The organism is Alpinimonas psychrophila, assembly GCF_014137865.1.
GTDB classification, from domain to species: Bacteria; Actinomycetota; Actinomycetes; order Actinomycetales; family Microbacteriaceae; genus Alpinimonas; species Alpinimonas psychrophila.
The window spans coordinates 632,903-690,573 of record NZ_JACGWU010000001.1; the positions used below are offsets into that span (position 1 = coordinate 632,903).

General features: G+C 57.0%; 55 protein-coding genes and 4 tRNA genes (2 of these 59 running past the window's edge). 13 read left to right on the forward strand and 46 right to left on the reverse strand.

Annotation, left to right across the window (positions count from 1 at the left end; all coding sequences use genetic code 11):
* The 22 genes from rpoZ to FB555_RS03000 all read right to left on the reverse strand — a co-directional run.
* Positions 1-33, reverse strand: partial view of a DNA-directed RNA polymerase subunit omega gene (gene rpoZ, locus FB555_RS02895; RefSeq protein ID WP_182483917.1) — the beginning only. It extends 225 nt beyond the left edge of the window; 33 of the gene's 258 nt are visible here — the first part of the coding sequence; the start codon lies at positions 31-33; its stop codon lies off the left edge, out of view.
* A 5-nt stretch (positions 34-38) separates the two neighbouring features.
* A complete protein-coding gene (gene gmk, locus FB555_RS02900) occupies positions 39-950 on the reverse strand; it encodes a guanylate kinase (RefSeq protein WP_182483918.1) in 912 nt (303 codons plus the stop codon).
* Entirely contained in the window at positions 937-1,788 is an 852-nt protein-coding gene (pyrF, locus tag FB555_RS02905; protein ID WP_182483919.1) for an orotidine-5'-phosphate decarboxylase, read from the reverse strand. Before pyrF ends, gmk begins: the two co-directional genes overlap by 14 nt.
* Positions 1,785-5,102 (reverse strand): carbamoyl-phosphate synthase large subunit, encoded by a 3,318-nt coding sequence (gene carB / locus FB555_RS02910; RefSeq protein WP_182483920.1) that lies wholly within the window; start codon positions 5,100-5,102, stop codon positions 1,785-1,787. The genes pyrF and carB overlap by 4 nt, the downstream gene beginning before the upstream one ends.
* On the reverse strand, positions 5,102-6,259 hold the full coding sequence (gene carA / locus FB555_RS02915; protein ID WP_182483921.1) for a glutamine-hydrolyzing carbamoyl-phosphate synthase small subunit: 1,158 nt from the start codon (positions 6,257-6,259) through the stop codon (positions 5,102-5,104). Before carA ends, carB begins: the two co-directional genes overlap by 1 nt.
* Complete coding sequence (locus tag FB555_RS10915; RefSeq protein WP_182483922.1) at positions 6,256-6,849, reverse strand: PH-like domain-containing protein; 594 nt, start codon at positions 6,847-6,849, stop codon at positions 6,256-6,258. Before FB555_RS10915 ends, carA begins: the two co-directional genes overlap by 4 nt.
* Positions 6,842-8,179, reverse strand: a complete 1,338-nt coding sequence (locus FB555_RS02925) for a dihydroorotase (protein ID WP_182483923.1) — start codon at positions 8,177-8,179, stop codon at positions 6,842-6,844. Before FB555_RS02925 ends, FB555_RS10915 begins: the two co-directional genes overlap by 8 nt.
* A complete protein-coding gene (locus FB555_RS02930) occupies positions 8,176-9,132 on the reverse strand; it encodes an aspartate carbamoyltransferase catalytic subunit (RefSeq protein ID WP_182483924.1) in 957 nt (318 codons plus the stop codon). Before FB555_RS02930 ends, FB555_RS02925 begins: the two co-directional genes overlap by 4 nt.
* On the reverse strand, positions 9,129-9,671 hold the full coding sequence (pyrR, locus tag FB555_RS02935; RefSeq protein ID WP_182483925.1) for a bifunctional pyr operon transcriptional regulator/uracil phosphoribosyltransferase PyrR: 543 nt from the start codon (positions 9,669-9,671) through the stop codon (positions 9,129-9,131). Before pyrR ends, FB555_RS02930 begins: the two co-directional genes overlap by 4 nt.
* A gap of 61 nt (positions 9,672-9,732) precedes the next feature.
* Entirely contained in the window at positions 9,733-10,146 is a 414-nt protein-coding gene (gene nusB / locus FB555_RS02940; protein ID WP_182483926.1) for a transcription antitermination factor NusB, read from the reverse strand.
* A 3-nt stretch (positions 10,147-10,149) separates the two neighbouring features.
* On the reverse strand, positions 10,150-10,713 hold the full coding sequence (gene efp, locus FB555_RS02945) for an elongation factor P (RefSeq protein ID WP_182483927.1): 564 nt from the start codon (positions 10,711-10,713) through the stop codon (positions 10,150-10,152).
* A 62-nt stretch (positions 10,714-10,775) separates the two neighbouring features.
* Complete coding sequence (locus FB555_RS02950; RefSeq protein WP_182483928.1) at positions 10,776-11,219, reverse strand: type II 3-dehydroquinate dehydratase; 444 nt, start codon at positions 11,217-11,219, stop codon at positions 10,776-10,778.
* Positions 11,220-11,240: 21 nt separating this feature from the next.
* A complete protein-coding gene (gene aroB, locus FB555_RS02955; protein ID WP_182483929.1) occupies positions 11,241-12,344 on the reverse strand; it encodes a 3-dehydroquinate synthase in 1,104 nt (367 codons plus the stop codon).
* A complete protein-coding gene (locus tag FB555_RS02960; protein WP_343046385.1) occupies positions 12,341-12,886 on the reverse strand; it encodes a shikimate kinase in 546 nt (181 codons plus the stop codon). Before FB555_RS02960 ends, aroB begins: the two co-directional genes overlap by 4 nt.
* A gap of 1 nt (position 12,887) precedes the next feature.
* Positions 12,888-14,084 carry a chorismate synthase gene (gene aroC, locus FB555_RS02965; protein WP_182483930.1) on the reverse strand — a complete coding sequence of 399 codons (1,197 nt, stop codon included), beginning with the start codon at positions 14,082-14,084 and terminating at the stop codon, positions 12,888-12,890.
* A 94-nt stretch (positions 14,085-14,178) separates the two neighbouring features.
* Complete coding sequence (locus FB555_RS02970) at positions 14,179-15,093, reverse strand: shikimate dehydrogenase family protein (RefSeq protein ID WP_182483931.1); 915 nt, start codon at positions 15,091-15,093, stop codon at positions 14,179-14,181.
* Positions 15,035-16,168, reverse strand: coding sequence for an endolytic transglycosylase MltG (gene mltG / locus FB555_RS02975; RefSeq protein ID WP_182483932.1), 1,134 nt, complete (start codon positions 16,166-16,168; stop codon positions 15,035-15,037). Before mltG ends, FB555_RS02970 begins: the two co-directional genes overlap by 59 nt.
* A gap of 50 nt (positions 16,169-16,218) precedes the next feature.
* A complete protein-coding gene (gene ruvX, locus FB555_RS02980) occupies positions 16,219-16,680 on the reverse strand; it encodes a Holliday junction resolvase RuvX (RefSeq protein WP_182483933.1) in 462 nt (153 codons plus the stop codon).
* 3 nt (positions 16,681-16,683) lie between these two features.
* Positions 16,684-19,341, reverse strand: coding sequence for an alanine--tRNA ligase (alaS, locus tag FB555_RS02985; RefSeq protein ID WP_182483934.1), 2,658 nt, complete (start codon positions 19,339-19,341; stop codon positions 16,684-16,686).
* 71 nt (positions 19,342-19,412) lie between these two features.
* Positions 19,413-19,604, reverse strand: coding sequence for a hypothetical protein (locus FB555_RS02990; RefSeq protein ID WP_182483935.1), 192 nt, complete (start codon positions 19,602-19,604; stop codon positions 19,413-19,415).
* Positions 19,605-19,735: 131 nt separating this feature from the next.
* Positions 19,736-20,365, reverse strand: a complete 630-nt coding sequence (gene rpsD / locus FB555_RS02995; RefSeq protein ID WP_182483936.1) for a 30S ribosomal protein S4 — start codon at positions 20,363-20,365, stop codon at positions 19,736-19,738.
* 203 nt (positions 20,366-20,568) lie between these two features.
* Positions 20,569-21,918, reverse strand: a complete 1,350-nt coding sequence (locus tag FB555_RS03000; RefSeq protein WP_182483937.1) for a replication-associated recombination protein A — start codon at positions 21,916-21,918, stop codon at positions 20,569-20,571.
* A gap of 93 nt (positions 21,919-22,011) precedes the next feature.
* Between FB555_RS03000 and FB555_RS03005 the strand changes: the two genes are divergently transcribed.
* The 3 genes from FB555_RS03005 (at position 22,012) to FB555_RS03015 (ending at position 24,766) form a co-directional block, all read left to right on the forward strand.
* Positions 22,012-22,788 carry a peptidylprolyl isomerase gene (locus FB555_RS03005; protein WP_182483938.1) on the forward strand — a complete coding sequence of 259 codons (777 nt, stop codon included), beginning with the start codon at positions 22,012-22,014 and terminating at the stop codon, positions 22,786-22,788.
* An 87-nt stretch (positions 22,789-22,875) separates the two neighbouring features.
* Entirely contained in the window at positions 22,876-24,096 is a 1,221-nt protein-coding gene (locus FB555_RS03010; protein ID WP_182483939.1) for a DUF349 domain-containing protein, read from the forward strand.
* Between the two features lie 61 nt (positions 24,097-24,157).
* Positions 24,158-24,766 (forward strand): type IV toxin-antitoxin system AbiEi family antitoxin, encoded by a 609-nt coding sequence (locus FB555_RS03015; RefSeq protein WP_182483940.1) that lies wholly within the window; start codon positions 24,158-24,160, stop codon positions 24,764-24,766.
* On the opposite strand, the gene FB555_RS03020 is transcribed toward FB555_RS03015, so the two are convergent.
* From FB555_RS03020 to FB555_RS03090, 15 genes are all read right to left on the reverse strand, one after another.
* Positions 24,763-27,012 carry a RelA/SpoT family protein gene (locus tag FB555_RS03020; RefSeq protein WP_182483941.1) on the reverse strand — a complete coding sequence of 750 codons (2,250 nt, stop codon included), beginning with the start codon at positions 27,010-27,012 and terminating at the stop codon, positions 24,763-24,765. The two genes, FB555_RS03015 and FB555_RS03020, sit on opposite strands and share 4 nt — an antisense overlap.
* 44 nt (positions 27,013-27,056) lie before the next feature.
* On the reverse strand, positions 27,057-28,058 hold the full coding sequence (gene secF / locus FB555_RS03025; protein ID WP_182483942.1) for a protein translocase subunit SecF: 1,002 nt from the start codon (positions 28,056-28,058) through the stop codon (positions 27,057-27,059).
* On the reverse strand, positions 28,058-29,779 hold the full coding sequence (gene secD / locus FB555_RS03030) for a protein translocase subunit SecD (protein WP_182483943.1): 1,722 nt from the start codon (positions 29,777-29,779) through the stop codon (positions 28,058-28,060). The genes secF and secD overlap by 1 nt, the downstream gene beginning before the upstream one ends.
* An 81-nt stretch (positions 29,780-29,860) precedes the next feature.
* Complete coding sequence (gene yajC, locus FB555_RS03035; RefSeq protein ID WP_182483944.1) at positions 29,861-30,268, reverse strand: preprotein translocase subunit YajC; 408 nt, start codon at positions 30,266-30,268, stop codon at positions 29,861-29,863.
* 67 nt (positions 30,269-30,335) lie between these two features.
* Positions 30,336-31,361, reverse strand: a complete 1,026-nt coding sequence (gene ruvB / locus FB555_RS03040) for a Holliday junction branch migration DNA helicase RuvB (protein WP_182483945.1) — start codon at positions 31,359-31,361, stop codon at positions 30,336-30,338.
* A complete protein-coding gene (gene ruvA, locus FB555_RS03045; RefSeq protein WP_182483946.1) occupies positions 31,358-31,957 on the reverse strand; it encodes a Holliday junction branch migration protein RuvA in 600 nt (199 codons plus the stop codon). Before ruvA ends, ruvB begins: the two co-directional genes overlap by 4 nt.
* 10 nt (positions 31,958-31,967) lie before the next feature.
* The gene (gene ruvC / locus FB555_RS03050; protein ID WP_182483947.1) at positions 31,968-32,555 is read right to left on the reverse strand and encodes a crossover junction endodeoxyribonuclease RuvC; all 588 of its coding nucleotides are present in this window, start codon (positions 32,553-32,555) and stop codon (positions 31,968-31,970) included.
* 7 nt (positions 32,556-32,562) lie between these two features.
* Entirely contained in the window at positions 32,563-33,324 is a 762-nt protein-coding gene (locus tag FB555_RS03055) for a YebC/PmpR family DNA-binding transcriptional regulator (protein WP_182483948.1), read from the reverse strand.
* A 9-nt stretch (positions 33,325-33,333) separates the two neighbouring features.
* Complete coding sequence (pdxT, locus tag FB555_RS03060) at positions 33,334-33,987, reverse strand: pyridoxal 5'-phosphate synthase glutaminase subunit PdxT (RefSeq protein WP_182483949.1); 654 nt, start codon at positions 33,985-33,987, stop codon at positions 33,334-33,336.
* On the reverse strand, positions 33,938-34,840 hold the full coding sequence (gene pdxS, locus FB555_RS03065) for a pyridoxal 5'-phosphate synthase lyase subunit PdxS (RefSeq protein WP_182483950.1): 903 nt from the start codon (positions 34,838-34,840) through the stop codon (positions 33,938-33,940). Before pdxS ends, pdxT begins: the two co-directional genes overlap by 50 nt.
* 41 nt (positions 34,841-34,881) lie before the next feature.
* Positions 34,882-35,442: an HIT family protein gene (locus FB555_RS03070; protein ID WP_425485592.1), complete on the reverse strand. Its 561-nt coding sequence runs from the start codon at positions 35,440-35,442 to the stop codon at positions 34,882-34,884.
* A 47-nt stretch (positions 35,443-35,489) separates the two neighbouring features.
* The gene (thrS, locus tag FB555_RS03075; protein ID WP_220475807.1) at positions 35,490-37,409 is read right to left on the reverse strand and encodes a threonine--tRNA ligase; all 1,920 of its coding nucleotides are present in this window, start codon (positions 37,407-37,409) and stop codon (positions 35,490-35,492) included.
* Positions 37,410-37,616: 207 nt separating this feature from the next.
* Positions 37,617-37,688, reverse strand: a tRNA-Val gene (locus tag FB555_RS03080).
* A gap of 18 nt (positions 37,689-37,706) precedes the next feature.
* Positions 37,707-37,780, reverse strand: a tRNA-Cys gene (locus FB555_RS03085).
* A gap of 51 nt (positions 37,781-37,831) precedes the next feature.
* Positions 37,832-37,903, reverse strand: a tRNA-Gly gene (locus FB555_RS03090).
* 181 nt (positions 37,904-38,084) lie between these two features.
* Between FB555_RS03090 and FB555_RS03095 the strand changes: the two genes are divergently transcribed.
* Positions 38,085-38,157, forward strand: a tRNA-Val gene (locus FB555_RS03095).
* A gap of 127 nt (positions 38,158-38,284) precedes the next feature.
* Here the strand turns inward: FB555_RS03095 and FB555_RS03100 are convergent.
* Both FB555_RS03100 and zapE read right to left on the reverse strand, forming a co-directional pair.
* Entirely contained in the window at positions 38,285-39,553 is a 1,269-nt protein-coding gene (locus FB555_RS03100) for an ammonium transporter (RefSeq protein WP_182483952.1), read from the reverse strand.
* A 157-nt stretch (positions 39,554-39,710) separates the two neighbouring features.
* Complete coding sequence (zapE, locus tag FB555_RS03105) at positions 39,711-40,745, reverse strand: cell division protein ZapE (protein ID WP_182483953.1); 1,035 nt, start codon at positions 40,743-40,745, stop codon at positions 39,711-39,713.
* Between the two features lie 126 nt (positions 40,746-40,871).
* On the opposite strand from zapE, the gene FB555_RS03110 reads away from it, so the two are divergent.
* From FB555_RS03110 to FB555_RS03140, 7 genes are all read left to right on the forward strand, one after another.
* Positions 40,872-41,771, forward strand: coding sequence for a sulfurtransferase (locus tag FB555_RS03110; protein ID WP_182483954.1), 900 nt, complete (start codon positions 40,872-40,874; stop codon positions 41,769-41,771).
* A gap of 78 nt (positions 41,772-41,849) precedes the next feature.
* Positions 41,850-42,290, forward strand: a complete 441-nt coding sequence (locus FB555_RS03115) for a SufE family protein (protein ID WP_182483955.1) — start codon at positions 41,850-41,852, stop codon at positions 42,288-42,290.
* Positions 42,287-42,943, forward strand: coding sequence for a dihydrofolate reductase family protein (locus FB555_RS03120; protein ID WP_182483956.1), 657 nt, complete (start codon positions 42,287-42,289; stop codon positions 42,941-42,943). The genes FB555_RS03115 and FB555_RS03120 overlap by 4 nt, the downstream gene beginning before the upstream one ends.
* A 9-nt stretch (positions 42,944-42,952) precedes the next feature.
* On the forward strand, positions 42,953-43,561 hold the full coding sequence (locus FB555_RS03125; RefSeq protein ID WP_182483957.1) for a DUF3000 family protein: 609 nt from the start codon (positions 42,953-42,955) through the stop codon (positions 43,559-43,561).
* The gene (locus FB555_RS03130) at positions 43,554-44,768 is read left to right on the forward strand and encodes an HRDC domain-containing protein (protein ID WP_182483958.1); all 1,215 of its coding nucleotides are present in this window, start codon (positions 43,554-43,556) and stop codon (positions 44,766-44,768) included. The genes FB555_RS03125 and FB555_RS03130 overlap by 8 nt, the downstream gene beginning before the upstream one ends.
* 55 nt (positions 44,769-44,823) lie before the next feature.
* On the forward strand, positions 44,824-46,023 hold the full coding sequence (locus FB555_RS03135) for a thiolase family protein (protein ID WP_182483959.1): 1,200 nt from the start codon (positions 44,824-44,826) through the stop codon (positions 46,021-46,023).
* Positions 46,023-48,158, forward strand: a complete 2,136-nt coding sequence (locus tag FB555_RS03140; RefSeq protein WP_182483960.1) for a 3-hydroxyacyl-CoA dehydrogenase NAD-binding domain-containing protein — start codon at positions 46,023-46,025, stop codon at positions 48,156-48,158. Before FB555_RS03135 ends, FB555_RS03140 begins: the two co-directional genes overlap by 1 nt.
* Positions 48,159-48,164: 6 nt before the next feature.
* Here FB555_RS03140 and dxs read toward each other — a convergent pair whose 3' ends face one another.
* From dxs to dut, 5 genes are all read right to left on the reverse strand, one after another.
* Positions 48,165-50,102: a 1-deoxy-D-xylulose-5-phosphate synthase gene (dxs, locus tag FB555_RS03145; protein WP_182483961.1), complete on the reverse strand. Its 1,938-nt coding sequence runs from the start codon at positions 50,100-50,102 to the stop codon at positions 48,165-48,167.
* A gap of 49 nt (positions 50,103-50,151) precedes the next feature.
* Positions 50,152-52,836 (reverse strand): aconitate hydratase AcnA, encoded by a 2,685-nt coding sequence (acnA, locus tag FB555_RS03150; RefSeq protein ID WP_343046386.1) that lies wholly within the window; start codon positions 52,834-52,836, stop codon positions 50,152-50,154.
* A 64-nt stretch (positions 52,837-52,900) separates the two neighbouring features.
* Complete coding sequence (locus FB555_RS03155; protein WP_182483962.1) at positions 52,901-53,617, reverse strand: DUF3159 domain-containing protein; 717 nt, start codon at positions 53,615-53,617, stop codon at positions 52,901-52,903.
* Complete coding sequence (locus FB555_RS03160; protein ID WP_182483963.1) at positions 53,614-54,204, reverse strand: DUF3710 domain-containing protein; 591 nt, start codon at positions 54,202-54,204, stop codon at positions 53,614-53,616. Before FB555_RS03160 ends, FB555_RS03155 begins: the two co-directional genes overlap by 4 nt.
* On the reverse strand, positions 54,204-54,665 hold the full coding sequence (gene dut / locus FB555_RS03165; RefSeq protein ID WP_182483964.1) for a dUTP diphosphatase: 462 nt from the start codon (positions 54,663-54,665) through the stop codon (positions 54,204-54,206). Before dut ends, FB555_RS03160 begins: the two co-directional genes overlap by 1 nt.
* 39 nt (positions 54,666-54,704) lie before the next feature.
* Here dut and FB555_RS03170 point away from each other — a divergent pair, with 39 nt between their 5' ends.
* Positions 54,705-55,142, forward strand: a complete 438-nt coding sequence (locus FB555_RS03170) for a DUF3093 domain-containing protein (protein WP_182483965.1) — start codon at positions 54,705-54,707, stop codon at positions 55,140-55,142.
* A gap of 115 nt (positions 55,143-55,257) precedes the next feature.
* Here FB555_RS03170 and FB555_RS03175 read toward each other — a convergent pair whose 3' ends face one another.
* Entirely contained in the window at positions 55,258-55,551 is a 294-nt protein-coding gene (locus FB555_RS03175) for a DUF4193 domain-containing protein (RefSeq protein WP_182483966.1), read from the reverse strand.
* A 227-nt stretch (positions 55,552-55,778) separates the two neighbouring features.
* Between FB555_RS03175 and sepH the strand changes: the two genes are divergently transcribed.
* On the forward strand, positions 55,779-56,891 hold the full coding sequence (gene sepH / locus FB555_RS03180; protein WP_182483967.1) for a septation protein SepH: 1,113 nt from the start codon (positions 55,779-55,781) through the stop codon (positions 56,889-56,891).
* A 6-nt stretch (positions 56,892-56,897) separates the two neighbouring features.
* Here sepH and FB555_RS03185 read toward each other — a convergent pair whose 3' ends face one another.
* Positions 56,898-57,671, reverse strand: partial view of an alkaline phosphatase family protein gene (locus tag FB555_RS03185; RefSeq protein ID WP_182483968.1) — the 3' portion only. 354 nt of this gene lie beyond the right edge of the window; the window shows 774 of its 1,128 coding nt (coding positions 355-1,128); its start codon lies off the right edge, out of view; the stop codon is at positions 56,898-56,900.

Here is a 57,671-nt window from a genome sequence, read left to right on the forward strand (position 1 = left end):
AGGATTGATGATGCCTTCAAGCTTGGTAGCCATGAGTATTACTCCTTGTTAATTCCTAATAAGTCTACGACCTGTTGCGCCGCTGTGCTGACGTCGGCATTCACGACACGGCAATCGAACTCGCTTTGGGCCGCTAACTCGACGACGGCCGTTGCGAGTCGCTGCGTCTTCTGCTCTTCTGTTTCCGTGCCTCGGGCGTTCAACCGGCGAACAAGTTCGTCCCAACTGGGTGGAAGAAGAAATATGAGGCGAGCCTCAGGAAGGGAGATTCTCACCTGTCGAGCTCCTTGGATGTCAATCTCGAGAAGAACACTATTACCGGCAGCGAGAGCAGCTTCGACCGGGGCTCGCGGAGTTCCATACATCGCTTGACCGTGAACAATCGCGTGCTCCAAGAGTTCACCCGCCGCGACCATGCGAAGAAACTCCTCCTCGGAGACAAAGAAATAGCTGACCCCGTCGATTTCTCCGGGTCGAGGTTCCCTCGTCGTTGCCGACACTGACAGATGAATCTGGGGATTGTGTGCCCGGATGGCGTTAGCCACGGTGCCCTTGCCCACGGCCGTGGGTCCTGCCAACACCGCTACACGCGGCTTCTCAGCGATATTGCGACGCGCGGAAAAGTTCTGCAACCAATCCTTCGCGGCAGCGCGTTGAACGACACCGAGTCCCCCTAATTTCTTGCGGGGTGAAATCTCGAGGGTTCGGAGAATATCGTCCGTCTTGGACGTACCCAAACTGGGCAAAGCCATAATAAACTCACGAAAACGGAGCCCGGCCTCAACGGTTGTTTTATCGATGGTGCCCATCGTAAAGACATCGAGAGGAGTGCGTTTGCCCGATGCCAGGCCCGCTTTTACACGTGCGCGTGCCTGGCGGGCCAGGACACCTGCGCGAGACGCGGCAACACGATCTACGTCTGGCGGAGTCAGGGACTCAGGAGAGCGCATCAGCAACCTCGTTAGCTCGGCGGGTAATTGACTCTACGACTCCTCCTCGCCCAACGGCTAGTACGCTGCGAGTTTCAGCCACAATGAGGTTGCGAGTCATGGAGCCGAACACAGCGCGCGCGTCCTCGATCCGAGCCCCTTGGAAGCCAAATCCTGGAGCGAGAACCGGAACCGAGGGGTAGTCATCGGGGTTGATTCCAAATTCCTCAAGCTCGAGTGTGGCGCCGAGGACGACACCGATCGATCCTGCAGGCTCGCGCTTCAGCGACCATTGTTCAGCATCGCTGAGGATGGATTGGGCCACGGTTTCACCCTTGTGGGGACCGTCAGCAATGCGCGACTGTTGAAGCGCTGCGGCCTCGGGATTTGACGTTGCCGCCAACATGAACAGCCCCTTATTGCCCTTGAGCGCCAAATTCACCGTCTGCGTGAGAGAACCGGTGCCGAGATAAGGACTCACCGTCAGGGCATCGGCCTCGAGGGCGCTTCCTGGGGTCAGCCACGTGCTGGCGTAGGCCTCCATCGTCGAACCAATGTCGCCGCGTTTGGCATCGGCAATGACGATGAGCCCAGAGTTGCGGGCGCGCTCAAACAGAAGCTCGAGAACTTCGTACCCGCGGGACCCATGACGTTCGTAAAAGGCAACTTGGGGTTTGATAATGCCGACGCGGTCAACGCACGCATCCACCACGCGAAGGGAGAATTCCCGAAGCCCGGCGGAGTCATCATTGAAACCCCATTCCTTCAGCAGAAAAGGGTGAGGGTCTATGCCCACACACAGGTGACCGTATTCGCTGAAGGCGGCACCTAACCGCTCGCCAAAGCCGGGATCGATCATGCGTGACTCGAGACGTTCTGGGCGGTGGCGGAAGCCAGATTAGCTGCCCGCGCAAGGGCATACTCCTGAAGGCTGGTGACGGTGAATCCCTCTTGAATAATGTCGATGGATGCCACGGCGGCACTCACCTGAGCCATGGTCGTGAATAACGGCTTGTCACCACCGACGGCTGCCGCCCGAATCTCGTAGCCGTCGGCTCTGGCGGCGCTCCCGCTCGGGGTATTGATGACGATGTCGACCTCGTTGCGGTTGATGAGCTCCACGATTGTGACACCCCCGCCCTTTTCACTGACTTTCTCGACAATCGTCGAGGATATGCCGTTGCGCTGCAAGATCTCGGCCGTACCCTCTGTTGCCAAGATCTTGAATCCCAGTTGCTCGAGGCGCAAGACGGGAAGCACGATGGCTCGCTTGTCGCGGTCAGCAACCGAGACGAAGACGGCGCCGGAGGAAGGCAGTGCCCCGTAGGCGCCGGCAAGGGCTTTTGCGAACGCACGCGGGAAGTCCTTGTCGATTCCCATGACCTCACCGGTCGATCGCATTTCGGGGCCCAGGAGTGAATCCACAATGTGCCCTGTGGGGGTTCGGAATCGTTTGAACGGCAGCACTGCCTCTTTCACGGAGATCGGCGCATCCATCGGCACAATGGAACCGTCTTGCACTGGCAACATTCCCTCGGTGATGAGATCGGCGATGGAATCCCCGACCATGAGACGACTCGCCGCCTTAGCGAGGGGAATCCCCAAGGCCTTTGAGACGAAGGGCACAGTGCGACTAGCGCGAGGGTTTGCCTCGAGCACGTAGAGAATCCCGGCGCCGATGGCAAACTGTACGTTGAGCAAGCCTTGAACGCCAATTCCCTGGGCGATGGCCAGAGTGGCGATTCGAACTCTGTCAACATCGCGTTTTCCTAAGGTCACGGGAGGCAACGTGCAGGCCGAGTCACCCGAGTGAATCCCTGCTTCCTCAATGTGTTCCATGACCCCGCCGATATACAGCTGGGTGCCGTCATAGAGGGCATCAACGTCAATCTCGATCGCATCATCTAAGAACCGGTCGACCAGAAGGGGACGTTTGACATCAACGACGACCTGACCCTCAATGCGCGTGAAGTAGTCGCGCACGCCAGCGGTGTCAAAGATGATTTCCATTCCTCGACCGCCCAGAACGTAACTGGGGCGAACGAGAACGGGATACCCGATCTCTTCGGCGGCGATGACGGCGCCTTCGACGTCGATGGCCGTGTCGTTGCGGGGTGCCAACAAGCCGGCTTCATCCAGAATTCTCGAGAATTCCCCGCGCTCCTCCGCCAAGTCAATGGCCTCAGGCGTAGTTCCCAGAATCGGGATCCCGGCGGCCTTTAGTCCGGCGGCAAGGCCCAGTGCAGTCTGGCCCCCCAGTTGCACGACCACGCCCACGAGTTCACCCGAGAAACTCTCTGCGTGCAGAACCTCGAGGACATCTTCAAGGGCCAGCGGCTCAAAGTAGAGGCGATCGCTAGTGTCGTAGTCGGTGGAGACAGTCTCGGGGTTGCAGTTGATCATGATGGTCTCATAACCGGCATCCGCGAGAGCAAAAGAGGCGTGGACGCACGAGTAATCAAACTCGACGCCCTGACCAATGCGGTTGGGGCCGCTTCCGATGATGACAACCTTGCGGCGATCACTGGGAGTGACCTCGTTCTCGAGGTCGTAACTGGAGTAGTGGTACGGGGTCTCGGCTGGGAACTCCCCCGCACACGTGTCGACTGTTTTGAAGACCGGGCGGATGCCGAGCCCGTAGCGTGCGGCCCGAACAATCTCTTCGGTCAAACCTCGAAGCTCGGCGATCTGAACATCAGAGAAGCCATGATCCTTGGCATGGCGGAGGATGCCCGCATCGAGATCCTTGTGGGCAGCGATGTCGTCGGCTACCTCGTTGATGAGCAAAATTTGATCGAGAAACCACGGGTCAATCTTGGTCGCCTCGAATGCCTGCTGGATGGTGGCACCCTTGCGCAAAGCTTGCTGCAGCGTAACGATGCGGCCATCTGTGGGCACCTTCGAGATCTCGAGGAGTTCTTCCATTGTGCGGGGCTCGACACCCCAGTGGAAGGAGCTTCCACGCTTCTCTAATGAGCGGAGGGCCTTCTGCAGCGCCGTCGAGTAGTTGCGACCGATGGCCATCGCCTCTCCCACAGACTTCATGGTCGTGGTGAGGGTGGCGTCGGCGGCGGGGAACTTCTCGAACGCGAAGCGCGGGACCTTGACGACGACGTAATCCAGCGTGGGTTCAAAGCTCGCCGGCGTCACCTTGGTGATGTCGTTCTTGATTTCATCGAGGCGGTAGCCGATAGCGAGCTTGGCCGCGATCTTGGCAATGGGGAAACCGGTCGCTTTCGACGCGAGTGCCGAGGACCTCGAGACGCGGGGGTTCATCTCAATGACGATGATGCGGCCATCTTTGGGGTCAATGGCGAACTGGATGTTGCATCCGCCGGTATCGACCCCGACGAGACGAATTATTTTGATGCTGATATCGCGCAGCTTCTGGTATTCACGGTCGGTCAACGTCAGTGCCGGGGCAACGGTGATCGAGTCGCCGGTGTGCACGCCGACGGGGTCTACGTTCTCGATGGAGCAGACGACGACGGTGTTATCGGCCGTGTCGCGCATGAGCTCAAGTTCATATTCTTTCCAGCCGAGGATGCTCTCCTCGAGCAGGACCTCGGTGGTGGGGCTGGAATGGAGACCGTCGGTCACGATGCGAATAAGGTCTGTTTCGTTGTACGCAAATCCTGAGCCAAGGCCGCCCATGGTGAAGGACGGGCGAACGACGAGGGGGTATCCAAGCTCCCCGGCCGCCACGAGAGCTTCGTCAAGGGTGTGGGTAATAAACGAACGCGCCGATTCGGCACCAGCTTCGGTGACGATGTCCTTGAAAAGCCATCGGTCTTCACCCTTACGGATCGCATCGACTTTGGCTCCGATGAGCTCGACGCCGTGACGCTCGAGCGCTCCGTTTTCGTGCAAGGCCATTGCGGCATTAAGCGCAGTTTGGCCGCCCAGCGTCGGCAGAATGGCATCGGGACGCTCTTTGATGATGATGGATTCAATGACTTCAGGCGTGATGGGCTCCACGTAGGTCGCATCAGCAAAGTCCGGGTCGGTCATGATCGTGGCGGGGTTTGAGTTCACCAAAATAACGCGAATGCCCTCCTCACGAAGAACACGACAAGCCTGTGTTCCAGAGTAATCAAACTCGCAGGCCTGGCCAATGACGATGGGGCCGGAGCCGATAACAAGGACAGATTTAATGTCGGTACGACGTGGCATTAGAGGGCTGCTCCAGTGGTCGAGGCGGATGCGAGCACCCTGTCGCGAAAACGGTCAAAAAGATAGTTCGAATCGTGGGGGCCGGCGGCCGCCTCGGGATGGTACTGAACGGAGAACGCGTTGAGGTCGAGGCAGTTGAGCCCCTCCACCACGTTGTCGTTGAGGCTGTAGTGGCTGACTTCGACCCGGCCGAAACCGGCGGGCGACTCCAGGATTCCCTCGATGGGGGCATCGACGGCGAAACCATGATTTTGGCTCGTGATTTCGACGCGACCGGTTGCTTTGTCGAGAACGGGCTGGTTGATTCCGCGGTGACCAAAGGGCAACTTATAGGTACCGAACCCGAGGGCACGCCCCAACAGCTGGTTTCCGAAGCAGATACCGAAGAACGGGATTCCAGACTTGAGGCAGGTGCGCAGGAGCTCAACATGCGTCTCACTGGCACTGGGGTCGCCGGGCCCGTTGGAGAAAAACAGCGCGCTGGGCTTCATTGCAATGATGGCCTCAGCAGTGACACTCTGCGGCAGAACGTGGGCTTCAAAGCCACGCTCGGCAAGGTAGTTCACCGTGGATTTTTTGACCCCGAGGTCAAGGATGGCCACGGAACCGACACGATCACCTTGTGCAGGCACGACGTATGCTTCTTGGGTAGAAACCTGAGCCGAGAGGTTTCTGCCGGCCATTTCGTCCCCGGCGAGTACGAGGTCAAGCTGTTCCTTGGCAGGCAACTGCGACGCCGTGCCCGAGAAAATTCCGGAGCGCATCGCTCCCTTGGAACGAATGTGACGCGTGATGGCACGGGTATCAATTCCGCGGATGCCCACGATACCCTCGTGCTCGAGATCGTTCTCGAGGCTTCGCTCGGCACGAAAATTTGAGACGATACGCGAAGCGTCACGCACGACAAACCCAGAAACCCAGATGCGGCGAGACTCCATGTCTTCATCGTTCATCCCCGTGTTACCAATGTGGGGAGCCGTCATGAGGACAATCTGACCCGCGTAGGAGGGATCGGTCAGGGTCTCCTGGTACCCCGTCATTCCGGTAGCGAAGACAATTTCACCAAAAGTGGTTCCCTCGCTTCCGTAGGAGAGCCCTTCGTAGCGTGAGCCATCTTCAAGCACGAGAACGGCATCTTTGATGTTCGTGAACGTCACGAGGCGACCTCTTTCACTGTTGTGGTGTGGGCGGCGCCAAAAGCTTCGAGTGTTGCTTCGAGGCTTGCGCGCAAGCGGGTATTGGGAATTCGAAAGTAGGACGTCACCAGGCTTCGTTCCCCGGACGTGGAGTTTGTGGCAACCCAGTCCACGGCTGTTAGGCCATCGTTCTCGACGACGCGATCGATTGTCACGCGAGCGCTTCGGACACCCAGGAAGCTGGCGGCACCGATGGTGGTGGGGTACTCCCCCGCGGGGGCAATCTCGATTAAGTCATGGAGGACTCGAACCGTGGCTTTGGCCCGAAAACCGAGTCCAGGAAGGTTGAGGCGTGTCAGAGGCTCTTCTGTCGGTGTTGTTGCGACATAGAGAACCCTAAATTCAAGGGTGTCTCCGTTCCCTGGAAGAGGACTGCCAGGCATGGGGCTGCCGGTAATGGCAGTGCCCGCAAGTGACTGTCCCGTTCTCGTTGTCGTTGTCGTCATCGTCGCTGAAGTAGCCGAGCGACGTTTCCACGAACGGTACATGCCCCACCAGGCAAGGGCGACGAGCGCTCCCACAATAATGGCGCCAATGCTGTATCTATCCACGTCGAACTTCCTCTGCTTGGGCCGCGATGATGTCTGTGGCAATGAGTTTTGCTCCGGCTACCGTGGCATAACCCTGGTGAATGGTCCACATCACTCTTCCGGGAAGGTCAATCCCCAGGTACGGCGAGTTGTGCGATTGTCCGGCGAGTCGATCTGTCGTGAATACTTGACGGTCATGGGGGTCAACGAGCGTAATTTCGGCGGGGGCTCCGACGGCAAGCATCTGGCCGTGAGAAGCAAGTCCTCCGATTCGTGCTGGGGTTATAGAGAGGACCCGGGCAACGTCATCCCAGGTAAACAAGCCGGTCTCAACCATGGATTCTTGAACGACGGAAAGCGCAGACTCCAGCCCAATCATTCCAAAGGCGGCGGCACCCCACTCGCACTCCTTCGACTCGCTCGGGTGCGGCGCATGGTCGGTGGCCACAATGTCGATGGTGCCGTCGGCAAGGGCCTCTCGCAGCGCTAAAACATCCTCACGGCGACGCAGAGGCGGATTCACTTTGAAGCGTGCGTCGTACGTCTCCGCACGGTCTTCGCTGAGGAGAAGGTGGTGCGGCGTGACCTCCGCTGTGACGTTGATTCCGCGAGCCTTCGCCCATCGAATAACCTCCACGGACCCGGCAGTGGACAGATGACACACGTGCAGGCGACTTTTCACGTGTTCCGCAAGCAGAACATCCCGGGCAATGATGGCTTCCTCGGCAACGGCCGGCCATCCTGCTAGTCCGAGGCGAGCGGAAACTTCACCCTCGCTCATCTGGGCGTCTTCGGTGAGCCGTGGCTCTTGGGCGTGCTGCGCAATAACACCGTTGAATGATTTGACGTATTCCAAGGCGCGACGCATAAGGAGGGGATCCGAGACGCATTTACCGTCATCACTAAACACCCGCACTTGAGCTCGGGACGAAGCCATTGCGCCCAGTTCTGCAAGGTGCATACCCTCAAGGCCCTGGGTTACTGCCCCGATGGGCCGAACAGTCGCGTAGCCTGCCGCCTCTCCGAGAGCAAGGACTTGCTCGACGACACCGGCAGTATCAGCGACGGGGTTGGTGTTCGCCATAGCGAAAACGGAGGTGAAACCACCGATGGCCGCCGCTTGGGTGCCGCTCAGGACAGTCTCGCTCTGTTCGTAGCCAGGTTCGCGAAGGTGAGTGTGCAGATCAACTAGTCCGGGAAGAGCAATGAGTCCGTGGGCGTCAATGATCTCAGCACCAGCGGAGTCGAGCCCAGAACCTATGGCGGCGATCACGTTGCCCTGAGTGAGGATATCTGTTGCCGATCCCGAGCCAATCTGGGCTCCCCGGATCAGAAATCGTGGAGCGCTCATGCGTGGACCTCTCGATTGCCCGTTAGTACCGTGTAGAGCGTGGCCATCCGAACGGAGACTCCGTTGGCCACTTGCTCGAGAATCGTTGACTGCGGGGAGTCCGCGGCGGCCGAGGATATTTCGAGTCCCCGGTTCATTGGTCCGGGATGCATGACGAGTGTCGTGGCGGGGAGCCCGATCCAACGCGCATTCGACAGGCCCCAAACATTGGAGTATTCCCGGGGATTCGGAAAAAAGGCTTGATTCATGCGTTCCTGTTGAATGCGCAGCATCATGATGACGTCCGGCGCGGATTCGCCGAGGGCGTGATCCAGATCGTAATCGACGGTAACCGGCCACGTGTGAACGGCGACGGGAAGAAGCGTAGCCGGGGCGACAAGTCTGACCTCGGCTCCCAACGTTTTGAGGAGCCAAACGTTGGAGCGCGCCACGCGAGAGTGAACAATGTCCCCCACAATGGTGACACTGACACCATCCAAGCCTTTGCCGCGTGACCCGGCGCCATGGAGCCGTCGACGCATCGTAAAGGCATCAAGAAGAGCCTGAGTGGGATGTTCGTGCGTCCCGTCTCCAGCATTGATTATTCCTGCGTCAATCCAACCGCTCGCCGCTAGGACCGCGGGTGCGCCGGAAGCACCGTGACGAATCACGACAGCATCGGCACCCATCGCCGACAAGGTTTGGGCGGTGTCCTTAAGACTCTCACCTTTGGAAACGCTGGAACCTTTTGCGCTGAAATTGATGACGTCGGCCGAGAGCCTTTTAGCGGCAGCTTCAAAGGAAATACGGGTCCGGGTGGAATCCTCAAAAAAGAGATTCACCACAGTCTTGCCCCGCAGGGTGGGAAGTTTCTTGTTCTCGCGATCGGCTACGGCGGCCATGTCCTCAGAAATATCGAGAAGGTCGATGGCAGCGTCACGGGAAAGTTCCGAGGTGCTCAGAAGGTGCCTCATGCGCTGACCGCCTGATCGATCGTGACGACGTCTTCACCGTCGAGTTCCGCGAGGCGAACATTGATTCGTTCGTCGTGGGCCGAGGGAAGATTCTTGCCTACAAAATCCGCTCGAATGGGGAGCTCGCGGTGTCCGCGGTCGACCAAGACGGCCAGGCGCACGATTTGGGGTCGTCCCAAATCGGTCATGGCATCAAGCGCGGCACGAACAGTGCGGCCCGAGTACAACACGTCGTCTACCAGGATGACGGTTGATCCCTCAATGCTCACCGGGACGTCGGTGGGAGAAGACATGCGGGTGGGATGCTGCCACAGATCATCGCGGTACATCGTGACGTCTAGCGCTCCGACCGGGATGGCGGCTCCCGGAACAATGGTCTGAAAAATTGCGGCCAGTCGACGAGCGAGCGTTACCCCGCGCGTGGGAATTCCCAATAAAACGAGGTTGTCCGCGCCGCGATTAGATTCGAGAATCTCGTGGGCAATGCGCGTGAGCACTCTGTGAATGTCAGGTGTCTGCATAATGACGCGTGCAGTCATTCTGACCTCCTTCCCCGCCTCTCTGGACGGATTTTAAAGGATGTCGATTGAGTCAACTCTATCAGGATGCGGTGGAGGCGATAGTGGCGAGCAATCCGTTCACGAAGCCAGCGGATTCCTCGGTGCTCAAGATCTTTGCCGCTTCGACCGCTTCATCTACGGCAACGGCGGCGGGAACATCGGGGTTAAAAAGAATTTCCCAGACGGCGATGCGGATGAGCGCACGGTCCACGGCAGGCATACGCTCCAGGGTCCAACCACGGGCATACGTGGCTATGGTTTCGTCAATTTTTTCGTGATGATCGATAACCCCGTCAACGATCTCCCGCGCGTAAAGCCACGAGGCAGTCCGCGCCGGCTCGCTGGCCGCTCTGGTCGCTTCTGCGTCCAGAGCCTCGACGAGAGAGATCTGACGGACATCCGCTGAAAAAAGAATGTCAAGGGCCCGCTTGCGAGCCTTCGTGCGAGCACTCATCGGCTAGTCGTTGACGCGACCGAGGTATTCGCCCGTGCGGGTATCTACCTTGATGCGTGTGTTCTGTTCGATAAACAAAGGAACTTGAATCTCAAAGCCGGTCTCTACCGTTGCAGGCTTGTTACCGCCCGTGGAACGATCTCCTTGAAGTCCGGGTTCAGTGTAGGTGACCTCGAGAGTCACGGATGCCGGCAGTTCCACGTACAGTGGCGCACCGTCATTGAGGGCAATCTGGACGTCTTGATTCTCCAGCAGAAAATTCTTGGTGTCGCTCACCACGACGGCGGAAACAGGGAGTTGCTCGTAGGTGACCTTGTCCATGAAAACGTAGTCGATCCCATCGTTGTACAGGTACTGAAAGTCTCGGCGGTCAACATTGGCCGTTTCAATTTTGGTACCGGCGTTGTAGGTCTTGTCGACAACTTTGCCAGACATAACGTTTTTCATTTTGGTGCGAACAAAAGCACCGCCCTTGCCCGGCTTGACGTGCTGGAAGTCGATGACGGTCCATAGTTGGCCATCAATTTTGATGACGACACCGTTCTTTATGTCCGAAGTGCTAGCCATGTTGGGCGTCCTTTAGGTGATGCGGTGATGAAAAAGCTGGGAGCAGAAATCGCTCCAAGGAGTCAGTCTACAAGAGGGGCGCGGGTGAGCTGAGTGAGAGCTAGGCGATACGAGTCGAAACCAAAGCCCGCAATTACCCCCGTCGCTACGGAAGAAATCACGCTGGTGTGGCGAAACTCCTCCCGGGCATGCGGGTTCGAGATGTGCACCTCGATAAGGGGAATCCCAGCTTTGGTGACCTGGGCAGCCGCGTCTCGCAGAGCGTAGGAGTAATGCGTAAAGGCAGCCGGATTCAAAATTACCGGGGTGCGAGTATCAACTGCTTCATGCAACCATGACATGAGTTCTGGCTCGGAGTCGGTCTGGCGAAGGTCAATTTCGACACCGGGAGAGTCGGCAATCAGAATCTTAGTCAGTGCAGTTAGGTCCTGATTTCCGTAGACATCAGGCTCGCGCGAGCCCAGACGGCCGAGGTTAGGGCCATTAAGAACAAGGACGCGGGTCATAATAAAGACTCTATCGCGGGATTAGGTCGCAATCTCTTGGTAAGCGGTGAACAGAATTGACGTGTCTGGCACATTCAGGATGCTCGTCTTACCCTCCGCCGACAGAACGACAAAGCGCAGCATCGAACCCCGCGCCTTCTTATCGCGCTTCATGGTGGCCAGCAGGGTGTCCCAGCGTCCCCGCGGATATCCCGTGGGCAATGTGAGGGACTCAAAAATACGTCGATGGCGATCGACGACCTCATCGGGCAGATTCTGCGTCATGCGCGAAAGTTCCGCCGCGAAAACCATCCCGATAGAAATGGCGGCACCGTGACGCCATTTGTACCGTTCAGCGTGCTCAATGGCATGCCCCAGAGTGTGGCCGTAGTTCAAAATCTCTCGCTCGCCCTGTTCCATGAAATCCTCTGAAACCACCCGAGCCTTGAGTCCAATTGAGAGTTCAATGAGACGGCGAAATTGAGAGCTCTGGGGGTCCGTAGCGATAGCAACGTTCGCTTCCAGAATGTCGAGAATCTCGGGCACGGCGATGAAACCACACTTCACGATTTCGGCAAACCCCGCGAGCAATTCATTCCTAGGGAGGTCGGCGAGCACATCCAGATCACAAAGAACAGCGTGAGGGGCGTAGAACGCCCCGACGAGATTCTTTCCTTCGTTAGTGTTAATTCCTGTTTTGCCGCCAACCGATGCGTCGACCATGCCTAAGACGGTGCTGGGAACGTGGACAAGACGAACTCCGCGTAACCATGTTGCCGCCACGAAACCGGCCAGGTCGGTGAGCGCACCGCCACCTAAACCAATTACGGCATCAGAGCGGGTGAAATCTGCTTGCCCGAGAACTTGCCAACAGAACTGAGCAACTTCCATGCGCTTCCCGGCTTCGGCATCGGGAACTTCGGCGAGAAGTACTTCGCGCTCTCCAGAAAGTGCTTCTCGAAGCTCCGCTGCGATGGCGCCCAGTGTCGGAGGGTGAATGATGAGCACTTTATTGACGCCGGCCCCCAACGCTTCGGAAAATTGACCACGGGGATTCGCTGCGTCGGCGATCATTCCTCGACCGATGGTCACGTTGTAGTCACGGCCACCCGTGACGCTAATTACGGTATTCTCGATCGCGGTCATTGCTGGTTGTCTCCCTCAGTTCCAGATTCCTCCGGGTATCCCGCTCGAATCCATGCGCAAATTTGCGACGCAATATCTTCTAGTGGGCGATGTGATGTATCAAAAGTTTGGTCTGCAAGCGCCCGGTAAATGGGTTCACGCTCTAAGACGAGAGCCTTCCAAGCGGCAAGACCATCGCGCAGGAGCGGTCGTTTCGGTGATTCCACAAGACGGAGGGCAACGGCCTCTTCTGACACGGTGAGCAAGACGCAGTGGGCCTGGGAAAGGTCATGCTGGGTATCTGCATCGATCACCGCTCCCCCGCCGAGACTGAGCACGGCATCGTGCTTCAGCGCATCGATGACCGCTGTGCGCTCAAGAGCTCGGAATGCGCCCTCGCCGTGCTCGTCAAAGATGTTCGCAATCGGGCCATGTTCGGCAACGATGACCTTGTCGGTGTCGATTCGTTGACAGCCGAGCTCGGCCGCGACCATTTTGGCAATTTTTGACTTGCCCGAAGCAGGAGCACCGATCAAGACGACGCGCGGTAGCGTCTGCTTCACGCTAATTGTCCTGGGCGGACGTCAACGAAGCGGGAATGTGAGTGAGGTAAGACTCAAGGTTGCGCTTTGTTTCCCCCACACTGTCACCACCAAATTTCTCAATCACGGAGTTAGCGATAACGAGCGCGACCATGGCTTCGGCGACAACGCCGGCGGCCGGGACGGCACACACGTCGGAGCGCTGATGATGGGCCGGAGAAGCTTCACCTGTCGCAACGTCAACGGTGCGCAGCGCATGTGGGATCGTTGCGATCGGCTTCATGCCGGCGCGAACCCGAAGCACAGTACCCGTGGACATGCCTCCCTCAGTGCCCCCGGCACGGTCGGTCTGTCGGGAAATACCATCTGGGCCAACGAAGAGTTCGTCATGAGCGACGGAGCCGCGACGTCGCGTGGTCTCAAAACCATCTCCGACTTCGACACCCTTGATCGCTTGAATGCCCATCAGTGCGCCGGCCAGCTGCGAGTCGAGGCGACGATCCCAGTGGACGTGAGACCCCAGCCCAGGAGGAAGACCGTAGGCGAGGACTTCAACAACGCCGCCGAGGGTATCGCCTTCTTTGTGAGCGGCTTCAACTTCGGCGTACATCAGAGCAGCGGTTGTAGGGTCAAAACAGCGCAATGGATCGGCATCAAGAGCGTCGACATCGGCGGGGTGGGGTAGCTCAGTTCCGTCGGGAACGCGAACGGTACCAATAGCAATGGTGTGACTCACAAGATGAATGCCGAGCTCGTTCAAGAAGGACCGGACTACCGCGCCAAGAGCTACGCGGGCGGCTGTCTCACGTGCGCTCGCACGTTCAAGGATGGGCCGTGCCTCGTCAAAGTCATATTTCTGCATGCCCACGAGATCGGCATGGCCAGGACGTGGCCTGGTCAGGGGGGCGCCACGACCAGATGTTGAGAGTTCATCATCGAGAGGATCGGGGCTCATCACCTCTGACCATTTCGCCCACTCGGAGTTACCGACGCGGAGCGCGATTGGCGAACCGAGGCTGCGTCCATGACGAACACCGCCGGAGATTGAGAGGTCATCCTGTTCAAATTTCATGCGGGCTCCGCGGCCGAAACCAAGGCGTCGGCGCTGCAAATCAAGCTGTATTGCCGCCCGTGTAACGGGCACACCCGCGGGTAAGCCCTCGAGCACGGCAATCAGTTCTGGACCGTGTGATTCACCTGCAGTAAGCCATCGAAGCATTCTTCAAGTTTGGCATAGTCGCGGTGCCGATTCCGCCGGTTTCTCAGTGTCTTCGGTGGGCAGCGATACCGTGGCCGCCGTAATCGCGGCGTGGTTAGGGGAGGCCTACCGCGGCGAACATAGCGGACCGAACGAGAGTTTCGCTAGGGAGTTCAACGGCTGCATCGCCCGAATGAAATAAGCGAACCTGAATCAGCGCCTGATGAGCCAACATTGAGAGGCCACTCACGACGGCCCCCCTTCTTTCGGGCTGGGAGGCCCACTGAGCCCCGCGGAGGCTCGGCCAAGGACTGTAGGCAACGTCGAGCAGAGGGGCCATTGGGGTGCGGGTGAGTGAGTCGAGGGAAGTCTCAGCGGTGCCCGGTAAGGTCGAGATGACGAGGTCCACGCACGGAACGTTCTCCATATCGTTGACGTTGTGAATGGCAACGACAGTTCCGACCGTTTCGCCGACGTCCAAAAGGGACTGGGCGCTCGTAACGTTCCGCACGAGAACCGTGACACTTTCGGCTCCCAGTTGAGCCGCAGCGACCACAGCTGACGCCGCTGTGGCTCCCCCGCCAATGATGGCCACGTGACGCGCACTCGTCAGTCCCTCAGCGGCCAGGGCCAAGACCATCCCCGAGACGTCGGTGTTATAGCCACTGATGTGGCGCTTCCCGGCAGCATCGAAACTGAAAACAAGAGTGTTGACAGAACCCGTGGCGCGCCCGATGAGGTCCACCGAATCGGCAATTTTTAGTGCCTGGGCCTTGTGGGGCATCGTGACGGATAGCCCGATCCAGGAGTCATCTAACCCCTGGACAAATTCTGCCAACCCTCCCGGGGCGAGATCGATTGCGTCGTACGTCCACGCCAGATTGAGGGTGGTGAAGGCAGCCCGGTGCAAAGCCGGTGATTGTGAATGCGCGATGGGGTGCCCCACCACGGCGAGGTGGCGTGGTCCGTGCTTACTTGAATTCAGGATGAGCCGCCAGCCATTGCTCGTACTGGGCAGCAGCAGCATCATGTTCCTGAACCGTCTCACTAAAGACGGTTTCTCCGGTCTGCAGATTGACCGTGACGAAGAAGAGCCAAGGGCCATCAGCGGGGTTCCTGGCCGCGTCCATTGCCGTCTTGCCAGGGTTGGAAATAGGGCCAATGGGAAGTCCCAGGAGCAGGCGCGTGTTGTACAAATTAGAGGCATCATCAAGTTGCGCTTGGGTGATGTAGATGCAGTCCTTCCCAATGAGGCCGGCGCCATAGCAGGTAGTGACGTCAGAGCCTAGTGTCATTCCCGCGTCAATACGGTTCTGGAACACTCGGGCGACTTTGTAATCGTTGTCGGGCGAACCGGACTCACGTTGCACGATCGAAGCCATCACGATCGTATGCCAGCGTTCCTCCAAGGGGACCCTTAAGGAGTCCAAAGTCGCGAGCGACTCGTTCACCATCGTTGTGAGGACCTCAGAAGCACTCACTCCCGGGTTAAAGGTGTAAGTCGCCGGGTAAATAAAGCCTTCCAGTGTCGTCGCCTCTGGAGGCAATCCAAAACTGCTGACATTGGCGGCTAAGGATTGGAGCTCAGCGAGGGGAATGCTGAGGGACTCAGAAATTGTGAACAATGCGACGCTCAGCACGGTGCCCTCGGGAATAACCACTTTGTTCTCGACGCGATTAGCCGGATCCGATAGAGCACTGAGCGCGGCAGTCGACGACATTTTCTCATGCAAGGCATAGACGCCGGGAATGAAGACAACCGCGGGATCCTGTTTCAACAGCAGGGTGTAAAAAGGGTCGAAAGACTTGATCACGCCAGTGGACACTAAGTTATTAGTGATTTGATCACCAATCTCGCCCTGGCTGATCGTGAAGAGCACGTCTCCGGAACCCGAACCTGTGTAGTCATCGGTGGTTGAGCCAAAGAATCCCGAGGCGAACAGTGAAATACCAACGGCTCCCAGCATGCCGACGAGGGCGATGCTGGCAGTCCACACGATCCATCGCCGACGGCGTGAACCGAGGCTACTGCCTTCACTCTCACGCAATTGTGATCGGCGATCACTTCGAGAGGTCATCTCACCGTTGGACTGAATATCGTTCACGAGTAGATCTCCTTGTTCGGGCAAAATGAGCCTAACAGGGCCCCACTTGGTCAGTCCTGAATGTCACCAATGAGTTTGCCGGGGACAGTTCCCTGAGCGCGCTCAATTTCCAACGAATGCTGGAGGATCAGTACGGCGGCCACCTGATCAATGACCTGCCGAGTCTGCTTTTGTTTCTTGCCCACCTGACGCAGTGCGCTGTGAGCGGAGACGGTGGTGAGCCGCTCATCAATCATGCGGACGTCAACATTAATCTGGGACTGGAGGGCCGAAGCGACCGCAAGCGCGTCGCGGGTGGACGCCGTCATCGAACCGCTCAGTGCGAGCGGAAGACCCACCAACACTTCGAGTACATCAAGGCGCTCACATAAGCCACGCAATTGCTCCTCGTAATTGTCCGCCGAACGTTGAACAGTCGAGTGAGGAGTGGCCAAGATACCCTCGACGTCGCTGACGGCTACCCCGATTCTCACCGTGCCGATGTCGAGCCCCAAACGAACGCCGCGACGCAAGACTTAGCCGCGAATATCGTTCAAAATACCGGTGAGCGCCGTCGCCATTTGGTCCGGATGATTGCCGCCACCTTGAGCCATGTCATCGCGACCCCCGCCACCGCCACCAAGCACAGTCGCCGCCGCTTTCGCGAGGGCTCCTGCCTTAACGCTGGCTGAGCGAGCGAGTTCCGTTGTCGCGACGATGACGCTGGGTTTGCCATCGATGATGGCACCAAGTGCAATAACGGCAGCCTGTGTCTGTAGGTGGTCGCGTACGCCTGATACGAGGTCACGCAAGTCATCTGCGGAGGAGACACCACTTACCTGCTCAACGATTGCGGTCACTGCTCCGACAGGCGCTGCCTTCGCCAAGAGTGCGGGAATCTGTTCACGTACGGCTTGAGACTCAAACTCGGCGATCCTCTTTTCCGCAGTCTTCAGGCTGGAAATAAGGTCTGCGACCCGGGATGCGACCTGATCGCGTGGCGATTTTAGCGAAGACGAGAGTTCGTTAACGATGGCTCTTTCGGCGGCCAGACTCGTGAATGCGTCGAGACCAACCAAGGACTCAATGCGCCTGTTCGCGGAACCGACGGAAGCTTCGCTCACGATATTAATGAGCCCAATTTGTGAGCTGTGCGTCACGTGGGTGCCAGCGCAGAGCTCGCGTGACCACGGACCGCCAATGTCGACCATCCTGACGACATCGCCATACTTTTCGCCGAAGAGTGCCATCGCCCCGAGACTCTTAGCCTCGTCAATTGCCATCTCGCGAGTAACAACAGTGTGGTCAGCCAAGATTGCCGCGTTAGAAATATCTTCGATCTCACTTCGAGTGGTTGGCGAAAGTGCCTCGTTCCAAGAGAAGTCCAAGCGCAGGTAGCCCGCTTTGTTAAGCGAACCGCTCTGGTGCGCACTGGAACCGAGGACCTGTCGGAGGGCCGCGTGAACAAGGTGGGTGGCGGAGTGTGCTTGCGCGGCCTGAGACCGATAGAGGGGGTCGACAACGGTCGTGGCCGCCGCACCAACACGCACCTGACCACTGCGCACTTGAGCTGTATGAGAAATCAGTCCCTTGATGGGCTTTTGTACGTCAATGACCTCGAGGTCGAAACCATCGCCGATGATCGATCCGCTGTCGGAAACTTGACCACCGGATTCCGCGTATAGCGCTGTCGCCGCAACAATAATTTCAACAACGTCGCCCACTTCAGCCGTCACAACGGGGAGGCCATTCTTGAGCAGTCCTAAAATCGTGGTCTCGGTCTGCAATTCGTCGTAGCCCGTAAAGCGCGTTTCACCGTGGGCGCGCATCTCTGCATAAACGCTGAGGTCTGCCAAGACCAGCTTCTTTGCTTTCGCGTCTGCTTTTGCTCGGGTTCGCTGAGCGAGCATGAGCGAATCAAAGGCACCGCGATCGACGCTGAGACCAGCTTCTTCGGCCATTTCGAGGGTGAGATCAATAGGAAAACCGAAGGTGTCATGAAGCAAGAAGGCCGTATCACCGGCGAGTTCGGGCTTGCCAAGCTTCTTCGTATCGGTCACGGCGACATCGAGGATTGCCGTGCCCGCCGCCAGCGTCTTGAGGAATGTTTCTTCCTCGCCATAGGCGACCTGGGCAATCCGAGAAAAGTCCGTTTCGACCTCGGGATAGGCCATCTTCATGGCATCCCGTGATGCTGTGAACAGTTCAGGGAACGTTAGCGCATCGACTCCCAAAAGTCGCATCGCGCGCACGGAGCGACGTAATAGTCGCCGGAGAATATAACCACGGCCCTCGTTGGAAACCGTGACACCATCCGCCATCAGCATCAGAGCCGACCGAACGTGGTCTGCTACGACGCGGAGCCTGACGTCGTTCTCATGGTCTGCACCGTACGTGATTCCGGCTAGAGCGGCGGCTCGATCCAAGACGGGCCGAACTTGGTCAATCTCGTAGAGGTTTTCAACACCCTGTTTGAGAAAAGCGACGCGTTCGAGCCCCATCCCCGTGTCAATATTCTTGTTCGGAAGCTCGCCGAGAATTTCAAACTCGGTCTTGCTCGTGCCCTCTCCGCGCAGGTACTGCATGAACACAAGGTTCCAGATCTCAATGTAACGATCCTCGTCGGCTACAGGGCCACCTTCAATGCCGTACTTGGGTCCGCGGTCGTAGTAAATTTCTGAGCAGGGACCCGCTGGTCCGGGTTGCCCCGTGGACCAATAGTTGTCCTCTTTGCCCCGGCGTTGGATGCGCTCGTCAGGAAGGCCCGCCGTCTTCTTCCAGAACGCGATGGCTTCGTCATCGTCTTCGTAAACGGTGACCCAGAGCTTGCTCTCGTCGAAGCCCAATCCACCATCGGATTCGCTCCCGGTCAGGAGCTCCCAAGCGAATTCAATCGCTTGCTCTTTGAAGTAATCGCCGAAAGAGAAGTTGCCGTTCATCTGGAAAAACGTGCCGTGCCGTGTTGTCTTTCCGACCTCCTCGATGTCAAGGGTTCGAATGCACTTCTGCACGCTGGTAGCACGAGCGTAGGGCGGCGGGACGAGTCCAGAAAGGTAAGGAATAAAAGGAACCATCCCCGCAACCGTAAAGAGCAGGGTTGGATCATCACTCACCAATGATGCGGAGGGGACAACGGTGTGTCCGCGATCAGCGAAGTACGTGAGCCATCTCTGGCGAATCTCAGCGGTCTGCATGGTTCCTTGGTGGTGTGGGGAGGTGTTTTTTTGTTAAAGGGGAGGATGCCCTCGAGGACTGCGTTGAGACGTTAGTTGTGCTTCAGCGCCGAACGCAGTTCGTCCTCGCGTACACGGTAGCCCTCGACGATGGCTTCCTTAAAATCCCGGGACTTTGAGTCAATATCGCTCAGAAAAGCTTGGCCTTGCTCAGACTTGCTCACACGATGTGCAACGACAAAGCCGAGTGCAACGCCAACGATGAGCCAAAAAATATTCTTCATGGATCCTCCAAAAAGGACGATAAGGGCTACGTATTCCAGTAACGAGTCTAGACGGATGCTCTGCTCGGTTCGGGCACAAAAAAGTGGGACGGTAGCAATAGCGCTACCGTCCCAACATTTACCAGAAAAAACTATCGTGCTGCGTAGTACTCAACAACGAGCTGAACTTCACAGGTAACGGGTACTTCGGCGCGCTTGGGGCGTCGAAGGAGTGTCGCGTGAAGTTTGTCAATCTCGACCTCGAGGTAAGGAGGAAGGGTCGGCAGAACTTCGACGTGAGCACCAGCGGCGGCAACCTGGAAAGGTTCCATGCCTTCGCTGCGGGGCTTGACGTGCATCAACTGTCCTGGCTTCACACGGAAGGAAGGACGGTCAACGAGCTGACCGTCAACGAGAATGTGACGATGCACGATCATCTGGCGCGCCTGAGCAGTCGTACGGGCGATGCCGGCGCGAACAATCAGGGCGTCAAGACGCATCTCGAGAAGCTCAACCAAGTTCTCACCGGTCAAACCCTGGGTACGGCGGGCCTCTTGGAAGACAATCTTCAACTGGGCTTCGCGAATTCCGTACTGGGCGCGAAGACGCTGCTTCTCGCGAAGACGAACGGCATAGTCCGAGTCGGTCTTGCGCTTGGTGCGACCGTGCTCTCCGGGAGCGTAGGGACGCTTCTCGAGATACTTGGCTGCCTTAGGGGTTAGTGCGATGCCCAGGGCACGCGAGAGACGGGTCTTGCTACGGGTACGTGACTTGGTAGACACGATGTCCTTTCGATTGAACAACAAAATGGGCGCGTGAACTCACGCGAAGATTAGAGGTGTTTTGCCGAGGCTCCCGGCTACAGGGAGTTCCTAACTTCTTCCGTTGTGACGCGCAGCCGCACGCACGGGAATAGGCGTAAACCAGACTATCACGGACCTGAGGGCACCTCCTGCATTCAACGCGCCTAATCGAGTTGGCGTCCTCAGGATTTATTTCCCCGTGTAATGCGTCTCAGCTTCTCGAGCCGTGCCGAAATTTCTCGCTCCGTGCCATGATCCGTGGGGGTGTAGTACGTGGTCCCGTTCAACGTATCGGGGAGATACTGCTGTTCAACGACGCCTAGCGTTGCATCGTGGGGATACTTGTATCCCTTTCCGTGACCGAGCTTTTTCGCTCCGGCGTAGCTCGAGGAACGCAGATGCATGGGAATTTGACCAGACTTGCCGTCCCGAACATCCGCCATGGCCGCGTTAATGGCGTTGTAAGCCGCGTTAGATTTTGGAGCCGTCGCGAGATAGATCGTCGCCTCTGCCAGCGGAATCCGACCCTCCGGCATTCCAATGAAGGCCACTGCCTCGGCTGCTGCTGTGGCGATTCCCAACGCCAGTGGCTCAGCGAGGCCGATGTCTTCGGCAGCCGAGATAACGAGCCGACGGGCGATAAAACGTGGATCCTCCCCTGCTTCGATCATCTTGGCAAGATAATGAATCGCGGCATCAGGGTCAGAACCTCGGATGGATTTGATAAACGCGCTGATGACGTCGTAATGTTCGTCCCCCGCCCGGTCATAACGCAAGAGAGCACGGTCGACCGCCCCCTCAACGTGCTCGGCGGTGACAACTGGTGTTGGCGTTTTCTTCTTCTGCGCAGCCGTCTGACTATCACTCGCGATACTAAAGGCCGCGTCCAATGCGGTGAGCGCTCGCCGTGCGTCGCCCGACGCAAAGGCAACAATTGCTTGGCGTGCCTCGTCGGAGAGCGAGACGGCCCCATTGAGTCCGAACGGCTCCGCTAAAGCACGATCGATCAAAACCCCTAAAGAAACGTTATCAAGAGGCTCCAGGCGCAGCAGCAAGGAGCGTGACAGTAGCGGCGAAATGACGCTAAAGGAAGGGTTCTCCGTGGTCGCTGCGATCAGAGTTACCCAACCGTTCTCCACCCCGGGAAGAAGGGTGTCCTGTTGCGCCTTCGTAAAGCGATGGATCTCGTCGAGAAAGAGAACGGTTCGGGTTCCATACAGGTCCCGGGAAGCTTGCGCCTCTTCCATGACGACGCGAACGTCCCTAACGCCTGCCGTGATGGCGGACAACTGAACGAAACGTCGATCGGAAGAGGCCGCAATGGCATAGGCGAGGCTCGTCTTCCCCGTTCCGGGGGGGCCCCAGAGCAGGACCGACACGGAACTGGTGGAACCGGGGGTCGCGAGCGTTCTGAGGGGAGATCCTGGCGTGAGTAGTTTTTGCTGTCCGGCGACTTCGTCCAGACTTCGTGGACGCATTCGAACCGCCAGCGGAGCCGTCGACTCCCCAAACCCCTGACTGCCCGTATCCATGACACCAGATTACCGCCGCGCCACGGAGTCGCCCACATGAAGTATCGTCGTTTACGGTTTGCAGTTATTTCAAGATAAGAAAGGCACCCCGCCGTGGTTGTGAAAAAAGATGCCCGTGAGTCTCGTGTTGCCCGTGAGCGCCTTCGCGCGTACGAAGCCAGGCAAGAGTTGCACGGCCGTCTCATCACACGGCGCAAGAGGGACAATATGTTCTACGGGATAGCGGCCGCCGTTGTTGTGGCGCTCGCGATTACGTCTCAAGTGAGCTTTGCCACATCGCATCAACCCGAGGTTGCGACGACATCCTCAGCTGTTCCCAGCACTGCGCCCACCGGCGACGCAGCAATCCCCAACGCTTCCTTGGCACAGAATCGCGTCTGGACGGGGACCATTACCATCAACGACATCCCTCTCGGCGTCTCGCTCAACGGTGTCGCAGCGCCGCAAGCTGTGGCCAGCACGATTTCATTAGCGACGAGTGGTTTTTACAATGGCACCACATGTCACCGACTTACCACAGTGGGAATTTGGGTCCTTCAGTGTGGCGACCCCAATGGTGACGGTTCCGGTGGTCCCGGTTACAGCTATGGCCCCGTTGAAAATGCTCCGGCTGACAATATCTATCCGGCGGGAACCCTCGCGATGGCTCGTCAAAGCGGTAACAGTTCTTCGATGGGCAGTCAGTTTTTTATTGTCTACAAGGACAGCCCAATCCCTGCTGATACGGCCGGCGGCTACACGGTCATTGGGCAGATCACTTCCGGTTTGGACGCCTTGAACACTGCCGTTCTCGCGCAGGGCACCAAGGACGGATCCGCTGATGGCTCCCCTCTCGTACCGGCCACGATTTCCACGTTTTTCTTGCAGTAGGGGCGAGACTGACCACGAGCACGCATGACGGTCGTGGCCTAGGCTTGATATCAGTATTTCTGTGCACGCAACGAGGTAGGACTTTTCATGTCAGAGCAAGAACTTGGTCGGGTCGACGAAGCGGGAAACGTTTACGTTAAAACGGAGTCCGGTGAACGCCTTGTCGGGCAGTACGCTGACGTTCCTGCCGAGGAGGCACTCGCGTTCTTCACTCGTAAATTCGCCGATGTGGCCCAGTCTGTCGTTCTTCTAGAACAACGCGTCAAGCGTAGCGCTCCGGCCAATGAGATTAAGACGAGTCTCGTGAGCGTGCGCAAGGCCGTTGATGCCGGAGTCGGGGTTGGCGATTTTGCCAAACTGTCAGCACGGCTCGATAGGGTAGCGGAAGCCCTCAGCGAACTGGACGCCGACGAGGTTGTGAAAAATACGGAGGCAACGGATGCCGCTAAAGCGGACCGGCTCGCCATCGTCGAAGCCATGGAGTCTTTGGCCGGTCAAGACCCGCTGAAGGTCCAGTGGAAGCAAGCCACAGCTACAGCCGACGAGCTTTTCGCCAAATGGCAAGATCATCAGAAGAGCGCGCCGCGTCTATCGAAGACAGAATCGAACGAGTTGTGGAAGCGTTTTCGTGACGCCCGTTCCACGATCGACCAGCACCGTCGCTCGCATTTCGCTGAATTGGATTCTCGCAACAAGGGAGCGAAGGCTGCCAAAGAGGCCCTCGTCACGAAGGCAGAAGAACTTGCCACTGCGGGTCCCGGCGGAATTCCCAAATACCGCGCATTGCTGGATGAGTGGAAGATTTCTCCACGCGCGGGCAAGAAGATTGACGATGCACTCTGGGCGCGGTTCAAAGCTGCTGGTGACGTTTTGTATGGCGCCAAAGCGGAGGAAGACGCTGTCGAAGACGAGTCCTTTGCGGCAAACCTTGTCATCAAGCTGGAATTGCTGGCCGACGCAGAGAAGCTCATGAGTGTCACGGATCGCGTTCAGGCCCGTCAAAGCCTCAACACCATCCAAAAGAAATGGGATGCTGCGGGCAAAGTACCCCGCGCGCAGGTTAAATCGATTGAGGATCGCATGCGCAAGGTTGAGGCAACCGTTCGTGGCCTCGAAGACAATCATTGGAATGCATCCAATCCTGAGAAGCAAGCCAGGTCCGAGGGACTCGCGGGTCAGCTAGAAGTCAAGATTGGCAAACTTGAGGTAGAGCTTGCAGCGGCCAATGCTGCCAAGAATTCCAAGGCGGTCAAGGAGATAACAGAGGCTATATCAACACAGAAGGCCTGGTTGGCCATCCTCAAGTAAGTTATCCACAGAAGTCTCGTGCGCCGTGTGAAAGGTCACTCGTCCATGAGATTCTTCGGAAATGCGCCTTCTAGATGACTTCCTTGCCCCCTCCAGCGTCAGCGCCAGAGAGACCTTCACTGTTGCGGAGCTTTCGGCGTGCGCTCTCGACGGAGAACTGTTCCCGGTCGACGCCGCCTATGTTTTCTGCGATTTGCCCAGCGACGTCGCGTCACGCGCACGCATTGTTATTTCGCGCGTAGACGAGCGATGTGTTGTAGCGGGCTGGTCAGCGGCGTGGGTACACGATGCAATTGACCGCCCGCCGGCACACCACACCGTTGCTCTTCGCGACGGCCTGCGCATCCGTCTCTCCCCGGACCGTCGTTACGGAATCGCTCAGATGTCCTTCGATAAATCGGACGTGATGGGCGTTATCGGTGCGCATGTGACGACCCCCCTGCGCACCGCCATAGATCTGGCCCGTTTCGTTTCCCAAGATTCTCGGTTGGATGATGTTCTGGTAGCACTAATGCGATGCGCGCAGGCAACAGCTCTGGACGTGCGCAACGTCTTGAACAGGGGAACGAATCTCCCTTACAAACAGCGCGCTTATCGGCGCTTGGGAGCTGCTTTAGCCACGCTAGAAAATGCACGCGGTCGGAGCTTCTCCCGGTCCACTTCCGTCTAGCCTTCGCTCACACGATAAACGTCGTAGACCGCATCAATGCGGCGAACACTATTGAGCAAGCGATCAAGGTGAACAGTATCGCTCATCTCAAAAACAAACCGACTCAAGGCGAGCCTTTCGTTGGAGGTGGAAACAGAGGCCGACAAGATATTGACGTGATTCTCCGACAACACTCGGGTGACATCGCTGAGGAGTCCCGCACGGTCGAGCGCCTCAATTTGGATGTGTACCATGAAAATACTCTTCGACGAAGGCGCCCATTCGACTTCAATGAGTCGTTCGGGTTCATTGAGCAGGCTCTTCACGTTGTGACAGGATGTCTGATGAACGGAGACCCCTTGGCCGCGCGTGACGAACCCTGTGATGATGTCTCCAGGAACCGGGGTGCAGCACTTCGCAAGCTTGACCAAGATGTCGGGAGCGCCCCGCACGAGTATGCCGGAATCACTATGCCGAACAGGTTTGGACCGATTCTTGGAAGGAAAGACAAACTCAGTAGACTCGGTGTCGGCTTCATCAGAAACGTTTGCCAGAATCTTCTCGATGACCGATTGAGTCGAAACGTGGCCTTCACCGACGGCAGCGTAAAGGCCGGAGACATCCTCGTACCGAAGCTGCCCGGACACTTCTCCGAGCGTTTCCTGGCTCATCAACTTCTGCAGTGGAAGATTCTGCTTGCGCATGGCGCGAGCGATCGAATCCTTACCCTGTTCAACGGCCTCGTCGCGGCGTTCCTTTGTGAACCACTGCTTGATCTTGTTTCGCGTTCTCGTACTTTTGACGAAGTTCAGCCAGTCTTGGCTGGGGGCGGCGTCAGGGTTCTTCGAGGTCAGAACCTCAATGACGTCACCGGTGGTCAGCGTGCTCTCTAAGGGCACGAGACGGCCGTTTACTTTGGCCCCCATTGTGCGGTGGCCAATTTCGGTATGAACGGCATAGGCAAAATCGATCGGTGTTGCCCCGGTTGGGAGGCCAATGACCCTCCCTTTAGGGGTAAACACGTAGACCTCCTTCGCACCAATTTCAAAACGAAGTGAGTCAAGGAACTCACCAGGATCTTCAGTATCGGCTTGCCAGTCGCTGATGTGCTCGAGCCACGCCATATCGGTGTCCGCCAGGTTCAGGGCATCCGTGCCCTTGCCGCCGGCCATGCGGTCCTTATACATCCAGTGGGCCGCGACGCCGAATTCGGCGCGGTGGTGCATTTCTGGAGTTCTAATTTGAATCTCAACCGGGCGACCCGATGGCCCCATTACGGTCGTGTGCAGTGACTGGTAAAGATTAAATTTCGGCGTTGCGATGTAGTCCTTGAAACGACCGGGTAACGGAGTCCAACGTGCATGGATGGACCCCAGAATGCCGTAACAGTCTCGAACCGAGTTCACGATGACGCGAATGCCAACGAGGTCATAGATTTCGTCGAATTCGCGGCCGCGAACCACCATCTTTTGATAAATCGAATAATACTGTTTTGGCCGACCGGCAACGTCTCCGCGGATCTTGGCCGTCTTGAGGTCTCCTCGGACGGCGCTGACGACCTCGTCCACAAATTTTTCCCGCTGGGGGGTGCGTTGCGCAACGAGATTTTCAATCTCCTGATAAATCTTGGGATGCAGAACCGCAAACGAGAGATCCTCCAATTCCCACTTCAGGGTTTGTATTCCCAAACGATGAGCGAGAGGAGTGTAGATTTCCAAGGTTTCGCGAGCCTTGCGCTCGGCCGATTCGCGAGGCATGAACCCCCACGTTCGAGCGTTGTGAAGGCGGTCGGCAAGTTTAATGACCAAGACACGAATGTCCTTAGACATCGCGACAATCATCTTTCGAACGGTCTCCGCCTGAGCAGAATCGCCGTACTTGACCTTGTCGAGCTTCGTGACGCCATCGACGAGCATGGCAACTTCAGCGCCAAAAGTAGCCGCAACCTCATCGAGAGTGTATGCAGTATCTTCAACCGTGTCGTGCAATAGAGCGGCAACAATGGTCTTGACGCCAATTCCGAGCTCGGCCAGAATCTGCGCCACAGCGATGGGGTGGGTTATATAGGGTTCCCCGCTGCGCCTGGTCTGCCCCGCGTGTGCCGCCTTTGCAACGTCATGCGCACGCTCAATTTGCGATAGGTCCGCTTTGGGGTGATGGTGGCGAACGGTACGAATAAGCGCCTCGAAGGCGCCGGTCGGTTGGGCCCTGCTGAAAATGCGGGGCACGAGTCGACGAAGGGACGTCGATGAAACAACCTCAGCCATGAATCCTCCTAAGAATTTCCATTATGAGGCCTACGGGCATTCGATTAGACCGAGACGCTCTCTACGGCCTTAGCTTGATTGGCGAGAACCTTCTTGTCGTACTTACGAATCGCAGGCTCGTTACTGCGCAATTGCGCGTAGAGCGGAGTCGCCAAGAAAATTGTCGAGTACGTGCCCACAATGATGCCGATGAGGAGGGCGAGAGAAATATCCCTCAGGGTCCCCGCGCCGAGAATAACGGCTCCAATAAAGAGAATGGAAGCCACAGGCAGGGCAGCGACTACCGATGTATTAATGGAGCGAACCAGCGTTTGGTTGACGGCAAGGTTGACTTGTTGGCCGAAGGTCTTGCTAAGGTCACGCCCCGAGCCCATCGTGTTCTCGCGAACTTTGTCGAAGACAACAACGGTGTCGTAAAGCGAGTAGCCCAGAATGGTAAGGAGACCGATCACGGCTCCAGGAGTAACTTCAAAGCCCGAAATTCCGTAAATTCCCGCCGTAATAACGAGGTCGTGAAGAAGAGCCACGAGCGCTGCAACCGACATCTTCCAGGTTCGGAAGTAGATCGTCATGACGAGGGCCGCCAAAATCAAGAAGACAACGAGGCCGCGCAGCGCCTGAGCGGTAATGTCGGCGCCCCAGGTCGCGCCAATGAAGGAGGCAGTAACGTCCTCCGTGGGAACATTGTAATTGGTAGCCAGCAAGTTGCGAATGTCCCGCGTCTGAATATCGGTTAGTTGCGCCGTCTGGATCCGGATGCTGGTGCCCCCGAGGAGCGAAACCTTCGGGACAACCGAGGGAACAACTGTCTCCACAGTCGAGGTTGCGATGGCTTGATTGGCGCCACTGGCTACGTTCGAGACCACAAATTCACTGCCGCCAGAGAACTCAATGCCAAAATTGAAGCCGCCACGCATGATGGGGCCCACGACACTGATGAGAATCAGTAGGGCGGAAATGGTGTACCACAGGCGCTGTCTTCCTACGATCCTGACGGATCGAGCGCCCGTATACAGGTCGTTACCAAAGTTCGAGAAACTGGCCATTATCGGTTTCCCTTCGCGGAGATCTGCGTATCTTTTTCTGAGGTCAAGGTCTCAGCTTTACGCTCGGCAATCGTTTGGCGTTTGGAGGCTTCCTTGGCGGAGCCCGCGGCCTTCGTGCCTTTAGCTGCAGCAGGGGCTTGGAAACGTGCTCTACCGCGGTAGACGGCGCCGAGAGCCGTTGGGTCCAGCCCGCTCCATTTGTTGCCCCCGCCGAAGAACTTCGTCTGAGCAAGAATTTGCATAACGGGATGGGTAAACAACATGACGACGATAAGGTCAACGATGGTCGTCAAGCCCAGCGTCAACGCGAATCCTCGGACGTTTCCGATGGCCAAAATAAACAGCGTGACGGCCGCAAGGAAGTTGACAGTGTCGCTAGCGATAATCGTGCGAAGGGCCCGTTTCCAACCGGCTTCAACGGCCGATTCAAGACCTCGACCATCGCGGAGCTCATCCCTCACACGCTCGAAGTACACGATGAAGGAGTCGGCGGTAATACCAATTGCCACGATCAATCCCGCCACACCGGCCAGTGAAAGGCGATAACCTTCACGCCACGACAGGATCGTCACGAGGAGATAGGTAATGACGGCTGCGACGGCAAGCGAAAAGACCGTCACGAGTCCGAGCATCCGGTACTGCAAAAGGGAGTAAACGACAACAAGGATGAGCCCAATAACGCCCGCCAATATTCCGTTGGCCAGCTGAGTTGAGCCGAGCGTTGCCGAGATGGTGTCAGAAGACTGAACCTGGAACCCAATGGGGAGGGCGCCGTATTTAAGTTGATCCGCAAGAACCTTCGCGGAGTCCTGCGTGAAACCCCCCGTAATCTGAGGACGTCCGTCGGTGATGACGGCGTTCGTTGACGGTGCCGAGATGACTTTTCCATCGAGGACAATGGCGAACTGGTTCTGCGCGCCAGTCATTCCAAACAAACGCGAGGTGACACCGGCAAACGTGGACGTTCCAGCGTCATTGAAAACAATATTGACAGCCCACTGGCCAGTGGAAGCACCGGTTTGCGTTGTCACCAACGAACTTGTCGCGTCTGAAATATCCGAGCCGCTGACCTCAACCGGACCCAGCAAGAACTTAGCTGTATTGGTGTTGTCGCAGGTGATAAGCGGAAGATCTGCCGGGGCAACGTTTGTTGCCGCAGTACTCTCGGTCGCACAATCGAAAGCAATGAACTGAGCTTCGAGTGCCGGAGTGATGTAATTCAAGTCGCTCGCGTTCGACGGCGAAATCGCCGGAATGGTGGAGAGCGAAGGGTCAGCCGTTGGCGCCGGAGTCGAAACACCATCCGCGCCAATGGTGGCACTCGAAGGGGCACTCGTGACGAGGACGGGACGGAATTCGAGCTTTGCCGAGGCTTGGATTCTAGCGAGGGTTGCATCATCAGGTTGTCCGGGGATCGACACCACAATGTTGTTGGCACCCTGAGTACTAATCTCTGACTCAGAAACTCCGGCGGCGTCAACGCGCTGGCGAATAATCGATACGGCTTGAACAAGTTGCTCCGCTGTGACGGACTGGCCACTCTCGAGCTGGGGAGCAAGCACAATTTGCGTTCCGCCCTCAAGATCGAGTGCGAGCTTAGGGGTCCAGGAACCTCCACCAAACATGACTCCGGCGCCGTTGACGGCAACGAGACCGGCTACGAGAACGAGGAGCCACGCGAGGGATTTCCACGCTTTATTTACTGGACTACTTTTAGACACAGAAGATCTCGGCTTTCATGAAAGAGCTGATGGGGAGCAAAGAAAGAAGAGACGCCCTTGGGGCGTCTCTTCATCAAAAGCTTAAGACTTCTTTTTGCCTTCGTTGTCTGTTGTGCGCTCACCAAACTCGGGGTCCAAGGCAAGCTTGCCTGATTCGGAGTCAGGGGCCAAAGCCAGGGCGGCGGCATCGGCTTCGATGGCCTCTGCACTGGAAAGACCCAGGGAATCCGTGGGCTCAATGACCCGAGAGACGGCCTGACGGTGAATCGTCAGTGTGGCGCTAGGGGAGGTCTCAAGGAGAATCTTGTTCTCCTCTTCGTCAATGGAAACAATCGTTCCGTAAACGCCAAAGTTCGTCAGAACATGAGCGCCGGTGGTTACTTTGGACTGCAGTTCAGCCAAGTCCCTCTGGCGCTTCTTGCCATTGCGGAACATGAAAAAGACGAGAACGGCCAGAACGGCCATCATGGCAATGGTCATGAAATCCATGGTGAGGAGAAACCCTTCGAAAGCAAACGAGAACACAATTGCAAATGCAATCGCTTACGAGTATAGGTTATGTGGCCTGTGTCTTCATGGGAGCGCGTCCGAGGTGGTCCCAGGCAGCCGCTGTGGCCATACGCCCGCGAGGAGAGCGGATCATGAACCCCTCTCGTATAAGGAAAGGCTCAACCACGGCTTCGAGGGTCTCGGCATCTTCACCAATGGAGACGGCAAGGGAAGAAAGCCCCACCGGGCCCCCGTTGAAGCGATCAAGAAGAGCAGCCAAGACGGCGCGATCGAGGCGGTCCAAGCCGCGCGCATCCACGTCATAAAGCGCAAGGGCCGCGTTGACGGCGCTCAAGGAATCTGTCTGAGGGTTCACGATCAAGTAGTCCCGGACGCGGCGCAAGAGCCTGTTCGCGATGCGAGGAGTTCCGCGACTGCGACCTGCGATCTCATCGAGAGCCTGCTCGGGGAGGTCTAATCCGAGAAGGGCAGCCGAGCGGGAGAGGACCGTGGTTAGTTCCTCATTCGAATAAAACTCGAGATGCCCGGTAAAGCCAAAACGATCTCGCAGAGGATTCGCGAGGAGGCCCGTTCTCGTCGTGGCTCCCACGAGGGTAAAGGGAGGAAGTTCGAGAGGGATTGAGGTTGCTCCAACACCCTTGCCCACCATGATGTCCACCCGGTAATCCTCCATGGCGAGGTACAGCATTTCCTCTGCCGACTTGGCCATCCGATGAATTTCATCGATAAAGAGGACCTCTCCGGGCACGAGCGAGGAGAGGAGCGCGGCGAGGTCTCCAGCGTGGGAGATTGCTGGACCACTGGATAGTCGAAGCGCGCGACCGCTCTCCTTGGCCACGATCATTGCCAGCGTCGTCTTCCCCAGCCCCGGGGGGCCTGCAAAAAGGATGTGGTCGGGGGTTCGTTGACTGATTTCAGCGGCTTTGAGGAGGAGTGTGAGTTGATTGACGACCCGAGTTTGTCCCACAAACTCAGCGAGATCAGTTGGACGGAGGGCTCCTTCAAACTCGAGTTCAACGGTTCCCTGTGGGAGGGCATCCGTAATGGCCGGACCACCGTCACTCCCGGTCACTTCGTCCCCTTAGAGAGTGCGGCAAGGGCTAAACGGAGCAACGTCGCGGCCGTTGCCTCAGATTGTTCCGACTGAACGCTGTCGACGGTTTCTCTTGCCGTTCGTTCAACCCAGCCGAGGCCGACGAGTGCGACGACGACCGTTTCGGCCGCATCCCGCGCAGAGCCAGCGGATTTGGGCACTCCAGCAGCAGTAATCGCGGAGAGTTTACCCGCCAGTTGAACGATGATGAGCTTTGCGGTCTTGGGCCCGATACCCGTAACTTTTCGAAAAACAGCGTCGTCCTCGTTGACGACGGCCATGAATGCTTCGGCGGGCGTGAGGTGACCAAGAATTGCCAAGGCCGAGCGCGGGCCTACCCCGGATACGGTGATGAATGCCTCAAAGAGTTCAAGACTCTCGGGGTTTTCAAAACCGAAAAGTGTCATCGAATCCTCGCGCACAATAAGGGTCGTGAGCATGGTGACGGACTCCCCCACGATGAGCGAAGATTTGTGGCTTGTGGTGATGGCAACTAAATACCCGACACCAGAGACGTCAATGACACACGAATTTTCGTGAGCAATCGAAACAGTTCCGCGCAGCGAGGCAATCACGTGTGTGAGCCTAGTTCGTGCGGCGACTGTGACGGGCGCGGCTCTCCGCTTCACGCCAACGCTGTTGCGCTGGCGTGAGGGAAGTCTGGACTCCCCCAGCCGAAGTCACGGCCGTCACCGCATCTGCTCGGCCGCGCCAAGCGTTACAAATCGCCAGCGCCAGGGCATCTGTGGCGTCGGGTAAGAACGTATCGGTGCCCAAAGGAATTAGGCGACGCACCATTGCGGCGACTTGCGCCTTATTGGCTCGTCCCGAACCCGTGATAGACGCCTTAACCTCACTGGGCGTATGCAGATCTACGGGAATCCCCCGGGTCGCGGCTTCTACCATCGCGATGGCACTGGCCTGGGCGACTCCCATCACCGAACTCAGGTTCTGCTGGGCAAATACCCGTTCGATCGCGATCCGATCAGGTTTATGAGTCTCAAAAAGAAGCACAAACTCTGTCTTCAAGAGCAAAAGGCGTTCCGGGAGAGGAAGGGTCGGAGCGGTCTGGATGACGACAACGTCCACCAAGCCAAGGGATCGATCCAGATGGGTGTCGATAATGCCGACACCGCACCTCGTGAGTCCTGGATCGACTCCGAGGATTCGCAAACGAGACCTATTCGTCTTCTTCGAGTTCGGCCAGAACGGATTCGCTCAAGTCGAAGTTCGAGTAGACGTTCTGGACGTCGTCGAGGTCTTCCATTGCTTCGATAACTTTGAATATCTTGCGGGCTGTCTCGGCATCGACATTGACGCTCAGGTTTGGAACAAACTCTACGTCAACGGAGTCGTATTCAATCTTCGCGTCGTTCAGGGCTGCGCGCACCTGGGGCATGTCGTGAGGCTCCATGATGATTTCAAATGATGATCCATGATTCTCAACATCTTCGGCTCCGGCGTCCAGCACGGCCGCTAGGATGTCGTCTTCAGATACACCGTCGGACGCCGTGACACGGATGACACCCTTGCGAGTGAAGTTGTACGCGACGCTCCCGGGGTCAGCCATTGTTGCCGTGCTGCGCGTAAACGCGGTACGAACCTCCGCCGCCGCACGGTTCTTGTTGTCCGTCAGGCACTCGATCATGAGGGCAACGCCTCCTGGCGCATATCCCTCATAGATGATGGTCGTGTAGTCCACGCTTTCGCCGGAAAGACCGGCACCACGCTTGACGGCGCGGTTGATGTTGTCGATGGGGACGCTCGTCTTTTTTGCCTTTTGAATGGCATCGACAAGGGTCGGGTTTCCTGACAGGTCGGCCCCGCCGAGCTTGGCAGCAACTTCAATGTTTTTGATGAGCTTCGCAAACGACTTCGCCCGGCGAGAATCTTTGATCGCCTTCTGGTGCTTAGTGGTGGCCCATTTAGAGTGTCCAGACATACGAAGATTCTAGCTTTCTTGAGGCTGAAGGGAGGTGGCCACACGCCCCAAAAAGTATTCGTGCACTCTGGTATCACCATTCACTTCGGGATGAAATGATATTCCCAGAAGGTTCCCTTGCTCCACGGCGACAATCCGTCCGTCCTCTAAGCGTGCAAGAACTTTTACGTCGGGGCCGACACGTTCCACAATGGGTGCGCGAATAAAGGTCGCAGAAATTTTGCCACTGGTAATCTCCGGAATGGAGAGATTCGTCTCAAACGAGTCGACCTGAGTTCCGAAGGCATTGCGACGCACATCGACATCGAGGCCACCCAGCGTCTTCTGGTCATCCATGGCATCCAGAACAGTGCGCGAAAGCATGATGAGGCCGGCACACGTGCCAAAGACGGGGAGACCCGCTGCAATAGCGGCTTTCAGAGGCTCGTAGAGACCAAAGAGCCGCACAAGCTTATCCATGACGGAGGATTCACCACCGGGGATCACGAGACCGTCGACAGATCCAAGCTCCTCGGGGCGACGTACTTTGATCACTTCGGCGCCGAGACGTTCGAGAACAACAATGTGTTCCCGAACATCCCCTTGAAAAGCGAGAACGCCTATGCGCAGCGGTTTACCAACCACGATCAGCGAGGCGGTGGGGTGCCGGAATGTCATTGACATTGATGCCCACCATTGCTTCGCCCAAACCGCGAGAAGTCTCGAGAATTACGGCCGGGTCATCGTAGAAAGCTGCGACCTTGACGATTGCCGCAGCGCGAGCCGCGGGATTTCCGGACTTGAAGATTCCCGAACCAACAAAGACCCCATCGGCACCCAATTGCAGCATCATGGCGGCATCCGCTGGTGTTGCTACTCCCCCGGCGGTGAAAAGTGGAACGGGCAAGCGGCCAGCACCGGCAACCTCGGCAACGAGTTCATAGGGAGCCTGGAGTTCCTTGGCGGCGACGTACAACTCATCTTTGCTCATCGAAGAAAGTACGCGAATTTGCGAATTAATCTTGCGGATGTGCTTGGTTGCCTCGGAAACGTCGCCGGTTCCTGCTTCACCCTTGGAGCGAATCATTGCGGCGCCTTCGTTGATGCGGCGAAGAGCCTCACCCAAGTTCGTTGCTCCACAGACAAAGGGAATCTGGAACGCCCATTTGTCGATGTGGTTCACGTAGTCGGCAGGACTGAGAACCTCGGATTCATCAATGAAGTCAACGTTGAGCGCGGCCAGAATCTGAGCTTCAACAAAATGACCAATGCGCGCCTTTGCCATGACGGGAATCTTGACCGCGGCTTGGATACCTTCAATGAGGTCGGGGTCGCTCATGCGGGCAACGCCGCCCTGCGCGCGAATATCGGCAGGGACACGCTCGAGAGCCATGACGGCTATGGCGCCAGCATCTTCAGCGATGCGAGCCTGCTCGGCGTTGACGACATCCATAATGACACCGCCCTTGAGTTGCTCGGCAAGACCGCGCTTGACGCGGCTGCTTCCGGTGTTGGAGGAGTTCTGAGCTTCAGTCATTTTCACTACTTCTTGTCGGTGATGAGGATGATGGTAACAAATTAGTTCTTAGGCCACGCATTGGCGATTGAGACGCGGACATCGCCGAGTAATGCCGTTATCGCTTTGGTCTTAGCGATTATTGGAAAGAAATTCGAGTCGGTTGCCCAACGAGGAACAATGTGCTGGTGCAAATGATCGGCAATCCCGGCCCCTGCTAACTGCCCTTGGTTCATGCCAATATTGAACCCGTGACTGTTCGAAACTTCTTTCAAAACACGCATTGCTGTCTGAGTCAGACTACCGATCTCTGCGATCTCTTGGGCCGTAGCTTCGTCATACAAGGCAACGTGACGGTACGGACACACCAGCAAATGACCGCTGTTGTAGGGATATAGGTTCAAGAGAACATAGGCATATTTCCCTCTGGCGACAATCAGGCCGTCTTCATCGCTCTTCCCCGGCGCGAGGCAGAAGGGACAATCATCATGATGCGGCTGTTGCCCGTTTTGAATGTAAGCGAGGCGATGGGGGGTCCACAAGCGCTGAAATTCGTCTGGAACGCCAGGAAGATCACTGGCAGCACGCAGATCGGCATCGGTCATTGGCATTGGCATCTGCATTGGCGCCAGCGTGTCATCAGAGAGCTCAGGGCCGCTCGCGGAGGAACTCATAGGTCGCCCGCTCCCATAATCTGACGGTGATCAGCAACAGCGGCCTTCACAAGCGCGATTGCCTCGGCCACAGGAACACCGTTACGCTGCGATCCGTCACGGAATCGGAAGCTGACGGCACCATTGGAGCGATCCTCCTCCCCAACGATCATCTGTAACGGAATCTTTTGCGCGGCAGCGTTACGGATCTTTTTCTGCATCCGGTCGTCAGAGGAATCTAATTGAGCGCGTACCCCTGACTCCTTGAGCCGAGAAATAACGTCACCGAGGTACTCCTCGTACTCGGCGGCAACGGCAATGCCAACAACTTGAACGGGTGACAGCCACAGTGGAAAGGCCCCGGCATAGTGCTCCGTGAGAACGCCAAAGAACCTCTCAATCGAGCCAAAGAGGGCGCGGTGAATCATGACGGGGCGATGACGCCCGCCGTCACTTCCCGTGTACTCGAGGTCGAAGCGTTCAGGCAAATTGAAGTCGAGCTGAATGGTGGACATTTGCCAGGTGCGGCCGATGGCGTCCCGAGCCTGCACAGAGATTTTCGGTCCATAGAACGCCGCTCCCCCGGGATCCGGAACCAGCGTGAGCCCAGACTCTTCGGCCACACTCCGAAGAGTCTCGGTCGCTTCATCCCAGACATCGTCGTCGCCAACGTACTTGTCGGGGTTTTTCGTGGAGAGCTCAAGGTAGAAGTCATCGAGGCCATAGTCGCGCAACAACGAGATCACGAAGTCGAGAAGCTTGGTGAGCTCGGTGCGCATGTCTTCACGCGTGGTGAAGATGTGGGCATCATCTTGAGTCATGCCTCGCACGCGGGTGAGACCGTGTACGACGCCCGACTTCTCGTACCGATAGACCGAACCAAACTCGAACATGCGCAGGGGAAGTTCTCGGTAGCTCTTGAGACGTGACTTGAAGATCAGAATGTGGAACGGGCAGTTCATCGGCTTCAAGAAATACTGCGTGCCGACACGCGTGATTTCGCCAGCGTCGTTCTTGACTTCATCTACGGTCATGGGCGGGAACATGCCATCGGCATACCACGCGAGGTGCCCGCTGGTCTCGAAAAGGTTTGCCTTGGTGATGTGAGGCGTATAGACGAACTCGTAGCCAGCCTCTTCATGGCGGCGACGCGAGTAATCTTCCATCTCACGACGGATGATTCCACCCTTGGGGTGGAATACGGGTAGGCCTGAGCCAACCTCCTCGGGGAACGAAAACAGGTCGAGCTCGACGCCGAGACGGCGGTGATCCCTCTTTGCTGCTTCTTCTTGGCGCTCCTGATACTCACGCAGTTCTGCTTTACTGGGCCACGCCGTTCCGTAGATGCGCTGAAGCTGGGGGTTCTTCTCACTTCCCCGCCAATAGGCTGCGGCAAGGCGTGTCAAAGCGAAGCCGTTACCGATCATGCGAGTGTTGGGCAGATGCGGCCCGCGACACAGGTCCTTCCAGACAGTCTCTCCCGTTGCGGGATCGATATTGTCGTAGATGGTCAGCTCATTGCCGCCCACCTCCACGCTCTCGTTGTCTTCCCCGGTATTGCCACCTTTGAGGCCAATGAGTTCAAGTTTGTAGGGCTCCCCAGCGAGCTCAAGGCGCGCCTCGTCATCGGTAACGACGCGACGGGTGTAACGCTGGCCCGAGCGAATGATGCGCTCCATGGCCTTTTCCAGCGACTTCATATCCTCAGGGTTGAATGGGACGGGAACATCAAAGTCGTAGTAGAAACCATCGATCACGGGCGGACCAATGCCGAGTTTGGCTTCAGGGTTGATGGTCTGCACGGCCTGGGCCAAAACATGGGCAGCCGAATGACGCAGGATGCTCAGGCCTTCAGGGGAATCGATCGTCACAGGTTCAACAGCATCTCCGGCAACCAGAACGTGGGCAAGATCACGCAGTTCGTCGTTTACACGCATTGCCACAATGTTGCGCTCGGTGAAGAGTGCAAAGCCGTCGCTGGATGCCTGAATTGTCAGAGAATGGGAAAGTTCAGACACCGAAAACAGCACTCCTTAGCGAAACCACGTTGGAATCAATTCTAACGACTTAAGCGTGCGCACCCCTCGAGGGGTAACCCACCGAATTAGGCAGAAAAAAACCCCGTTTTACCGGGGCTTTTTTTGTGAGCGATACTGGGATCGAACCAGCGACCTCTTCCGTGTCAGGGAAGCGCGCTACCGCTGCGCCAATCGCTCTTGCCAGTTCTTGCGAACTGGAGGTGGATGCGGGATTCGAACCCGCGTGGACGGCTTTGCAGGCCGCTGCCTAGCCTCTCGGCCAATCCACCATGAGTGGTTTCCCACACACAGTGAGTCGGCCATTTGACTGACCACACTCGAGCGGATGACGAGATTCGAACTCGCGACCCTAACCTTGGCAAGGTTATGCGCTACCACTGCGCCACATCCGCTTTGCTCCCTTACGGGTGCTTTGCAACTTTACTGGAAGAGAACAGGAACGCAAAACTCACGCGCCAACGTAAGGATCTAAATGCGTATTTCGATGAGGTGATAGTGACGTGCGTCGAAGATCGCTGCCAAGTCTTGTAACCTAAAGGTCCGGGGTTTGCTTCGATATCGTTGTGGCCATCGGGGCGATTGGCGCAGTTGGTAGCGCGCTTCCCTCACACGGAAGAGGTCATCGGTTCGAGCCCGGTATCGCCCACTCACAAGCGAAGACGAACTATCTGTCTCAACGAGGACCATTCCGGGAAACAGCAATTCGGCCCCGCGATTTTTCGCGAGGCCGAACGCATTGTTTCTCCTGCCGAACAGAAGACACGAGCGGGCGTTTAGCGCATTGCCCCGACGGTTTCGAGCGAGTAGCCCTCTTCGCCGTGAACCGAATTGTCGATTCCCGCCAGTTCGTCGGTGTTCTTTACACGGAATCCCATGGTCTTTTCGATGACCATTCCAATGATGTAGCTGAGAACGAACGAGAAGATCATGACGGTGAAGGCCGCGATGGCTTGCTTTCCCAGCTGGTCCCATGAACCTGTTGCCAGGAGTCCAACATCCGTTGCCACGAAACCGATGAAGAGCGTTCCAATGAGGCCACCGATGAGGTGAATACCCACAACATCGAGCGAGTCATCAAAGCCAAACTTGAATTTGAGCTCGATGGCAAGGGCGCAGATGGCGCCGGCCAAGAGGCCGAGGACGATTGCCCACATTGGCGTAATGCTGGCGCACGCTGGCGTAATGGCAACGAGGCCCGTGACGGCACCAGAAGCGGCGCCAACCGACGTTGCTTTACCTTCTTTGATTCGTTCAACGATGAGCCAACCGAGAATACCGGCGGCGGGGGCAGCAATGGTGTTGATGAAGGCAAGGGAAGCAATGCCGTCCGCGGCAAGCTCGGAACCAGCGTTGAAGCCGAACCAGCCGAACCAGAGGAGGCCAGCACCCAACAGAACTAGGGGTACGTTGTGAGGTTTGTCGACGCCCTTGGCAAAGCCAATACGCTTTCCAAGAACGAGGGCCAGGGCCAAACCAGCGGCACCGGCGTTGATATGGACGGCAGTTCCGCCGGCGAAGTCGATGGCACCAAGGTTATAGGCAATCCACCCACCGTCGGTGATCTTTCCATCCGTGACCGTGAAGTTGAAGACCCACGAAGCCACGGGGAAGTAGACCAAAGTAGCCCAAACGCCCGCGAAGACGAGCCAAGCTCCGAATTTCGCGCGGTCTGCGATTGCTCCAGAGATCAACGCAACCGTAATGATGGCGAATGTCGCTTGGAAGGCGGCGAATGCCAACGGCGGGAACATTGCACCCTCTGGCGTCACCAGAAGACCTTCGAGGCCGATGAAGTTCGTGTCAATACCGAAGACGCCGTCAATGCCATAGAACGTATCTGTGCCGCCGTTGGAGAACGTGATGGCGTAGCCGTAGAGGACCCAAATAACACCAATGAGAGCAAGCGAGCCAAAGCTCAGCATCATCATGCTGATGACGGACTTGGCCTTGACGAGACCACCGTAGAAGAATGCGAGTGCTGGTGTCATCAGCAGCACTAAAGCTGAGCTGATGAGCAGGAAGGCGGTATTGCCTTGATCCATTATTAATCCTCTTTCACCTAGAGTGACGACCAATCATCCTTGCCGATGGCACGATGACAATGTGTCTATGTGTAAGAGTTTGGGACCCACTCGTTTCGCACGGAGGCCGGATGTGTATCCGTGATGTTACAAACCACGGCGCAATGTTTCGCCTGTGTTAAGCGTTCGTCAAAGCAATGAGGCGCGAGACGCAGCGAAGGTACTTCTTGCGATAGCCACCGTTGATCATGTCACCACCGAAAACGTCACTCATGGCGGTTCCGGATGCCCAAATGGGGATCTGTGCGTCATAAACACGGTCAATAAAAGCAACGAGACGCAAGGCATCCGTTTGATTCATGATGACGTGCACATCTTGCAGGGCCAATACGTCAATGCCGTTAATGAGGCGCAAATACGTAGACGGGTGGATCGAACCGAGATGTTTGAGAACGTCATCGAATGAGTTATAGGCCACCCACGTGCCGCCCGCTACTGAGGCCGACACTTTCGCACTCAGATCATTCGAGGTGTAGACGCTCGCGATCCCCTCTGATGTTCGGCGTCGGTAATCCGTGCCGTCAATGCGAATGGTCTCAAAAGTTGCCGCCAGTGCGTGAATTTCTCGCAAAAAATCAGCGGCTGCGAAGCGGCCCTCTCCGAGCGCTTGCGGCGGCGTATTACTGGTGGCCGCAACCTTGGTGCCTGCAGCCATCAGCTCGCCCAACATTCGGGTCATCATCATGGTGTCGCCGGGATCATCCAGCTCAAACTCATCAATGCAGATTAAGCTCGCACCACGTAGGGCGTCGACAGCTTTCACGTAGCCGAGCGCTCCCACTAAAGAGGTGTATTGCAGGAAAGTTCCGAAATATTTGCGGCCACCAGCTACGTTCCACGCGGCGGCTAGGAGGTGGGTCTTTCCTACTCCAAAACCCCCATCAAGATAGACGCCGGGAAGTTCAGAGGCGCCCTTCTTGGCGCGAGAAAAAAGTCGGGCATGGCGAACGGTCACGGATGTCCCGGCGGCAAACTCGGCAAGGCGCACGCGCGTGCTGTCCTGGGACGGGTAATCAGCATCCGGTACATAGGACTCAAATGAGGCTGAGTGAAAGTGAAGTGGAGGAACAAGACTGGCAACAATCTCGGCGGCATCCAGCGTGGGGTGTCGATCAACCAGAGAAACGATGTTGTCTGGCACGGTAGCGGACATCCTTTGGTTGCAGAGTTTTACGTCACAATACTTGGCACCCACCGCGATGAAACGTAAAATCAAGGGTGCGACACAAGCCTATTAGGACTTATCCCGTCGCAATTGCCGATATGAAATCTTGGAGTCATGACAGTTTCCCCGGATCACAACCCCAAATTCGCAAACTACGCCCATCCTGAGGCGCTCGTCAGCACAGAGTGGCTGGCAACTCGTTTGAGCGAGGACAACATTGTCGTCGTTGAATCAGATGAGGATGTTCTGCTGTACGAAATCGGCCACATCCCTGGTGCGGTCAAAATTGATTGGCATACGGACCTCAATGACCCGGTCGTGCGCGATTACGTTAAAGGCCAAAACTTTGCTGAGCTCCTTGGGTCAAAGGGTATTTCTCGCGACACCACCGTCGTGATTTACGGCGACAAGAGCAACTGGTGGGCGGCCTATGCGCTCTGGGTTTTCAAACTTTTCGGACACCCCGATGTTCGCCTGCTGGATGGTGGACGCGACAAATGGATCTCTGAGGGCCGCGAACTGACGACCGCCAAAGCACACCGTGAATCCGTGACCTACCCTGTCATTGTTCGGGAAGACACGGCTCTGCGTGCTTTCAAGGAGGACGTCCTGGCCCATCTCGGCCAACCCCTGATCGATGTTCGCAGCCCGCAGGAATATAGCGGCGAGCGAACTCACATGCCTGACTATCCTCAAGAAGGCGCGCTCCGGGGCGGTCACATCCCGGGTGCTGCGAGTGTTCCTTGGAGCAAGGCTGCCGCCGAGGACGGAACCTTCCGCCCTCGGGCGGAGCTCGATTCCATCTATCGCGTAGGTGCTGGTTTGAAGCCCGGTGACGATGTCATTGCGTATTGCCGCATCGGTGAGCGTTCTAGCCACACGTGGTTCGTTCTCAAGTACCTGATGGGCTTTGACACGGTTCGCAACTACGACGGTTCTTGGGTCGAGTGGGGAAATGCTGTGCGCGTCCCGATTGTCATGGGAGAAGAGCCGGGAGCGTTCTCGGCTGTCTAACCTCTGAAAGTGATTGATCAGGGGAATCGGCACGTGACAGCAATCTGCACCTTGTTCCAGTGGGACAATGGAGGAACTATGACCTTTCAGCTCCCAGCAGTTCTCAGCGAAACGCGTGACGATTTTCTTGATCTCTCGGAGACAGACCGGCTTCAGCTACTGCTTGAGTTCTCGCAAGAACTTCCGGCACTTCCTGCAAAATATGCGGAGCACCCGGAACTTCTTGAACGCGTGGAAGAATGCCAGTCCCCTGTGTTCATCTTCGTGGATGTTAACGCCGATTCGACGGTGAGTGTCTATGCCACGGCACCTGAGCAATCTCCCACCACGCGGGGCTTCGCCTCCATTCTCGTTCAGGGCCTCTCTGGCCTGAGCGTGGATGACGCCCTTCAGATTCCATCTGATTTTCCCGACACGCTCGGCCTCACTAAGCTCATCTCGCCTTTGCGCGTGCGCGGTATGACCGCCATGCTCTGGCGCATCAAGCGACAGATCAAGGAAAAATCAGGCGCGGTGTGACCCCCGCGATGACGAATATGGCCACGACGTATGCCTGGCCAGATTCGGGTAGGTACATTCGCCTCAATATGGCCGTGGATGTCGCGGGTGTTTTTGCGGATGAAGGCGGGCTCTCTACTGGCCTGAGTTTCCCAGAGGATCGACACCTTTTACGCCTCATTCGTGCTGGTGCTGATGTGGTCGTTGTCGGAGCAAAAACCGTTCGATCTGAAGGTTGGAACTTGCCCCCGACAGGTACTCTCGTCGTTCTGTCTGCAAGCGGAAATCTTCCGTGGGAGTCCTGTCCGGATTCTTCACGGGTGCGTCTTATTCAGGGAAATCTTTCAGCGGCTGATGTGGTTCAGCTTCTCGAAAGAGATGGCGTGAAGCGTATTCTCCTCGAGGGTGGCGCCAGCGTTGCTCGTCAGTTTGCACGGTTGAACGTGATCGATGACGTGTGTCTCACTGTCAGCTCACATAACAAAACCTTTCCACTTGAGGGCTCTCCCCCGGCGGCCCCTGACGCATTCGCCGCCGAAAGGGCTCTGACTCGGCTTCTTGACGTTAGTCCCGATCAATTTACCTTGACGTCGTTGGTCGGAGCCTCGACTGCACCGGCAATATTCACTCTCTGGCGGCGTGCCTTTGGCGCGCAGACCGAGGACGCACACTAGTCTTCTGCTGTGAACGACCCCGCACCTCTCTCAAGCCTCCCGGCGGCATTTGCTACCGCCTGCGAGTCGATGGAGGCAGTCGTTTTCCGGAGTGAACTCACGGTTCGAAAGATTCCTTCACCCACGGGCGTTGCACCGCATAGCGTTGCCCTCGCGGCCGACGTTCTGGCGTCCCCAGATTCCTCACCCCACTCGACCCAGGATTCCATTCATGGCGCAGGGCGCTTCATCTTGTTGTACGACCCTGAGGAACCGGCTTCGTGGGGCGGCGCCTTTCGTGTCGTTTGCTTTGCTCAGGCACCCCTCGAAAATGAAATAGCACTCGATCCATTTCTGGCTGATGTGACGTGGTCCTGGTTGGTCGATGCTCTCGATTCGCGTGGGGCACTCTACAAGAATGCCTCCGGTACCGCCACCCGAACTCTATCTACGGGGTTTGGTGAACTAGCGGATCAAGGCGATGCCGCTCAAATCGAGCTTCGAGCCTCCTGGTCCCCTCTCGAAGTCGACATGTCTCATCAGATTCAGGCCTGGGGCGAGCTTCTGTGCATGCTAGCCGGCCTGCCACCCAGTGGAGAAGCTGTTAGCCTCGCCGCCCACCGCCGGGAGCGTGGTTAGAGTTAAGGTCATTGCTTCTCGTGAAGAATTTCTCGTGACATGTCAGAGGATCGCTGCAGGCGTGGGTCCGATTGCAATCGATGCCGAACGAGCATCCGGCTTCACGTATTCCCAGCGTGCCTATCTCATTCAGGTTCATCGCCGAAATGCAGGCACTTTTTTGTTTGACCCGCCCGCCATTGGCGATATGAGCGACCTGCAACAGGCGACGATTGGGTGTGAATGGGTTCTTCATGCCGCGAGTCAAGACCTGTCGTGCCTTCGGGAAGTCGGGATCACCCCCACCAAAATATTTGATACCGAACTTTCCGCACGACTCCTCGGCATGGAACGGGTTGGCCTGGGGGCCGTAGTCGAGGCGCTCCTCGGAATTCACTTGAAGAAGGAACACAGCGCCGCTGACTGGTCAACGCGGCCCCTTCCAGAATCCTGGCTGACCTACGCCTCCCTTGACGTCGAATTACTGGTCGACCTTCGGGATCAAATCGAACAGATGCTCATCGAATCCGACAAACTTAAATTCGCCTATGAGGAATTTGAAGCAACGCTGAACAAGCCAGACAAGCCTATCCCTGCGGAACCGTGGCGCCGTCTCTCCGGTCTCAACACCTTGCGCACCGCGCGCCAGGTGGCCGTGGCTCGTGACCTGTGGCTGGAGCGCGATTCGATTGCGCAAACTCGTGACGTCTCCCCCGGACGCCTGATTCCGGATTCCGCGATCGTCGCAGCTGCTCATGCCGCACCGGTAAATAAACAAGCATTGGCATCGCTGACGGGATTCAATGGTCGGGCCAGTCGAACTCTTCTGGATTCGTGGTGGGCGGCCATCAGTCGTGGTCTTGCGACGAATGATCTGCCAGCAACAAGGGTGCGAAGCGAATCCATTCCTCCTCCACGAAACTGGGCGGACCGACGCCCTGAGGCTCTCGATCGCCTCACGGAAGCGCGCGCGGCTCTTCACGAGATCGCCAGCGAAATGGCGATGCCTGTCGAGAATCTCCTTACTCCTTCCATGTTGCGTGAAGTTGCGTGGGCCCCGCCGTCCGAAATCACAGCAGATTCTGTTGGGGAAGCCCTGCGTTCACACGGCGCGCGGGCCTGGCAAATTGAGGCGACAGCGGATCGAATTGCGCAAGCTTTTGTTGAAGCACCCCAAAAGGTGACGTCAGAAGCGGTCGAAGATTCATCGACAGCCACAAGCGACTAAGCACGTTCACGGCTTGACGCAATAGCCTTCGAAGTACCAACTGTTTGGAGAAGCTATGCCCTCGAATAACCGTGTCGTTTTTGTGGATGGCGTTCGCACGCCTTTTGGTCGCGCTGGCGAGAAGGGAATGTTCTGGCAAACGCGCGCTGATGACCTTGCCGTTAAAGCGATGGTGGGTCTCCTCGATCGCAATCCCAACGTTCCACTCGACAAAATTGACGAGGTCGCAATCGCCGCCACCACTCAACAAGGCGACCAAGGCCTCACACTAGGGCGAACAGTAGCGTTACTGGCCGGGCTACCGCAGAGCGTGCCAGGCTACGCCATCGATCGCATGTGCGCGGGAGCCATGACGGCCGTGACGGCTACGGCCGGCGGCATTGCGTTTGGTGCCTACGACATCGTTTTGGCCGGTGGCGTAGAGCACATGGGGCGCCACCCCATGGGATTCAACGCTGATCCCAATCCCCGTTTTCTGTCCGAAAAACTTGTCAGCTCCGACGCCCTGAACATGGGAGCTACTGCCGAGCGGTTGCATGACCGTTTTCCTCTTCTCACCAAGGAACGTGCGGATGCCTACGCGTTACACAGCCAGCAGAAAGTTGCTGCCGCGTATGTCGCCGGGCACATTCAAGCGGATCTGATTCCCGTCGCGAATCGCACCGCCGAGGGCTTTGGGTTGGCATCCGTCGATGAAGCCCCCCGCCCCGAGTCAACGCTTGAGGGCCTTGCGGCGCTCAAGACCCCTTTTCGAGCCCACGGTCGAGTGACGGCAGGGAATTCTTCGGGGCTCAACGACGGAGCTACCGTTTGCCTCCTTGCCAGCGAAAAAGCGGCACAAGACCTCAACCTTGGAATCAAGATGGTCATGGTTTCGTTCGCTTTCGCCGGCGTGGAACCAGAGGTCATGGGCTACGGGCCGGTGCCGGCGACCCTGAAGGCACTCGACAAAGCAGGACTCACCATTGAGGACATCGGTCTCTTCGAAGTAAACGAAGCCTTCGCTGTGCAGGTTCTTGCCTTCCTGGACTTCTTTGGCATTGCGGACGATGATCCACGCGTCAATGAATACGGCGGAGCGATTGCGTTCGGGCATCCTTTGGCCTCGAGCGGAGTGCGCCTCATGATCCAGCTAGCGCACCAATTTGAACGTCACCCCGAGGTGCGCTTCGGACTCACCACAATGTGCATCGGCTTGGGTCAGGGCGGAACCGTTATTTGGGAAAACCCCAACTTCACAGGAGAAACCAACTAATGACAAACTACGAGACGCTCGATTTTACAGATCTCCTCGCCATCAGTACAGACGGAGTTGTCACTCACAGCCTCGTTCGAGATGTCACGCTTCCGTCGGGCAATATCCTGGCACTCGTCACCCTCGACAACGGAATCGATCACACGAGACCCAACACTTTGGGCCCCCACTCGCTTCTCGAGTTTGATTCCCTGTTGGTCGATCTTGCCGCGCGGGCCAGAAACGGCGAAATTCAGGCCGTAGGAATAACAGGCAAGCCCTACATTTTGGCTGCAGGTGCCGACCTCAGCAAGGTCCAGGATATTCCCTCGGTAGCAGTGGCTCGCAAGCTCTCACAGCTGGGCCATCGGGCTCTTGGCCGGCTCGCTGAGCTCGGCGTTCCGTCCTTCGTGTTTATCAATGGCTTAGCTTTAGGCGGCGGGCTCGAGATTGCGCTCAACGCCACTTACCGCACGGTGGACGCCAGTGCTCCGGCCCTTGCCTTGCCGGAGACTTTCCTCGGCCTTGTTCCCGGTTGGGGCGGGGCATTTTTGCTTCCTAACCTCGTGGGAATCGAGAATGCTCTCAAGATCATTATTGAGAATCCGCTCAAGAGCAATCGCATGATGTCCGCACGCGATGCGCGGGACCTCGGCGTTGCCGATGTCATGTTTGATTCGGTCCGCTTCCTTGAGGACTCGCTGCAATGGGCAGACGGCGTGCTCGGCGGCACGATAAAGGTGAAGCGCCCCCACGAGCCTTCGAAAGCGGAGCGACTCGTTAAATGGGATATTGCCATCAAAATGGCCCGATCCATGTTGGAAACAAAGCTCGGCACCGTAGCCAAGGCTCCCTATGTTGCTCTCGATCTAATGTCAGCAGCCAAGTCGGGCACGAAAGCCGATGGTTTTGCTCGCGAAGACGAGGCCTTGGCTACGTTGATAGCAGGGGATCAATTCAGCGCCTCGATTTATGCCTTCAACCTTGTGCAAAAACGTGCGAAGCGTCCTGCGGGTGCTCCCGACCGGAAGCTGGCTCGCCCCGTGACGAAAGTCGGCATCATTGGCGCCGGATTAATGGCCCGGCAATTTGCCCTCCTTTTCGTTCGTCGGCTTCAGGTTCCTGTTCTCCTCACCGACATCAACCAGGAGCGCCTCGACCTTGCGTTGGCGTATATCCACGATCAGATTGCGACCCTCAAAGAGAAGGGACGTATTGGCGATGATGAAGCGAAACGTCTCAACGCTCTTGTCAGCACCACGACAAACCTTTCTGATTTCTCCGATGCCGACTGGGTGATTGAGGCGATCTTCGAGGAACTCACCGCGAAACAGGATGTGTTTGCCGACGTTGAGAAATATGCGCCGGACTCCGCCATTTTTGCCACCAATACGTCGTCACTTTCCGTAGATGCCATTGGTTCCAAGTTGCTGCATCCCGAACGCCTTGTTGGCTTCCACTTCTTCAATCCGGTGGCCGTCATGCCGCTGCTTGAGGTCGTGCGCGCTAGCAAGACAGACGACGCAGCCTTGGCAACGGCCATGGACACGGCCAAGGCACTTCAAAAGTCGGCCGTTATAACGACGGACTCCCCAGGATTTGTGGTGAATCGTCTCCTCGCCCGCTTATTGGGAGAGGCAATGCACGCTATTGACAACGGAACACCTCTCGCCGTTATTGATGGCGGCCTGAAACCCTTTGGCCTTCCCATGACTCCGTGTGAGCTCCTCGAACTCGTTGGCCTCAAGGTGGGCGCCCACGTGCTCGACACGCACTATGCCGCGTTCCCCGACCGCTTCTACCGCAGCGACAATCTTCATGCCCTTGCCGATCACGGCAAACTCCTGGCTCGCGATAAAAAGGGTGCCGTCACAGGATTTGATAAGGGTGCGGAAGCAATCATCCGCGGTGGTTCCTCCCCTATTACGCAAGATGAGTTCCGGGTTCGCGTTGAGGACGGTCTTGCTGATGAAATTCATCGCATGTTAGACGAAAAGGTGGTTGTCGGCGCCGAGGACATCGATCTGTGCATGATCTTGGGAGCGGGCTGGCCTTTCCAAATGGGCGGCGTGACGCCGTATCTTGACCGCGTCGGCGCGAGCCAGCGGGCTTTTGGCGGCACTTTTCACACACCCCTCATCAGAGGCGTCGTCTAAAAGGGGCTAGTTCTCAGAACGAAGGAGGGCGTCGGCTTCATCAAGACGAGGCCGCGCCATGGGGATTTTCGATCCAAGCACCTGCGCGACGACGTCGCGGGCGATGTCCTGAGGGGTGAGTCCGACCTCAGCCAAAATCTGTTCCCGCGTAGCGTGTTCGATGAAACTGTCGGGAAGGCCCAATTCGTCTACAGCGGTGTCGACCCCTGCCTCGCGCATGGCTTGACGAATTCTGGTACCGATTCCTCCGACGCGAACACCATCTTCTATCGTGATGACGAGTCGGTGATCGCGAGCCATCTCAATGAGGCTAGAGGCCACGGGAACAACCCACCGAGGATCAATGACGGTCGCCCCTATTCCCTGCTGGGCGAGGCGCTCTGCCACGTCAAGTCCAAGTTGGGCAAACGAGCCAATGGCAACAATGAGGACATCTTTGTGAGGCGCCTCACGCAGAACATCAACGCCATCTGCCGTGCGACGTTGGGCATTAATATCGTTCCCCACGCTGCCCTTGGGAAAGCGGAGAACGGTCGGTGCATCATTTATTGCTGTCGCCTCCGCTAGTTCCTCGCGCAACCGTGCCGCATCTCGTGGTGCCGCAATCCTTATGCCGGGAACAACCTGAAGAATGGAAAGGTCCCAAAGGCCATGATGGCTGGGGCCGTCCGGGCCCGTGACCCCCGAGCGGTCGAGAACGAACGTCACGCCAGCCTTATGAAGGCCAACGTCCATGAGGACCTGGTCGAAGGCACGATTAATGAACGTGGCATAAACCGCGACGACCGGATGCATGCCGCCAAAGGCCAAGCCAGCGGCAGAGGTGACCGCATGCTGTTCCGCGATGCCCACATCAATAACGCGTTCCGGGAATGCCTCGTGAAGACGATGAAGGCCCGTGGGGCGCAGCATGGCTGCCGTGATGCCCATGATCCGATCGTCTTTCTGGGCAAGACGAACCAACTCATCCCCAAAAACATCTGTCCACGCCACCGACGTGCTCGAGGAAATGGGTTCGCCCGTTTCCGCATCTATTTTACCGACGGCGTGGAACTGATCAGCGAGATCCCGGCGGGCGGGCTCATAGCCCTTGCCCTTTTGTGTGATGGCGTGGACGATCACAGGAGCGCCGTAGTTTTTTGCCTGACGAAGGGCTAGTTCCATTGCGTGAACATCGTGGCCGTCAACAGGTCCGACATATTTGATATCGAGGTTCGCATAAAGGGCTTGATTGTTCGTAAAACGACTGAGAAATCCATGCATGCCGCCGCGAACACCACGATAGAAGGCTCGCGCCGTCGGCCCCAAGCGGTCAAAGACTTTGCGGCTCGTGAAATGAAGATTTCGGTATGCCCTTTTTGTGCGTACGCTATCGAGATAACGAGCCATTCCTCCGATTGTCGGAGCATATGAACGACCATTGTCATTGACGATAATGACCAGGTTGCGGCTGTTGTCATGCGAAATATTATTGAGAGCTTCCCACGTCATCCCTCCGGTGAGGGCACCATCGCCGACGACGGCGACAACGTGGCGGTCGCTTTGCCCGGTCATGGAGAAGGCGCGAGAAATGCCGTCGGCCCATGAGAGAGAACTTGACGCGTGAGAGCTCTCGACAATGTCATGAACGGACTCGGATCGTTGCGGATATCCCGCAAGGCCACCCTTCTCGCGAAGGTGGGAGAAATCCTGACGACCGGTAAGAATCTTGTGCACGTACGACTGGTGACCCGTGTCAAAGACAATCGCGTCATGGGGTGAATCAAAGACACGATGGATTGCAATCGTCGTTTCGACCACACCAAGATTCGGACCGAGGTGCCCACCGGAACGGGCTACCTCACGGACCAAGAATTCTCTAATCTCTCCCGCGAGCACAACTAAATCTGTTGAACTCAGGTCGTCCAAATCTCGGGGACCCGTGATGGAAGAAAGAATGGACATTCCGTAATTCTAGAACTATCGGAGCCCTGAAATCCTCCAAAAGGAGCAACTAAGCGACGAGCGAACGCAAGACATATTGCAGAATTCCACCATTGCGGTAATAGTCTGCTTCACCCGGGGTATCGATGCGCACAATTGCATCGAATTCCACGGTTTCCTTGCCTGCAACGGAGTGCTCACTGGGCACAGCCAAGACACGAACAGTCTTGGGGGTTGACCCCGCGTTAAGCTCCTCAATCCCCGAGATGCTGACAACCTCGGTGCCGTCAAGGCCCAACGTTGCCCAACTCTGACCGGCAGGGAACTGAAGCGGAAGGACGCCCATTCCAATCAGATTCGAACGATGGATACGCTCGAAGCTCTCGGTAATTACGGCACGGACGCCCAAAAGGCTCGTCCCCTTGGCTGCCCAGTCACGCGAGGAACCAGAACCGTACTCTTTGCCCGCAAAAATAACGAGCGGCGTACCGGCGGCCTGGTACTTCTCACTGGCGTCATAGATGAAGGCCTTAGGAGCATCCGTCTCAGTAAAGTCCCTCGTGTACCCGCCCTCAACATCGCTAAGGAGCTGGTTGCGAAGACGAATGTTGGCAAAGGTTCCACGAATCATTACCTCGTGGTTTCCACGACGTGAACCATAGGAGTTGTATTCCGACCGACCGACGCCATGGGCCTCGAGGTATTCGGCCGCAGGAGTTCCCGCTTTAATGGTTCCCGCCGGTGAGATGTGGTCGGTCGTGATCGAGTCACCCAAGGCGGCTAAGACACGGGCACCGGAGATGTTCGTCACAGCCGAAGGAGTCTTATTCATGCCCTCAAAATATGGTGGCTTGCGAACATACGTTGAGTCAGCATCCCACGCGAATGTCACACCATCAGGGGTGGGCAGGTTCTGCCAACGCTCATCACCGTCGAAGACTCCTGCGTATTCGTGTGTAAACATCTCGGTGTCGATGGAGGAAGCGATGATGCTCTGAACCTCTTCGGCATTGGGCCAAATATCAGCCAAGAGAACTGGTTCGCCATCCGTGCCGGTACCCAGGGAATCCGTTGCAAAGTCAAAGTCCATCGTGCCGGCAAGGGCATAGGCGATCACCAAGGGAGGTGACGCAAGGTAGTTCATTTTGACGTCGGGGTTGATGCGGCCCTCGAAGTTGCGGTTACCCGAAAGTACGGCCGTTACAGCCAAATCGTTTGCCTGCACCGCGTGTGAAACCTCGTCGATGATCGGGCCGGAGTTGCCGATACAGGTCATGCAACCATAGCCGACAGAGAAGAAGCCCAGCTGCTCTAGAGACGCCGTAAGACCAGACTTGTCGTAGTAGTCAGTAACTACTTTGGAACCGGGAGAAAGTGTCGTCTTAACCCATGGTTTCGTCTTCAAACCCTTTGCGGCGGCGTTGCGCGCTAGGAGTCCGGCAGCCATCATGACGGAGGGGTTTGAGGTATTTGTGCACGACGTAATGGCGGCAATCGCGACAGCGCCGTTGGTCAACTCGAAGGTTTCTTGACCGGCCATTTCGATGGTCGCTGATTTTCCCGCACCATAGTTGCTGAGGTCGGTCGCAAACTGCGTCTTAGCGTTCGTCAGTTCAATTCGGTCTTGAGGGCGCTTCGGGCCGGAAATCGAAGGAACAACCGTTGACAGGTCGAGCTCGAGGTATTCGCTGAAGACAGGCTCAGCATCAACGTCGTGCCATAGGCCTTGAACTTTTGCATACGCCTCGACGAGGGCAACCTGGTCCTCGGAGCGCCCGGTGAGCCGCAGGTATCCCAGCGTGACGTCATCAATGGGGAACATCGCTGCCGTGGAGCCGAACTCAGGACTCATGTTGCCGATCGTGGCACGGTTCGCCAGGGGCACCGATTCGACGCCGGGTCCGTAGAACTCTACGAATTTGCCGACGACGCCGTGTTGACGCAATTTCTCCGTAATGGTGAGGACAACGTCCGTTGCCGTAACGGCTGTTGGAATAACGCCAGAAAGCTTGAACCCAACGACCTTCGGAATCAACATGGACACGGGCTGACCCAGCATTGCGGCCTCAGCTTCAATGCCGCCGACGCCCCAGCCCAAAACCCCGAGTCCGTTCACCATAGTGGTGTGGGAGTCGGTGCCAACACACGTGTCGGGGTACGCCTGAAGGACTCCCTCGACCGCGCGTGACATGGTGACGCGCGCCAAGTACTCGATGTTGACCTGGTGGACGATTCCCGTTCCTGGGGGAACTACCTTGAAATCGTTAAATGCGGTCTGCCCCCAGCGAAGGAACTGGTACCGCTCACTGTTGCGCTCGTATTCGATTTCAACGTTCCGAGCCAATGCATCTGCCGAACCGAACAGGTCGGCGACCACGGAATGGTCAATCACGAGTTCAGCGGGAGCGAGAGGGTTGATCTTTGTAGGATCGCCCCCTAGCTCCGCTACGGCTTCGCGCATCGTGGCAAGGTCGACGATGCAGGGCACGCCGGTGAAGTCCTGCATGATGACGCGTGCGGGGGTGAATTGGATCTCCGTGTCGGGCTCCGCTGTCGGGACCCAATTTCCGAGGGCATCAATTTGAGCCGCCGTAACGTTGGCGCCATCCTCCGTACGAAGGAGGTTCTCAAGCAACACCTTGAGGCTAAAGGGAAGCTTCTCTGCGCCCTTTACAGCATCCAAGCGGAAAATTTCATACGATTTGCCCGCCACCTCAAGGGTGCTTTTGGCGCCAAAGCTATTTACTGCTGACACGGTGATACTCCTTTGTTGGTGCGGTGTTTGTAATCCCTCTAGATTACAAAAAAGTCTCTTGATATCAAGATATATCCTCGGGCGGTGTCACTGCACGTTCTCGGAGCATTGCGCGAATAATTAACCAGGATGCTGCGAGGACCGGAACGTACAAAGGAAGTCCTAAAGCAACCTTCATAATGCCGAGAGCCGCAATGTTGCCGGAGAAATATAGGGGCAATTCGATGATGAGCCGGATTGCAAACATGGAAACCCACAAAGCAGTGACTCCCGTGTAAACCCGAAAGTGGTGCCTGTTTTTCCGCCACGTGGTGCCGGCACTCTTGGCAAGGTTGACGACGACACCGATAATGGGCCACCCGACAAGGATGGAAATCAGAAAAACCGTTCCGTACGCGGCATTCGTGTAGATCCCCACGAGAAAATTATCTTCAGCGCGACCCGTCATCATGGCCAAAACGGCCGAAAGAACAACGCCGGACAATCCTACGAGGGCTTGCGTTGGTGCCTGACGACGCACCAATCTCCAGAGTGTGAACACCACAGAGACGCTGGCGGAAATGTAAATAGCAAGCCATGGATTAATCGAAAGTGCAAAAACAATAACGAAGATCAGCCCCGGAAGGACCGTTTCGATAATGCCATGAAGCCCTCCCATCGAGCGCAACAGCGGGTGAGCCCCGAGGCCTCTAGCCTTCGAAGCGCTTGCTCCGTCAGGCCCTCGAGAATCGTCCTCACCGCTGGCGTCAGCGCTTCGCCAGAGATCCCCGAGATTACTCAACGCGCCTGCGCCGATCCGCTCGCCTGGGCGGGAACCTTGAGGGGAAGAAGTTCCTTTGGAGGTAACGGTGACTGCCCACGAACAACGACGATCCCTCGAAATAGCTCCAACATTGCCGCACCTTGTTCGGCGTCTACAGCGGCTGGACCTGCGATGACGCCGCGGAGAAACCAGCGGGGGCCATCGACGCCAACAAAACGAACATCTTGAAAACCCGGACCATTCGGCGTGCTCACGGGCACGCGGCAGATCAATTCAGGGCCGAGGACACTGGATACTTCTGAAACCTCCCCGCCTTGCTGAATTACCTGATCGCTGAGTTGCGCGCGAATTTCTCCCCAGAGGCCGGCGTTGCGTGCCGCGGCAAAAGGTTGCACTTGCAAGGTAGATCCTCGGAAGTCCAGTGCGGCAGCGACGACACGCCCCGTACCGTCTTCTACTTCTAGCCGAAGGTTAAGCCCTTCACGCGGGATAAGTTTGATCGACCCCAAATCTACGTAGGGTCGAACCCCACTAACCTCAACCTCGTCGAAGGGCCCCATTGTCTCGCGATCAACGGGCGCGCTCTTTTCTTGTGCATCAGTCATCAGGCTTCCTTCACGATTGGAGATGCGAGGCTCACACCGGTGGAGCCAAAACCGGCTTCACCTCGAGCGCTCCCGGGCAAACGTTGGACGGAAACAAAATTTACCGTTGAAAACGGCAGAACTACCATTTGCGCAATGCGATCGCCCACATTGACAGCGAATGCGTTCTGGGAATCCGTATTGAGAAGTGTTACAGAGATTTCCCCACGGTATCCCGCATCAACGGTGCCTGGGGAATTCACGATGGTGATGCCGTGACGCGCCGCCAAACCGCTCCGTGGAACTATGAAGGCCACGTGATTCCGGGGTAACGCAATAGAGACACCCGTGGCCACTGTGCGACGCTCCCCCGGTAACAGGATAAATGCCTCAGCTGAGGACAAATCCGCTCCAGCGTCGCCAAGATGGGCAATGCTGGGGAGAGAAGAGGAAACAATCAAAACATCGACAGAATCAGACACAGGTCGAGGGTAGCTTAGAAAGTCTGGTGTGATAGATACATGACGACGTATCGCGAGGTAATGAGACCCGCCTTTTGGCTCTACATTGCCGCAATTCTTATCATTCCCGCCATTGTTTTGGTCTTAGCCCCGATAAATATGCTGTTCGGAATAATTCTGTCCGTCGTCGTCTACGCCGTGATTGTTCTGCTCATGATCTTCAAGTCCCCCAGCATCGAACTGACCGAAACGGCATTACGCGTTGGCAAAGCCAGTATTCCTCGATCTGAGCTTGGGGCAGCCAGCGGTTTTTCGGGAACGTACGCGATCGAACAACGCGGAACCAAACTGGATGGCCGGGCGTGGCTCATGTTCACGGGTTGGGTTGATCCCGTGGTGCGAATTGACATCATTGACCCCTTGGACCCCGTGCCCTATTGGCTCATTTCGACTCGCCACCCGGAAGAATTCGTCGCAGCCCTTCGCTCACAGCGTTGATATCCGGCTCACCAACCAATCGTCGGGAGCAAAAGGAAGCAACCTGACCCACCGTTTGGAGGGACAGGTTGCTATTTTCTTGGCGGTTGCACAACTGCGTCGAGAAGTAATTTTTCTACGAAGCGCACTCGATGCAAACCGAGCCGAGTTTTTCTTCATGATCAATCTGTGAACGGTGCTTCACCAGGAAGCAGCTCACGCAAGTGAACTCATCATCTTGCGGTGGAAGAACGACGACATCTAATTCCAGATCGGATAGATCTGCTCCGGCAAGTTCAAACCCACCGGGGTTATCTGCGTCTTCACCATCAACGTGTCCAGAAAGCTTGTCGGGGACTCGCTCCTTGAGCGCCTCAATGGAATCTGTATCGTCTTCCGTTTTGCGGGGTGCGTCGTAATCTGTCGCCATCGTGTATTTCCGAATCCTTTTCATGCGGGCTTGCGTGACCGCCAGCGCCGACAGCTTGCCTCATTTCTTGCGAAAAAGCAAAAGCAGTCCTCAGCCAAGACTCAGACAACGAGAAGTCCCGCCATTTTCGCGGTGTCAGAATGACGGCTCGCCCTCATCGTTCCGCATTAATTCCGAAGATTCATGTCACTATTGCGCGAAACCAAGAAATTTCGAGGAGTGCTGGAATGCGTGAACTAAGAATTGTTGACATTGACAACTCAGCGCTAATTGTGGCGCACCCTGATGGCGAAGAATTTCGCGTCGGCATTGATGCCGCTTCTCTTGCACGTCTGCGAAGCGCACGTTCGGGCAACGAATCGGTTCGAGTCTCGCCGAAAGATGTTCAAGCTCACATTCGCGCCGGCATGTCCGCCGACGAGGTTGCCGCCCTCACCGGCGCCTCTCTGGATTTCATCTCTCGTTTCGAGGGCCCCGTTTTAGCAGAACGTGAGTTCATCATCAACGCCGCTTTGGCGATTCAGACCCAAGCAACAGTCAATCTCGACACTGGTGAGTCGTCAAGTGCGTTTGGTGCACTCATTCACTCCAGACTTCAGGAGCTTGCGGCGACGACGGTGCGGTGGGCTAGCTGGAAAGAACCAGACGGTTCATGGGTCGTCAAGCTTGAATTTGTGGCCTCTGACATCGAACATGACGCACGATGGGCATTCGAACCTCGCAAGCACGCACTGTCACCTCTTAATTCTGATGCTGCAACGCTGTCTCACCGGGGCGACATGTCAACGGGAATCATTCCGCGACTTCGTGCCGTTGGCGACGGCGACGCTCGCGACTCCGATGCAAACACTGCCAACGCTGCCAACGACATGAATGACTCGGCAAGTGACTCTTCAATGAGCTCTGCAGCGGGTTCACGAGCGGATGGATTGGCGAAGGTTAGCCATCTCGAGTTCGCGGTTTCGGCCGAAGAATTTACGTACGAGACGAACGTCTTTGTGGGGATGGCTGATCTTATTTCCGAAAACGCCCCAGAAGGACGCCGTCCCAACGGCAACGAAACGGGAACGTCGCCAACGGCCGACCTGCTGGAGGCTCTTCGCCGCCGCCGGGGAGAGAGTGACGTTACTCCTGCCTGGCTTCGCGAAGAACTCACTCCAGCGAGCCCTCAAGATTCGGGCGAGTCAGGACTGCAGGATACGACGCCACAACCGCTTTTTACGGATCCTCCGGCACGTGAAGGCACTCAGAGGACGGGCTCTCACACACGTCGCGAAAGGACGTCACTCCCATCGTGGGATGAGATTGTCTTTGGAACACGCTCGGACGAGGACGCTTAAACGGCCTTAATTCAGTTGCAGAAACGGAATTTTTATTTCTGCTGCTGAGATGCCGCCATGGTGGCCCACCATTTTTCGAGCCTTGTTTGTGGGGTCTCGAGCATCAAAAAAGACGACGTCCTTTCGGGCCAAGACGAAAACATCGCCGAGTCGGTTTATGACCGGCGCCGCTACGTCACCCAGCCATCCCGTCTGTATCATTTCGTCACGTGTCACGACATAGGCTGCATCCTGGAGGGCGTCTTGCCAAGAAGCGGCGACCGCATTTGCCTCAACACCATTGTCAAGATAGAGCTGTAAACACCGCGGCTCCCCGCCAATTGCCGAAATCCCAAACAGTGACTCAGGGGTCTCCCCAAAGGACACGTGCGCATGCTTTCCAATGTCGACGACTCCATGGTCCGCTGTGACAATGAGTGAAACATTTCGCGGAATCCCCCTCGAAAGGTGACTGAGTTCCGAGTCCACCTCTTCAAGTTTGCTCGCCCACGCGTGAGAATTAACGCCCTGAGCGTGCGCAATTTCATCTAGTTCAGAGATGTAAAGCACCACCAACGACCGACTCTGGCTCACAATTGAGAGAGCCGATTGACAGCGTTCCTCAATGGACGCCGCAGCCACGGAATCAGTTCCCTCGTGAATAAGCCGCGTGAGTGGAGTGCCCGAGAATCTCGATTTCGCGATGACAACGGGGCGGACTCCGCTCGCTCGCGCTCGTGCGTACAAAGGCGGTTCCACTAGCCACGGATCGACAGACTGAATAAGGTCGAGACCGGTGAG

Coding starts and splice junctions, on each gene's coding strand:
- gmk (WP_182483918.1), bottom strand. CDS start 950: ATGCGCTCTCCTGAGTCCCTGACTCCGCCAGACGTAGATCGTGTTGCC.
- pyrF (WP_182483919.1), bottom strand. CDS start 1,788: ATGATCGATCCCGGCTTTGGCGAGCGGTTAGGTGCCGCCTTCAGCGAA.
- carB (WP_182483920.1), bottom strand. CDS start 5,102: ATGCCACGTCGTACCGACATTAAATCTGTCCTTGTTATCGGCTCCGGC.
- FB555_RS02925 (WP_182483923.1), bottom strand. CDS start 8,179: ATGAGCGCTCCACGATTTCTGATCCGGGGAGCCCAGATTGGCTCGGGA.
- FB555_RS02930 (WP_182483924.1), bottom strand. CDS start 9,132: ATGAGGCACCTTCTGAGCACCTCGGAACTTTCCCGTGACGCTGCCATC.
- pyrR (WP_182483925.1), bottom strand. CDS start 9,671: ATGACTGCACGCGTCATTATGCAGACACCTGACATTCACAGAGTGCTC.
- nusB (WP_182483926.1), bottom strand. CDS start 10,146: ATGAGTGCTCGCACGAAGGCTCGCAAGCGGGCCCTTGACATTCTTTTT.
- efp (WP_182483927.1), bottom strand. CDS start 10,713: ATGGCTAGCACTTCGGACATAAAGAACGGTGTCGTCATCAAAATTGAT.
- FB555_RS02950 (WP_182483928.1), bottom strand. CDS start 11,219: ATGACCCGCGTCCTTGTTCTTAATGGCCCTAACCTCGGCCGTCTGGGC.
- aroB (WP_182483929.1), bottom strand. CDS start 12,344: ATGACCGCGATCGAGAATACCGTAATTAGCGTCACGGGTGGCCGTGAC.
- aroC (WP_182483930.1), bottom strand. CDS start 14,084: ATGCTTCGATGGCTTACTGCAGGTGAATCACACGGTCCAGAACTGATT.
- FB555_RS02970 (WP_182483931.1), bottom strand. CDS start 15,093: ATGATGCTGCTGCTGCCCAGTACGAGCAATGGCTGGCGGCTCATCCTG.
- alaS (WP_182483934.1), bottom strand. CDS start 19,341: ATGCAGACCGCTGAGATTCGCCAGAGATGGCTCACGTACTTCGCTGAT.
- FB555_RS02990 (WP_182483935.1), bottom strand. CDS start 19,604: ATGAAGAATATTTTTTGGCTCATCGTTGGCGTTGCACTCGGCTTTGTC.
- FB555_RS03000 (WP_182483937.1), bottom strand. CDS start 21,918: ATGGATACGGGCAGTCAGGGGTTTGGGGAGTCGACGGCTCCGCTGGCG.
- FB555_RS03010 (WP_182483939.1), top strand. CDS start 22,876: ATGTCAGAGCAAGAACTTGGTCGGGTCGACGAAGCGGGAAACGTTTAC.
- FB555_RS03015 (WP_182483940.1), top strand. CDS start 24,158: ATGCGCCTTCTAGATGACTTCCTTGCCCCCTCCAGCGTCAGCGCCAGA.
- FB555_RS03020 (WP_182483941.1), bottom strand. CDS start 27,012: ATGGCTGAGGTTGTTTCATCGACGTCCCTTCGTCGACTCGTGCCCCGC.
- secF (WP_182483942.1), bottom strand. CDS start 28,058: ATGGCCAGTTTCTCGAACTTTGGTAACGACCTGTATACGGGCGCTCGA.
- yajC (WP_182483944.1), bottom strand. CDS start 30,268: ATGGATTTCATGACCATTGCCATGATGGCCGTTCTGGCCGTTCTCGTC.
- FB555_RS03055 (WP_182483948.1), bottom strand. CDS start 33,324: ATGTCTGGACACTCTAAATGGGCCACCACTAAGCACCAGAAGGCGATC.
- pdxT (WP_182483949.1), bottom strand. CDS start 33,987: ATGTCAATGACATTCCGGCACCCCACCGCCTCGCTGATCGTGGTTGGT.
- pdxS (WP_182483950.1), bottom strand. CDS start 34,840: ATGACTGAAGCTCAGAACTCCTCCAACACCGGAAGCAGCCGCGTCAAG.
- FB555_RS03070 (WP_425485592.1), bottom strand. CDS start 35,442: ATGCAGATGCCAATGCCAATGACCGATGCCGATCTGCGTGCTGCCAGT.
- thrS (WP_220475807.1), bottom strand. CDS start 37,409: ATGCGTGTAAACGACGAACTGCGTGATCTTGCCCACGTTCTGGTTGCC.
- FB555_RS03100 (WP_182483952.1), bottom strand. CDS start 39,553: ATGGATCAAGGCAATACCGCCTTCCTGCTCATCAGCTCAGCTTTAGTG.
- zapE (WP_182483953.1), bottom strand. CDS start 40,745: ATGTCCGCTACCGTGCCAGACAACATCGTTTCTCTGGTTGATCGACAC.
- FB555_RS03110 (WP_182483954.1), top strand. CDS start 40,872: ATGACAGTTTCCCCGGATCACAACCCCAAATTCGCAAACTACGCCCAT.
- FB555_RS03115 (WP_182483955.1), top strand. CDS start 41,850: ATGACCTTTCAGCTCCCAGCAGTTCTCAGCGAAACGCGTGACGATTTT.
- FB555_RS03135 (WP_182483959.1), top strand. CDS start 44,824: ATGCCCTCGAATAACCGTGTCGTTTTTGTGGATGGCGTTCGCACGCCT.
- FB555_RS03140 (WP_182483960.1), top strand. CDS start 46,023: ATGACAAACTACGAGACGCTCGATTTTACAGATCTCCTCGCCATCAGT.
- dxs (WP_182483961.1), bottom strand. CDS start 50,102: ATGTCCATTCTTTCTTCCATCACGGGTCCCCGAGATTTGGACGACCTG.
- FB555_RS03160 (WP_182483963.1), bottom strand. CDS start 54,204: ATGACTGATGCACAAGAAAAGAGCGCGCCCGTTGATCGCGAGACAATG.
- FB555_RS03170 (WP_182483965.1), top strand. CDS start 54,705: ATGACGACGTATCGCGAGGTAATGAGACCCGCCTTTTGGCTCTACATT.
- FB555_RS03175 (WP_182483966.1), bottom strand. CDS start 55,551: ATGGCGACAGATTACGACGCACCCCGCAAAACGGAAGACGATACAGAT.
- sepH (WP_182483967.1), top strand. CDS start 55,779: ATGCGTGAACTAAGAATTGTTGACATTGACAACTCAGCGCTAATTGTG.